This window comes from Streptomyces sp. NPDC046876, assembly GCF_040645035.1.
Classification (GTDB): domain Bacteria; phylum Actinomycetota; class Actinomycetes; order Streptomycetales; family Streptomycetaceae; genus Streptomyces.
Genome location: NZ_JBEYXK010000020.1, coordinates 30823 through 86261, shown reverse-complemented (window position 1 = coordinate 86261; position 55439 = coordinate 30823). Strand labels below are relative to the sequence as shown.

Below are 55439 nucleotides of genomic sequence, written 5' to 3'. Positions count from 1 at the left end.
TTTCGGCCACCTCCGGAGTGAACCAGGCGACCCGGTCCAACTCGGGGAACTCCACCGTCCGTCCGGAGCGCGGCGGCCACTCCATCGTGAAGGTCCCGGGCACCATCAGCGCCGGATCCAGGTCCGCCCGTACGGCCCAGACCGTCACCAGCTTCCCGCCCGGGATCCGCACCTCGCCCAGCGGGAGGTACGGCCCCTCGGGGGGCGGGAGGCCGATCTCCTCGGTGAACTCCCGCCGCGCCGCGTCCAGCGGCTCCTCGTCCGGCGTGTACTCGCCCTTGGGGATGGACCAGGCCCCCTCGTCGCGGCGCTCCCAGTACGGGCCGCCCATGTGGCCGAGAAGCACCTCGATGCCCGTGCCGCCGGGGGCGGCGTCACGGAAGAGGAGCAGCCCGGCACTGCGTTTGTCGGTCATGGGCGGATGTATGCCCGCCGGGCGGGCCGCCCACCGCTCAGTGGTCGTGCGGGCCGTGCCGGTGCACCGGGCCGTGCGCGTCCGCGCAGTGCGGGTCGACCGCGTCCTCGCCGGGCCGGCCCACCGTCAGCAGCGCCTCCTGCACGTGGTCCACCTGCAGGGTGGTGTGCGTGATCCCGTACTCCTGCGCCAGCAGCCGCTCCAGCTCCCGGCGCACCGCGTGGCAGTCGCCGGCCGGCTCGACGAGCACGTGCGCCGACAGCGCCGCCTGGCCGGAGGTGATGGTCCAGATGTGCAGGTCGTGGACCTCGGTGACGGGCCGGAGGCCGACGAGCCGGTCCCCGACCGCGTCCGGGTCCAGGTGCGCCGGGGCGGCCTCGAGGAAGATCCGGCCGGACTCGCGGACCAGCCCGTAGCCCGCCTTCACCATCAGCGCCACCACCACGAGCGTGGCGATCGCGTCGGCCTGTGCGAAGCCGGTCGTCAGGACGATCAGGCCGGCGACGGCGGTGCCGATGAAGGCGAACAGGTCGTTCAGGATGTGCTGGTAGGCCCCCTCGACGGCGAGCGAGGAGCGGTTCGCCCGCGAGATGCACCAGGCCGCGGCGACGTTCACCACGATGCCGGCGAGCGCGGTGGCCAGCACCAGCCCGCCCGCCACCGGCGGCGGGTCGAGCAGCCGCCGCACCGCCTCGTACGCCAGCCAGAGCGCCAGCAGCAGCAGCGTGAGGCCGTTGGCCTGGGCGGAGAGTATCTCCGCGCGCTTGAGGCCGAACGTGAACCCGCCGCGCGCCGGGCGGGCCGCGAGCCGCATCGCGACGAGCGCGAGCACGATCGAGACCGCGTCGGTGAGCATGTGCGCGGCGTCGGAGATCAGGGCCAGCGACTGGGCGATGATGCCGACGGCCACCTCCACGGCCATGAACGCTCCGATCAGGCCGAGCGCGATCGCCAGCCACCGCCGGTCCGCGTCCGCGGAGACCCCGTGGCTGTGCCCGGCGTGGCCGTGCCCGTGGTCGTGGCCCGGCCCGTGGTCGTGGCCCGTGCCGCGGATGCGGTCCTCGTCCTGCGTGTGGTCGTGCACGCCCATCGCTTCCCCCGTCCGTTCGGTTGCCGACGCGTGAAGTGAAGCGCACCGCGAAGCAATGGGCAAAGGCTGCAACGGGGACCGTTGTCATTACCCATAAGAGGCCTCTGACCTGCGGCGATGCCTGCGCGGCGCGAACGGCTGCAGCGGCCGCCGAATCGACACGGTCCGAGCCGGGGCGGAGCCTGGAAGTGGCACGGTCGCGACAAGGCGCCACGTCGGGCACGACGAACTCGTCCCGATCCGGCCGGCGCCGACACGGTCAACGCCTCTTCCCAGGTCGTGATCGACAGCGGGCCCTCGAAGGGCACGTCGCACAGCCGGAAGGTGCCGCGCACGGGCGAAGGCGCAGCCCGCGCGCGGCTCCGATCGGTGAGACCCTGGCTGCATGGCCGAAAGGCGAGCGAGCCCCGAGGTCCGGTGGCCTGCCGAGCCGGACATGAGCCTCGCGCTCAACCACATGGGCACCTTCGACTGGGACCTCGACAGCGGGCGCATGCACCTGGACCCCACCGCCCTCGAGGTCCTCGACCTGCGCCCCGAGGAGTTCAGCGGCACCCCCGCCGGGCTGCGCACCCGTATCGGACCGCCCGAGGCGGCCCGGCTCGACGCCCGCGTGGCGCAGGCGCTCAAGGACGGCCGCAGCCACTACGGGGTCTACATCCGCAGCCGCCGGCGTGACGGGTCCCCCGCCTGGATCCACATCCAGGGCCACATCCTGCGCGACCCGGACGGCCGCCCGTACCGGGTCATCGGGATCCTGCGCGACGCCGCCCACGACCCCGGCGAGCCCGGCGCCGGCGGGGAACGGGCCGAGGGGCGGCGCCGGATGACCGGCGTCGTCGAACGGACCACCGCGATCCTGGCCCACGCCCGCACCGTCAACGACGTCACCGACGTCCTGAAGGACCCCGAGGCCCTCGGCCACCTCGGCGCGGTCAGCGTGATGCTCGGCATCGTCGACGGCGGCCGGATCCACCTCGTCGCCGAGGGGCAGCTCGGCTCGTACGTCCCGGAGATCGAGTACACCCGCATCGACGCCCGGTTCCCGATGAGCGAGGCCGTGCGCAGCCTCCAGCCGGTCTTCCTCGCCTCCCGCGAGGAGTTCCAGCACCGCTACCCGCTGCTGTGGCCGTACATCGAGCCGCTGTCCGTGCGCAGCGGGGTCTACCTGCCGCTGATCGCCCAAGGGCGGGCCATCGGCGCGCTCGGGCTGCTGTACCGGCGCGACGGTGACTTCACCTCCGAGGAGCGCAACGTGCTCGTCGCGCTCGGCAGCGGCATCGCCCAGAGCCTGCAGCGGGCCATGCTCTTCGAGCAGGAGCACGACCTCGCCGAAGGCCTCCAGCGGGCCATGCTGCCGCGCCGAATCCCGCAGGTGCCGGGCAGCCGGATCGCCGTGCGGTACCGGGCCGCCCGGATGGGGCGGGAGATCGGCGGGGACTGGTACGACGTGGTCCCGCTCGGCGACGGCCGGATCGGGGTCATGGTCGGCGACGTGGAGGGCCACGACACCGACGCGGCCGCGGTCATGGGCCAGCTGCGGATCGTCCTGCGGGCGTACGCCGCCGAGGGCCACACCCCCGACACGGCGATGGCCCGGGCCTCCGCCTTCCTGCGCGACCTGGCCACCGACCGCCTCGCCACCTGTACGTACGCCGAGCTGGACCTGAACACCGGCATGCTGCAGCTGGTCCGCGCCGGGCACCACGACCCGGTGGTGCGGCGCGGCGACGGCACCGCCCATCCCGTCCAGGTGGCCGGCGGGCTCCCCCTCGGGCTGGCGCCGCGCGAGGCCCCGCCGGGGGGCCCGGCGGGCTCCGGGTACCCCGTCACCAGCCTCGAACTGCACCCCGGGGACACGCTCGTGCTGTGCACCGACGGGCTGCTCGCACGCCCGTACGCGGACGACCCCGATGCGGGCATGCGCGAGCTGATGGACGCCGTCAGCAGCGGTCCCACCGACGTGGAGGAGCTGGCCGACGCGCTGTGCGACCTGGTCGGCGACGCGGGCGCCGGCGACGACATGGCCCTGCTCCTGCTGCGCCGCCGCGGCACCCCGAGCCCGCGCGGCGGCGGGCCGCTGCGGCTGCGGCTCACCCCCGGCGACCCCGAGGGGCCGGCGATGGCCCGCCACCTGATCCGGGCGGCCGTGGCCGCGTGGGGGGCGCGGGAACTGGCCGACGCGGTCGAACTGGCCGCGGACGAGCTGATGACGAACGTGCTGGTGCACACGGACGGCGGCGGCCACGTCTACGTCCGGATGACCGCCGCCGGGCGGATCCGGGTCGAGGTCGAGGACTCCAGCAGCGCCTTGCCGCACCGGCGGGAGGCGGGGGACTGGGCGGTGTCGGGGCGGGGGCTGCTGCTGGTGGACCGGCTGGCGCAGGCGTGGGGCGTGGAACCGCGGGGCGGGGGCAAGTCGGTCTGGTGCGAATTCGCCCTGCCGCCGCCATGACCCTGCCGTGTGCGGCTGCGGCTGCCGCTGCGCGGAGCCCCTCCCCTCCCTGCCCCTTCCCGAAACCGTGGCCTGCGGCCCCGGCCCCCGCTGAAGATCGGGGGCTCCGCCCCCGGACCCCTCGCGCCTCAAACGCCGACGGGGCTGATTTCAGCCCGCGCGGCGTTTGAGCGCACCGGGCACGAAGCGCACGGAACGGGGGCCGGGGCGGAGCCCCGGTTTTGGGAAGGGGCGGGGTGGGGAAACGGCTCCGCGCAGCGGGAAATTCGGGTGAACTCGGATGCTACTGACCCGTAGCGTGGCCTCCCATGGAACCACTGACCGAGAAGCAGATCCGTTCATCCTTCGTGAACTGCACCAAGGGCGAGGCGGCCCGGATGCGGCTGCCGCAGGACTTCGACGAACTCCCTTGGGAAGACCTCGACTTCCTCGGCTGGGTCGACCCGGGCGCCCCCCTCCGCGCCCACCTCGTACGGCGCGGCCCCGACGGCGAGCCCGTCGGCATAAGCCTCCGCGTCCCCGGAACCAACCGCACCAGCGCGCTGAAGTCCAGCGTCTGCCAGATCTGTCTGACGGCGCACGCCGCCTCCGGCGTCTCCCTGCTCGTCGCCCCGCTCGCGGGCGCCCGCGGCCGGGAGGGCAACACCGTCGGGTTCTACGTCTGCGCCGACCTCGCCTGCTCGCTCTACCTGCGCGGCAAGCGGCAGCCGAAGCTGCGCGGCCGCGCGTACGAGGAGACCCTGACCCTCCAGGAGCGGCTCGAGCGCGCCCTGATCAACCTCGACGTCCTCACCGCCAAGGTCACAGCCGGACGAGACTGACCTCGGTCGCCTTCACGCTGGTCCACACCTTCGAGCCGTCGACCAGGCCCAGCTCGGCGGCGGCCTCGGGGGTGATCTCCGCGACCAGGTCGGGCGCCTCGGCCGGGGACACCAGCACGCGCAGCCGGCTGCCGACCGCGGTGATCTCCCGTACGGTCCCCGGCCAGACGTTGCGCGGGCTGCCGCCCGGCCGGTCGCGGTGCACCGACACCGCCTCCGGGCCGATGATCGCGAGCGCCTCGGCCCCTTCGGGCAGTGCCTCGGCCACCACCAGCCGGCCCCCGGACGGCAGTACGAGCCCGTCGGCCGTCGTGGTCCCCGGCCACGCGTTGCGGCCCAGCATCCGCGCCACCCACGGGGACCGCGGATGCCGGGTGACCTCGGCGGGCGGGGCGTCGTGGAGGGTCCGCCCGTCGGCGAGTACGAGGACGCGGTCGGCCAGCGACACCGCCTCGACCGGATCGTGCGTGACGATCAGGCAGACCCCGCCGAACCCGGCCAGATGCGTGCGCAGCGTGTGCCGCACGCGGGCCCGCGTGGCCTGGTCGAGCGCGGCCAGCGGCTCGTCGAGCAGGAGCAGCCGCGGGCGGGCGGCGAGCGCCCGGGCCAGCGCCACCCGCTGGGCCTGGCCGCCGGACAGCTGCGCGGGCCGGCGGCCGGCGAGGTGGCCGACGCCGAGCCGGTCCAGCCACCGCTGCGCCTCGCGCCGTGCACCGGCCCGCGGCACCCCGCGGGCGCGGAGCCCGTACGCCGTGTTGGCGAGCGCGCTCAGGTGCGGGAACAGCGCCCCGTCCTGCGGGACCCACGCCACCTGCCGCCGGTGCGGGGGCAGCTCTGTGACGTCGGTGTCGCCGAGCCGGAGCTCGGCCCGGGCGCGGGGGGTCAGGCCGAGCAGGGCGCGCAGCAGGGTGGTCTTGCCGGCGCCGTTCTCGCCGACGACGGCGATGGTGGTGCCGGGCTCGGCGTCCAGGGTGAGCTCGTTGAATCCGGTGACGGTGGCGTGCAGCGGCCACTGCCCGTCGCGATCGCGGCCGACGTCGAGGTCGCTGTCGGCGCCGCCGACGGCCGCCGGAGCCTCGCCGGGCGGGGCGTCCTCGGCCGCCGGCTGCGGGGCCCCGGCCGGCCGGCGGGCGAGCGGGGTACCGGTCCAGCGGCCGCGCAGGGAGATCAGTACGGCCATGGCGATCGCGAGGAGCAGCAGGGACACCGAGGTGGCGGCCTCCGGCTTGTCCTGCAGCAGCAGGTAGACCTGCAGGGGCAGGGTCTGCGTGGTGCCGGGCAGGTTCCCGGCGAAGGTGATGGTCGCCCCGAACTCGCCGAGCGCACGGGCCCAGGTGAGCGCCGCCCCGGCCACCAGACCGGGGGCCACCATGGGCAGCGTCACGGTGAAGAACACCCGCACCGGCGAGGCGCCGAGCGAGGCGGCGGTCTCCTCGTAGCTCGGCTTCAGCCCGCCGAGCGCACCCTCGAGGCTGATCACGAGGAACGGCATGGCGACGAAGGTCGCCGCGAGGACCGCGCCCGAGGTGTGGAAGGGCAGGGTGATGCCGAAGGCGTCCTCCAGCCAGGGCCCGAGGAGCCCGCGCCGGCCGAAGCCCAGCAGCAGCGCCACACCGCCGACCGTGGGCGGCAGCACCATCGGCAGCAGCACCAGCGAGCGGACGAAGGCCTTCCCCTTGAACTCGACGCGGGCCAGCAGCCAGGCGAGCGGCACGCCGAGGAGCAGCGAGAGGCCGAGTGCCCATGCCGACACGAGCAGCGAGAGCTGCAGGGCCTCGACGGTGCCCGGGCTGGTCAGGTGCGTGCCGAGCTCGCCCCACTCGGTGCGGGTGAGGATGCCGACCAGGGGCAGCAGCAGGAACGCGACGGCGAGCAGCGCGGGCAGCGCCAGGGTCACGGGGGGCCGGTTGGGGGTGCGGTGTCTGCTCATGGGTTTCCTGGCTGAAGCGTACGGGGGAGCGCATGGGGGGCGGGTGGGTACGGGCGGACGGGACGCATGCCGAGAGGGACTGCCCGTCCCCCCGGACCAGGCAATCCCTCTCGAACCTCTCCGGCGGTCGGGCCGGTTACGCCTTCTGGAAGCCCGCGTCCTGGAGGATCTTCTGCGCCTCCGGGCTGCTCAGCCAGGCCACGAACGCGGCGGCGGCCTCGGCGTTCTTGGACTGCTTGACCGTCGCGGCCGGGTAGGAGGCCACGGCGTTCTGGTCGTCCGGGATCTCCACGGTGTCGACCTTGTCGGCGGACTTCGCCGAGTCGGTCTTGTAGACGAGGCCGGCGTCGGCCTCGCCGAGCTCGACCTTGCTCAGGACGGCGCGGACGTTGGGCTCCTGGGAGACCGGCTTCACCTCGACCTTCTGGGCGTCGAGGATCTGCTTGCTGTAGCGGCCGACGGGGACCTCGGGCGCGGCGAGCACCACCTTGATCTTGGTGTCGGCGAGGTCCTTGAGCCCGGCGATCTTGAACGGGTTGCCCTTGCCGGTGGCGATGACCAGGCGGTTCTTGGCGATGACCGTGGGGTCGTTCGTCTCGGCCTTCAGGCCGTCCATCGTCTTGGTGTCGGCGGTCACCAGCGCGTCCGCCGGGGCGCCCTGCTTCACCTGGGCGGCGAGCTCCTGCGATCCGGCGAAGGAGAAGGTGACCTTCGTACCCGGGTGGGCCTTCTCGTACGCGGCGCCGGCGGCCTTGAAGACGTCGGTGAGGGAGGACGCGGCGAGGACGGTGAGGTTTGCGGCCTTGGGCTCGGCGGAGGCGGAGTCCGAGGCGCCCGAGCCGGTGTCGGCGGCCTGCTTCTCATCGCTGCCGCAGGCGGACAGCGCGGGCACGAGCAGGGCGGCGGCCAGGGCGGCGGCCACGGCGGTGCGGCGGTTCGCGGGGAGGGAGGGGAAGGACATGGGCAGGTGCTCCTCGGTCGGGTCGGCGGCCGGACGGGTGCCGGCTGCGCGGGATGGCGACCCGCGCCGGTGACGGCGGAGCGGGCGGGAACGGGGACGGGACGGGGCGGGGTGGGTTGGGTTGGGACAGGGGCCGGGCCGGATGCGAGGGGCCGGATCGGATGAGCCGGCCGTCAGGTGCGGTCGATGTGCACGCTGGTGGATTTCACGCGGGCGGTGGCCTGCATGCCGACCTCGAGGCCGAGCCCATCGACGGCCTCGCGGGTGAGCAGGGACACCAGGCGGTGGGGTCCGGCCTGGATCTCGACCTGGGCGGCCACGTCGCCGAGCTTGACGGCGGTGACGATGCCCGGGAAGGCGTTGCGGGCCGAGGTGTACGGCTCGTCGTCCTCGGTGTGGGCGCCCTGGCCCACTTCCACGGAGAAGGCGGCCAGGTCGCGGCCGTCGATCAACCGTCGGCCGGCGTCGTCGCGGTGGGTCGCGACCCGGCCGGCATCGGCCCGGCGGCGGGCCGTGTCCGGGCTGACGCCCCGCAGACGCGCCGCCTGCCCGATGGTGTAGGACTGCATGTGCGACAAGGTAGGCGCACTCACGGCGCATGTGCAATTCTCTTTGGTCGATATACATGGCAGATGCGATAGGACTGGGAGGTTACGCCAAAACTCGTTCCGGTTCCGGCGCCCCGGATCGCTAGAGTCGGACCATGGCAGATCACGCAACGGGCAAGGGCGCGAGCACGGGAACCGGAACGGGTACGGGATCGAGCGCGGGCGCCGGCACGGAGACGGGAAGCGCGCGGGTGGACGCCTGGATCTGGTCGGTCCGGCTCACCAAGACCCGTTCGATCGCCGCGACCGCCTGCCGGGCGGGCCACGTGAAGGTCAACGGGGAGCGCGCGAAGCCGGCCCAGTCGGTGAAGGCGGGGGACGAGGTGCGGCTGTTCCACGCGGGGCGCGAGCGCATCGTGGTGGTCAAGCGGCCGGTGACGAAGCGGGTGGGTGCGCCGGTGGCCGCCGAGTGCTTCGTCGACAACAGCCCGCCGCCGCCGACCGCGGTCGAGGCCGCGGCCGTCGGCATCCGCGACCGGGGCGCGGGCCGCCCGACGAAGCGCGACCGCCGGGAGCTCAACACCCTGCGCGGCCGCTGACCCTCTCGTCGTCTCGTCGTCCTTTCGTCTCGTCGCCGGCCCCGGCACGCAAATCGGGTGGCGGGCCCGGGCCGTCGCGGTTCACCATGCAGCGCATGAGCGATCAACCCGAGCGATGGACGCAGGCGACGGTCTACCCCGACATGTGGGCCGACCTGGATGACGATCCCCGCAACAACGAGGACAGCCCGGACGGCGAGCTCGCGACCCTGCAGGACTTCCTCGCGAACTACCGCATGACCCTGCGCATGAAGTGCGAGGGCCTGGACCCGGAGCAGCTGGCCCGCCGGTCGGTCGTGCCCTCGACGATGTCGCTGCTGGGCCTGCTCCGGCACCTCGCCGAGGTGGAACGGGACTGGCGCAACTGGCTCGGCGACGGCGAACCGCTGCCGAAGCTGTACGGCGCGAAGGACGCGGACTTCCACGGGGCCGTCGCAGAGCAGGCCGTGGTCGATGCCGCGTACGCCGATCTGGAGCGCGAACAGGCCGCGACCGACGCCGCCTTGGCCGCGTACGAGGACCTGGGCCGGCGCGTCGGGAAGGACGGGATCGCCATCCGGGAGCTGATGGTGCACCGGGTCGAGGAGTACGCGCGGCACTGCGGACACGCCGACCTGCTGCGCGAGTGCATCGACGGAAGGGTGGGCCAGTGACGGGATCCGGGCGCCGCCCCTCCGGCTCGGCCTGATCCGCCGGACAGGGGTCAGGGGCGGAAAGGGGCGGCCCCCGGGGTCAGGTCTTGCGGTAGCCGTAGGCCTCCTCGGCGGCCGCGGCCACCGCGTCCAGCCCGGCTCCCGTCGAGGCGGCCACCACCGCCGCCACCGCTCCCTCCAGGAACGGGGCGTCCACCAGCCGGGCCCCCGGCGGCAGTTCGTCGTCGGCCAGCAGCGACTTCACCGTCAGCACCGCGCTGCCCAGGTCCGCGATCAGCGCGACACCCGCTCCCCGGTCCACCTGCCGTACGGCCGCCGCGATCAGCTCCGCGCTCGTGCCCAGCGAGCCGTCCTCGGTGCCGCCGGCCGCAGCGACGGGTGCGACCGCTCCGCCCGCGGCCAGGCCCGTCGCGAGCTCCGCCACGGACTGCGCCACCCGCGCGCTGTGCGACACCAGCACGATCCCGACCTCCTGCCCGGTCATCCCGCCACCTCCGCGAGCGCCGCCAGGAGCAGCGCGGACGAGGTCGCCCCCGGGTCCTGATGCCCGATGCTGCGCTCCCCGAGGTAGCTGGCGCGGCCCTTGCGGGCCAGTATCGGCACCGTCGCCAGCGCGCCGTCCTCCGCCGCGTCGGCCGCCGCCCGGTACGAGGTGGACAGCGCCGCCAGCCCCGGCACCAGCGCGTCCAGCATCGTCTTGTCGCCCGGCGCCGCCCCGCCGAGCTGGGCCACCGCGGCGACGCCCGCGGACAGCGCCTGGCGCAGCGCGTCGTCGGAGACCTCGGCGGCCTCCCCCAGCTCCTTGCCGGTCCGCCGCAGCAGCGTCCCGTACAGCGGGCCCGATGCCCCGCCGACCGTGGAGATCAGCGTCCGTCCCGCCAGCTGGAGCACCGCTCCCGGGGTGCCGGGCGGTTCGCCCTCCAGGGCGGCCTGCACCGCGGTGAAGCCGCGCAGGAGGTTGCTGCCGTGGTCGGCGTCCCCGATGGGGGAGTCCAGCTCGGTCAGCCGGTCGGCCTCGCGCGCCACGGCGGCCGCAGCCGCGGCCATCCAGCGCCGGAAGAAGTCTGCGTCACGCACCTCGGTCTCCTCGCCTCGCCCTGTCAGGTCCCGCCCAGGTCCCGCTTGCGCACACCCTACGGCCGGCCCCGCGCTCAGCATCCCCAGCGCAGCGCCGCGGTCCGCACCGGCGCGTCCCACAGCCGCAGCAGTTCCTCGTCCGCACGGCACACCGTCACCGAACAGCCCGCCATGTCCAGCGAGGTGACGTAGTTTCCGACCAGCGACCGCGCCACCTGCACGCCCCGGGCGGCCAGGGCCGCGGCCACCTCCGCGTGGAACCCGTACAGCTCCAGCAGCGGGGTCGCGCCCATGCCGTTGACGAGGACGAGCACCGGGTCGTCGGCGGGCCCCACCTTCGCCACCTCCTCCATGACGGCGGCCACCGCGGTCTCCGCGATCTCGCGCGCCGGCATCATCGGCCGCCGCTCGCGGCCCGGCTCGCCGTGGATGCCGATCCCCAATTCCAGCTCGCCGTCCGGGAGCTCGAAGGTCGGGCTGCCCTTCGCCGGGGTCGTGCACGCGCTCAGCGCCACGCCGAAGCTGCGGGAGGACTCGTTGACGCGCCGGGCGAGCGCCGCGACGCGCTCCAGCGGGGCGCCCTCCTCGGCGGCCGCCCCGGCGATCTTCTCCACGAACAGGGTGGCGCCGGTGCCCCGGCGTCCCGCCGTGTACAGGCTGTCGGTGACGGCGACGTCGTCGTTCACCAGTACCTGCTCGATGCGTACGCCGTCGTCCTCGGCGAGCTCGGCGGCCATCTCGAAGTTGAGCACGTCGCCGGTGTAGTTCTTGACGACGAACAGGACGCCCTGGCCGCTGTCCACGGCCTTCGCGGCCCGCAGCATCTGGTCGGGCACGGGGGAGGTGAACACCTCGCCGGGGCACGCGGCCGACAGCATGCCGAGCCCGACGAAGCCGGCGTGCAGCGGCTCGTGCCCGGACCCGCCGCCGGAGACGAGCCCGACGCGGCCGCCCTCGCGCGCGCCGCGCCGTACGACGACCCGCTTGTCGGCGTCGACCTCCAGCTCGGGATGTGCGGCCGCCATTCCGCGCAACGCGTCGGCGACGACGGTCTCGGCACTGTTGATCAGCATCCTCATGTGCATCTCCCGGGGTGAGGGCGGCGGGTGCGTGGACCCGTCGGCGACCGGAAGCGAGCCTATGCGCCGCGCCGCGCACCGTCACGTAACCGGCACGGAACGTGACGCCACCTGTGCTGCGCCCGGCCCCTGTTCCGCGCGTTTCGCGCCCGGTGCGCTCGAACGCCGCGCGGGCTGGATTCATTCGAGCGAATGTTCGAGCGGAGCGTTAGGGTGGATCCATGCGCGCGACCCAGAGTGTCCACGGCCTCCAGGGCTCCCTCTTCGACCAGGGCGAGGAGATCCGCCTCGGCCCGCTCACGGGCCTGCGGCGCACCGATCTCGGTGCCGGGGCCTGGGTCGACCACCTGCCCGGCTGGCTCACCGGGGCCGACGCGCTCTTCGAACACCTCGCCGCAGAGGTGCCCTGGCGGGCCGAGCGCCGGCAGATGTACGAGCGCGAGGTGGACGTACCGCGCCTGCTCTGCTTCTACGGCGAGGGTGAACCCCTGCCGCACCCCGCGCTCACCGAGGCCCGCGAAACCCTGACCCGGCACTACGCCGCCGAGCTGGGGGAGCCCTTCACCACCGCAGGGCTGTGCCTCTACCGCGACGGCCGCGACAGCGTCGCCTGGCACGGCGACCGCATCGGCCGCTCCGCCACCGAGGACACCATGGTCGCGATCGTCTCCGTCGGCGACCCGCGCGACCTCGTCCTGCGCCCCCGCGGCGGCGGCCCGACCCTGCTGCGCCTGCCCTTGGGCCACGGCGATCTCGTCGTGATGGGCGGCTCCTGCCAGCGCACCATGGAGCACGCGGTGCCGAAGTCCACCCGCGCCGTCGGCCCGCGCATCAGCATCCAGTTCCGTCCGCGGGGCGTCCGCTGAAGCCGCACGGCCCGTGCGCCGGTGTCCCCGGCGCCGGCGCCCGTACCCTGGCGTCAGTACCCCCAGACGCTCAGCTCCGTGATCCCGGCGAACAGGTGCTCCCACGCCTCACCGCCCGGCTCGTCGGTGTCCACCGAGAGCGGCTCCAGCTCCGCCACCTCCCGCAGGAAGGCGCCGTGGCCCGGCTCGCCCGGCCACGGGTCCCAGCACGCCCCCATGAACCGGTACACGGCCTCCAGCAGCCGGACGAACGTCTCGGTGTCCCGGGCGAGGGGGAACGGCCCGTCGCCGTCCCGGACCATCGACACCGCGCCCGTCTGCGGGTGGACCAGCACCGGCCCGCCGTCGTACCCCCACTCGAACGTCCCCAGCTGCAGCAGGCCGTCGGCGTCGGGCTGCGGGTCCTGCGGCCCCGACTCGGTCCAGGCCGCCTTGAACGAGGCCACGCCGGCTGCCCACCACGCGGGCAGGCCCGCCGTGGCGATCAGCTCCCGGGTCGGCCGGTGGGTGAGCGCCTCGGGCTGCCGCTCCGCCGGCACGCGTATCACCCAGTCCGCACCGAATACCGCATCCAGGCGGGCCGCGTCCAACGGTGACTCGTTGGCCGTGGGGCCGGCGAACCACGGCTCCCCCGTGCCCCAGGAGGCGCGCTCCGCTCCGTCGGAAGCCCCGGCCCCGCCCGCGGGCGTCGCGGTGCCGGTTTCGACCACGGCGATTCCGCGGGCCTCGACCAGCAGGAAGCGGCCGCCGCCGAGCGGAATGGGTTCCTCCCAGGTCTCGGGGGCGTGCAGCCCGTCCTTGACCTCCGGGTCGAAGAGGAACGGCCCGTCCGGGTCGTAGTCCTCATCGAGCGGGGTGGCCTCGCCCTCCGCGGGCTCGGGGGCCGGCTCACCGGTGGCCGCATCGAACCAGCGCTCCTCGGTCCACAGCGCCGAGGCCTTGACGAGGACACGGCCGTCCGGCGTGCCGAAGAGCTCCGCGCAGGCGTCCCCGCTCATGTTCGGCTTGGCCCGGTAGGCGCCGACGGGCCGCCACCACGCCCAGACCGTCCGCCACGGCATGGCCGGCTCGGCGGCCGCCACCGCATCGGCGTAGGCGTGGTGTCCCAGCACCTTCGCGGCGAAGTGCAGCCACGAGGCGAACTCCGTCCGCGGCACCTCCGCCCCCGCGAGCACCGCGCTCGCCTGGGCGAAGACCTCGCGGCCCACACCGCCGCCGGAGTCCGGCAGGTCGAGCAGCTCAGCCAGCTCGGTGGGCCCGGCCGCCAGGACGGCGGCGGGGGAGCAGAAGATGGTGTCAAGATCGTCGCGAGGCATGCGGACATCGTGCCACCCGCCTCCGACATCCCGGCCGGCGGTCACCGGCCGGGGTCACCGGCCCGCGGCCTCGCCGGCCGCCGGTGCCGCCGTTGCCGCGGAGGCCGCCGCCCGGAGCGACCGCAGGGCCAGCAGCAGGACGCCGATGTCGTCGAGGTACACCGGATCCGGGAGCAGGTCCACCGGCGAGACCGTGTAGACCACGGCCAGCCAGAACAGCGCCTTGTCCCGCAGCGGAATCCCCGCGTCGACCAGCAGGCGCCGCGCCCTGACCACCCGTACGAGCAGCACCGCGGCCGTGGCCGCCAGCCCGAGGGCGACGACCGCGGCGAGCATCAGCCAGAACGTCGTGTCCATGCGTCCCCCATACCCGCCCGTCAGCCCTGCGCCCGCAGCCGCCGGCTGACCTCGCCCAGCCCCTCGGCGATCGCGTCGAGCTGCTCGGGCGTGAGCACGTCGATGAGCGCCTCCCGTACGGCCGCCACGTGCCCGGGGGCCGCCTCGTCCAGGCGGGCGCGCCCGGCCTCGGTGAGCACTGCGAAGACGCCCCGCACATCGGAGGGGCAGCTGCGGCGGCGGACGAGGCCCGCCTTCTCCAGCTGGGTGACCTGATAGGTCAGACCGCTCTTGGAGTTGATCAGGCCGTTGGCCAGCTCGGTCATCCGCAGCTCGTGGTCCGGGGCCGCGGAGAGCCGTACGAGGATCTCGTACTGGGGGTGCGAGAGTCCGGACTCGTCCTTGAGCTGCTGGTCGAGACGGCGGTTCACCAGCGCCGACGCGGCCAGGAAGCCGCGCCAGGCGTGCATCTCACGATCGTCGAGCCATCTCGTTTCAGCCATGCGCCCAGGGTACCGGGTTGTTCGAATTTGAATCAATCGGTACTGTCAGCTCGGGCGGGTTCGAATTTGAACTACTCCTGCCCCCGCACTGCCACCCCTCTCCGCCGAGGGCCGCCCGACCGGAAGGAACCCCCATGACCAGCTCCTCCGCCACCGCGACGAAGCCGCAGGCCGCCACCGCGGCCGCCGCCCCCCTCGCCCTCTCGACCCCCGGCCACGACACCGGCCTCCTGCTGCTGCGCCTCGTCCTCGGCCTGACCATGGCCGCCCACGGCTCCCAGAAGCTCTTCGGCTGGTTCGGCGGCGGCGGGATCAGCGGCACCGGCCAGTTCTTCACCGCCAGCGGCTACCCGGCGGGCGAGGCCATGGCCGTCGTCGCCGGCCTGACCGAGGTCCTCGGCGGCCTCGGCCTCGCCGTCGGGCTGCTCACCCCGCTCGCCGGCGCCGCCGTCGTCGGCACCATGATCAACGCGATCGCGGTCCACGGCACCGGGTCGTTCTTCGCCCCGAAGGGCATCGAGTACGAGCTCCTCCTGACCGCGGGCGCCGCCGCCCTCGCGCTCACCGGCCCCGGCCGCTACGCCGTCGACCGCCTGCTGCCCGTGCTGCGCGCCCACCGCCTGGCCCACGGCGCCCTCGCCGTCGCCCTCGGCATCGTCCTCGCGGCCGTCACGCTCCTCGCCCGCAACTAGCGCTGCGTGCGCTGACAACTGGCGCCGCGTGCGCTGATTGGGCCCGCGTGTCCGCGGGAAAAGCGCACAAATGACACAACCCATCGAAGACTACGCAATCATCGGCGACCTGATGACCAGCGGGCTCGTCGGCCGCGACGGGTCCATCGACTGGCTGTGCCTGCCGCGCTTCGACTCGGCGGCCTGCTTCGCCGCCCTCCTCGGCGACCGGGAGAACGGCCACTGGCGCATCGCCCCCGCCGCAGCCGCCGACGGCGAGCCCTGCACCCGGCGCGCGTACGTGGACGGCACCCTCGTCCTGGAGTCCTACTGGGACACCCCCGACGGCGGCTCGCTCAAGGTCATCGACTTCATGCCGCAACGCGACAAGGCCCCCGACGTCATGCGCATCGTCGAGGGCCTGTCCGGCGAGGTCACCGTCCGCAGCACCCTGCGGCTGCGCTTCGACTACGGGCACGTCGTGCCCTGGGTCCGCCGCCGCGACGGCGACCGGGTCGCCGTCGCCGGACCCGACTCCGCCTGGTTCCGCAGCGAACCGCCCGTGCGCACCTGGGGCGAGGCGAACAGCACCCGCTCCGAGTTCACCGTCTCCGCCGGCGAGCGCGTCGCCTTCGTCCTCACCTGGCACCCCTCGCACGAACCGCGCCCCGAGCCCGTGGATCCGTACACGGCCCTGGAGCTGAGCCTCGCCGACTGGCGCGACTGGGCCGCCCAGTGCCGCTACGAGGGCCCCTACAAGGAGGCCGTGACCCGCTCCCTGGTCACCCTCAAGGCCCTCACCTACGCCCCCACCGGCGGGATCGCCGCGGCCGCCACCACCTCCCTGCCCGAGGAGATCGGCGGCATCCGCAACTGGGACTACCGCTACTGCTGGCTGCGCGACTCCACCCTCACCCTCGGCTCCCTCCTCGCGACCGGCTACCTCGACGAGGCCCGCGCCTGGCGCGAATGGCTGTTGCGCGCCGTCGCCGGAAACCCCGCCGACCTGCAGATCATGTACGGGATCGGCGGCGAGCGGCGGATCCCCGAGGCCGAACTGCCCTGGCTGAGCGGCTACGCCTACTCCGCGCCCGTCCGGATCGGCAACGCGGCCGTGAGCCAGCTCCAGCTCGACGTGTACGGGGAGGTGCTGGACTCCCTCCACCTGGCGAGGTCGGCCGGGCTGCCCGCCGAGCGGCACGCCTGGCGGATCCAGCTCGCCCTGCTGGACTTCCTGGAGCGCAACTGGCGCCGGCCCGACGAGGGCCTGTGGGAGGTCCGCGGCCCGCGCCGGCACTTCGTGCACTCCAAGGTGATGGCCTGGGTGGCCGCCGACCGGGCCGTGCGCACCCTGGAGGGCGACCCCTCCGAGCACGGCGACGTCGAGCGCTGGCGGTCCATGCGGGAGGCCGTCCACCGCGACGTGTGCGAGAACGGCTACGACCCCGTGCGCAACACCTTCACCCAGGCCTACGGCTCGCAGGAGCTGGACGCCGCCACCCTGCTCATTCCCAGGGTCGGCTTCCTGCCGCCCGACGACCCCCGCGTGGTCGGCACGGTCGACGCCGTCCGCGCCGAGCTCGGCAGCAGCGGCCTGGTGCGCCGCTACAGCACCGAGGGCGCCTCGGTGGACGGGCTGCCCGGATCCGAGGGCGCCTTCCTGGCCTGCTCCTTCTGGCTCGCCGACGCCCTGCACATGACCGGCCGCGAGAAGGAGGCCCGGGAGCTGTTCGAACGGCTGCTGGAGGTGAGCAACGACGTCGGGCTCCTCGCCGAGGAGTACGACCCCGTCGCCCGCCGCCAGCTGGGCAACTTCCCCCAGGCGTTCAGCCACGTCGGCCTGGTGAACACCGCACTCACCCTCGGCCTGGGCAGCGGCCCGGCGACCGCCGCCGCACGCTGAACGGCGGGGCCGGCCGCCGGCGCTCCCGCCGACGGCCGGCCCCGCCGACCGGTTGTCTCCCTTGGGGTCCTGCTACGCCGGGGCGCCCTCGACGGCGATCCCGGGAACGGCTGCCGTTCCGGCACCGACCTCGGTCGGAGCCGCGTCGGCCACGTCGGCCACGTCGGCCGCGGAGGCCTCGTCATCGGGGACGCTGACCAGCCAGCGGGAGTCCTGCCGCGGCCGCAGGTACAGCGCCCAGTAGAGCGTCGCCACGGCGGTGATCCCGCCCGTCCACAGCAGGTACTGGGTCTCCTGCTGGGTCAGGATGTACGCGAGGACGGCGATCAGCGCGATCGGCACGGCCGGCCACAGCGGCATCCGCCACGCGGCCACCTGCCGGTGCGCCCCGCGCCGGGCGAACAGCGCGGCCACCGCGACCAGCAGGTACATGCCGGTCACCGAGACGCCGGTGACGCCGTACAGCGTGTCGAGGTTGACGAAGCACAGCGCCGCGCCCGGGACGCCGACCACCAGGGTGGCCACCCACGGCGAGCCGAAGCGGCCCAGCTTGGAGAGGGCGTTGTTGACCGGCTCGGGCCAGGCCTTGTCGCGGGCGGAGGCGAACAGCACGCGCGAGTTCTGGATCACCATGACGATGCCGGCGTTGATGATGGCCAGCGCCACGCACAGGCTGACGAAGGTGCCCACGGCCGAGTTCGACCAGGCGGTCACCATCCCGCCGAGGTCGCCCTCGGCCAGCGCGCCCAGGTCCGGGGCGCCCACGGTGATGGCGATGACCGGGACCAGGATGACGGCGGTGGAGATGGCGAGCGTCGCGAGGACCGTACGGGCCACGTTGCGGCGCGGGTTCTCCAGCTCCTCCGACAGGTACACGGCGGTGGAGAAGCCCTGGGTGATGAACAGGGCGATCGCGAGTCCGGAGACGACCATCATCGCGGTCACGGGGGAGGACGCACCGCCCTCGCCCGCGGCGACGCCGTGCACCAGTGCGTCCGCGCCCCGCTCGCCGTGCGCGAAGCCGAGGACGGCGACCAGCGCGGCGGCGACGACCTCCAGCACCAGGAAGATGCCGGTGATCCAGGCGTTGGCCCGCAGGTCCAGCAGGCCGGCCAGCGTGGCCAGCAGCATCACGCCGCCGCCGGCGACGGGGGCCGGTATGTGGACGATCGGCGCGAGGTAGTCGGCCGTGCCCATGGCGATCACGGGCGGCACGATCATCACCACGAGCAGGGACAGTACGAACACCAGCCAGCCGGCGAGCCGGCCCGCCAGCGTGGAGACCATCGCGTACTCGCCGCCGGCGCTGGGGATCAGCGTGCCGAGCTCCGAGTAGCAGAACGCCACACCGATGCAGAGCAGCGAGCCGATGGCGATCGTCAGGGCGGTCCACGTACCCAGGTCCGCGAACAGGTCGGGCACGACCACGAACAGGGTCGACGCGGGCGTCACGCACGAGAGCGTCAGCAGGGTCCCGCCGACGACGCCGATGGAACGCTTGAGTTTCTGGGGGGTGGGGCCGGTGGCCGGCGCGAGGGCCTGCGGGGCGCTGATCGTTTCAGTCATCGGTACGGGGTTCCGATCGGCAGATGCGGTGAGCTGAGAGGCGGGAGCGGTATCGCCTCCGGGGCGGTGGTGAGCAGAGATGTTCGAAGTGGCTCCCGGGCCGACATGGAATCCCCGAGGGATTCCGCAGGTCAAGAGTGCACCGCCTGCGGATTCCATCGTTCCGTGGAGTGTCCGGGGCCCTTCGCTGACGTTAAGACCGCGTGAATGCTGCACAGTCTCCCCGTACGGGAACCGCAGCGGGGGGCGCGCAAATTTTCTTCCGCTTTGCCGATGTGTGGCCGCCGCGACACCGCACCGGACGAAGACGATCACCGCCGGCCCGGGGCGGCCGGGCGGGACGCCAACAGCAGCGCCATGTCGTCCGGCCGGTCCGCGCTCCCGCCCACCTCGCCGACCAGCCGGTCGGCCGTCTCCGCCAGCGGCGACGGCCGGGCCGCCGCCAGCGCCGCCCTCAGCCGCTCCACGCCGAGGTCGAAGTCCAGGCCGGGCACCTCCACCAGCCCGTCCGTGTACAGCGCCAGCACCGCGCCCGGGGCCAGGTGCAGCCGCGTCACCGGATACACCGCCCCCGCGTCCACCCCGAGGACCACCCCGCCCGGCAGGTCCAGTACCTCGGCCCGCCCGTCCGGATGGCGCAGCAGCGGCTGCGGGTGCCCGGCCCGCACCGCCTGGGCAGCGCCCGACACCGGGTCGAGCACCACGTAGCAGCAGCTGGCGAACTGCCCCGGGTCAAGGTCGATCAGCAGCCGGTTCGTCCCCGACACCACCTGCTCCGGGGCGTTCCCGCTCAGCGCGAAGGCCCGTACGGCGCTGCGCAGCTGGCCCATCGTCGCCGCGGCCGCCACCCCGTGGCCCTGCACGTCCCCGATCACGAGCGCCAGGCGGCCCGTGCCCGTCTCGACCACGTCGTACCAGTCGCCGCCCACGTCCATGCCCGTCGTGCCCGGCAGGTACCGCCCCACCGTCTCCACGTGCTCGCGCACCGGCAGCCGGTGCGGCAGCAGCGCCGACTGGAGCCCGCGCGCCAGCGCCGCCTCCGAGTCGTAGCGCTGGGCCCGCTCCAGGGCCTGCGCGATCAGCCCGGCCAGCGCCGTCAGCACCGTGCGCTCCTCCGGGGAGAACCCGCGCGGCGTGTCGAAGCCGAGGATGCACGAGCCCACCGGCCGGCCCGACGCGATCAGCGGCAGGAACGCCCGCGCCCCGACGTGCGCGTCCAGCGGGATCCCCGGATACGCGGCCGCCAGGTGCTCCATCGACTCGAAGAAGATCGGCCGGCCCGTGGTCAGAGCCTCCACACCCGGCAGCCGCGCGTCCAGCCCCACCCCGTCGAACCGGTTCAGGAACCCCTGCGGGAACCCCGTCTCCCACGCCAGGTGCAGGTGCCGCTCGTTGAGCAGGTAGATGGCCAGCTGGCGGCCGCCGAACGCCGGCAGCAACTCCTGCGTGACCACCGCAGACACCTGCCGGGCCGTGACCGCCTCCGTCAGCGCGATCGCCAGCGCCACCGGCCGGTACAGCGCCGACGCCCGGTCCGCCGGAGAATCCAGTCCCGTCGGTGAAACCCGGGCCCTCGGCGACCCCGGGCCCCCGTGTGCGCCTGGGCCCCCCGGTTCACCCGGGCCCCTCGGTTCCCCCGGTTCCCTCGGTTCTTCCGGTTCCCCCGGTGCACCCGGGCCCGTCGCCGAACCCGTGCTGCCCGCCCGCGGCCCGGCCTCCGCATCGGGCCCGTACGCCGGCCGGTCGCCCTCGCCGACCAGCACCGTCACCCCGTCCGGACCGGGATACAGCTCCACCGCCACCCACTCCGCGTGTGGCGTGCGGCCCCGCCGCGCCGGGAAGACCACCGGTTCCCCCGCGATGAACACCGCCCGCAAGTGGTCCTCGTACGCCGGCTGCCCCAGCCACGGCACCGCCTCCCACAGCACCCGCCCCCGCAGGTCCGGCCCGCCCAGGCCCAGCCGGGCCGCGGCCCCGTTCACGTAGCGGATCCTGCCCGCGCGGTCCACCGACAGCACCGCCTGCGGCAGCCGCTCCACCGCCTCGCGCGCCCCCTGCGCCCGCCCCGCCGGAGCCACCGGCACCGGATCGCCGTTCCACACCACCGGATCCCCGGCCGCGACCAACGCCCCCAGCTCCCCGGCCAGCCCCTCCGCCGCCGCCCGCAGCCGCTCCCGGTCCCGGAGGCCCACCGCGGCCCCCGGCGTCTCGGGCCGCATCACCCACAGCACCCCGAACCGCTCCGGCCCCGCGGACACCGGCTCGTACAGCGACCCGAACGGAAACGGCAGCCCCGCCATCAGCTGCGGGAAGCGCCGCATCGCCGACTCCGCGTCCGGCAGGTGCACCGGCTGCCCGCTGCGGTACGCCTCCGCGACCGGGTACGGGCGGTTCACGTGCATCCGCCACCACGGCCGGAACAGCCGCGCCGGGAGACCGGTCACCACCGCCAGCAGCAGCAGCCCCTCCGTGCCCGAGCGCAGGTAGACCCCGCCCGCGAACCCGCCCTGGGCCTTCACCGCATCCACCGTCGCCCGTACGAGCACCCGGGCCGTGGCATCGCCGGCAGGGCCGCGCTCCGGTCTCGCCGTCACACAGTCAGCATGCCCCCGCCCCGCCCGGCGCTGCATCCCCGCGCCGGGCCTTCTCCCGGCAACCCGCCACCCCCGCAATCGCAGCCACCCCCCGGCCCCGCCCCACCGGCAGCCCTACCGGGCGTTGACGAAGAACAGCGCGTCGCTCGCCGCCGCACTCGGGTTGGAGACCTTCGAGCTGCCGTTCGAGGTGCCCACGCTGCCCTACGGCCCGCGCCGCCCGGGCCCGCCGCACACCCCGGACGCCGTACGCACTGACCCGAACGCCGCCCCGTCCGGGGGACGCGCCCGCGCCCGCGCGGACCGGGGCCGGGCCCCGGGGCACCCTACGCAGGCGTCCACCCGGCCACGGAAGGCAGAGCATGCGGTTCCAGTACGACACCATCGGCGAACGGTTCGTGGAGTCGAAGAGCACGGCGGCCTTCTCGGCCGCCGACACCCACACCCTGCTCGGCGCGCTCGACGCCCTCGGCGGGGTACGGGGGCTCGACACCCTCGACCTGGCCTGCGGACACGGCCACAACACCCGGCTGCTCGCCCGCGGCGGAGCCCGGCGCGCCGTCGGCGTGGACATCTCCGAGAAGATGATCCGCCTGGCCCGCGCCGAAGCCGGCAGCGAGCACCACGGCCGCATCCAGTACGTGGTCGCCGACGCCGCCGAACTGCCCCGCATGGCCGCCTTTGACCTGGCCACCGCCGTCTACCTGTTCGACTACGCGCCCGACCGGACCACCCTGCACTCCATGTTCCGCTCCGTCCGCGCCAACCTGCGCGACGGCGGCCGCCTGCTGGCCATCGTCCCCAACCCCGGCGCCTTCCCGCACGTCGACTGGTCGCCGTACGGCGTCCGCATCGTCGACCGCGTCCCGGAAGGCGACGTACCCCTGCTCAAGGCGCAGTTCCTCACCGAGCCCTCGGTCGACTTCGAGTTCCGCGAATGGGCCCACGCCGACTTCGCCGAGGCCGCCGTGGAGGCAGGCTTCAGAACCGTCGGCTGGCAGCCCAGCCGCACCCCGCCCGCGGACGCGGCACGCGACGAGGCCTACTGGAGCGCCTACAAGGCCCGGCCCTTCAGCTCGCTCATGACGTGCACGGCCTGACCGGCCCCGGCCCCGCGGCTGCCGTCACTCGTCGACCGCCGCGGACCGGATCAGCTGCACGATCCGCTCCCGCGCCGCGCGCCCTTCCGGCACCGGCAGCAGCGGGTACACGTGCGGCAGCCCCGGCTCCTCGTGGAACTCCACCTCCGCACCGGCCCCCCGGGCCCGCCGCAGCAGCTCGTGGCTGTCCGTGCTCAGCACGTCCCGGGTACCGGTGAACACCGTCATCGGCGCGAGACCCCGGAACGAGCCGTGCAGCGGGCTCACCCGCGGGTCGTCGGCCGCCAGCGTCCCCGCGTACAGCCGGCCCGCCTCCAGCAGCCCCGGCCGCGCCAGCACCGGATCGGCCGCCTCCAGCGCCGCCTGGTCGGGATGGCTCATGGTCAGGTCCACCCACGGGGAGATCAGCACGATCCGGGACGGCTGGGCACCCGTACGGTCGCGCAGCCGCTGCGCGGCGGCCAGCGCCAGCCCGGCCCCCGCCGAATCCCCGATGAGCACCGTCCCGCCCGCCCCGCCGCCCTCGATCAGGCCGCTCAGCAGGTCCGCAGCCACCGGAACCGTCCGGTCCGCGGTGCCCCGCGGCGCCAGTATGTACGCCGGCACCACCACCCGGGCCTGCGCCTGCGTCACCAGCGTCCGGATCATCGCCCAGTGCGGCCGGACCAGCTCGTGGATGTACCCGCCGCCGTGCACGTACAGCACCTGCGCCGCCGGTTCGGCCCCGCGCGGGCACACGTCGTACACCGGCCACGCCCCGACGAAGGTGCGCGAGATCTCCGCGACCCGGCCCAGCGACCGCGGAGGCAGGTGCGACGCAGGCCGGCGCGCCGACTCCGCCACCCTGGCGCGCACCGCCTCGGCACTCGCGAACCGTCTTCGCCGACCCGCCGCGATCAGCGCGACCGACAGCGCTCTGCTGCGCAGACTCGGCACGCCCCACACCTCCCCATTCCCTGCCCCGACCACGGCCTCTTGCGCAGGCCACAGCCCTTCACGTGAGGAGCATAGGCGTGAAGCTGGGCTGTCGACCCGCTTAAGAAATCCTCGATGGACTGATCACCGCCGCTCTCGGCAGATTGGTCACTGTCGATACGCCGCACCTGTCACTTCGGTCGCGGCGCCCCCTGCACATGCCTGGAGCCACGCCATGAAGGCACTCGTCAAGCACAAAGCCGAACCCGGGCTGTGGCTCATGGACGTCCCCGAGCCGGAGTACGGCGCCGGCGACGTGCTGATCAAGGTGCTCCGCACCGGCATCTGCGGCACCGACCTGCACATCCGCTCCTGGGACGGCTGGGCGCAGGGCGCCGTCAAGACCCCGCTCGTGCTCGGCCACGAGTTCGTCGGCGAGGTGGCCGCGATCGGCGCCGACGTTCGCGACATCGAGATCGGCGCCCTGGTCAGCGGCGAGGGCCACCTCGTCTGCGGCAAGTGCCGCAACTGCCTCGCCGGCCGTCGCCACCTGTGCCGCAGCACGGTCGGCCTCGGCGTCGGGCGCGACGGCGCCTTCGCCGAGTACGTCGTCCTGCCCGCGCAGAACGTGTGGGTGCACCGCACCGCCGTCGACCTGGACGTCGCGGCGATCTTCGACCCGTTCGGCAACGCGGTCCACACCGCCCTGTCGTTCCCGCTGGTCGGCGAGGACGTGCTGATCACCGGCGCCGGCCCGATCGGCATCATGGCCGCGGCCGTCGCCAAGCACGCCGGTGCGCGCAACGTCGTCATCACCGACGTCAGCCCCGAGCGCCTCGAGATCGCCCGGAAGGCGGGCGCCACGCTGGCCCTCGACGTGTCGCAGAAGACGATCGCCGACGCCCAGGCGCAGCTGGGGCTGCGCGAGGGCTTCGACGTCGGCCTGGAGATGTCCGGCCGCGCCGAGGCGATGCGCGACATGATCGACAACATGACGCACGGCGGCAAGATCGCCATGCTCGGCCTGCCCGCCCAGGAGTTCCCGGTGGACTGGGCGAAGATCGTCACCTCGATGATCACGATCAAGGGCATCTACGGCCGCGAGATGTTCGAGACCTGGTACGCGATGACGGTGCTGCTGGAGGGCGGGCTCGACCTCAGCCCCGTCATCACGGGCCGCTACTCGCACCGCGACTTCGAGGCCGCGTTCGACGAGGCGGCCACGGCCCGCAGCGGCAAGATCATCCTGGACTGGACGGCCTGACCGGGGCCGGTCCGGCCTGATACGGGCTGACTGGCCTTGTACGGGCGGTCGGGTCCGGCACGGTCTGACCGGTCCGGTACGGGCGGTACGGTCCGGTACGGGCCGACTGGTTCGGTACGGGCCGTCCGATCCGGCACGGGCCGACTGACCGGTTCGATCCGGGCCGCCGGCCCGACGCGGACCATCCGGTCCGCCACAGACCATCTCCCTCCGGCCGGGCCCCGCAAACCCTCCCCCCTCCGCGGGGCCCGGCCCCCCTCCCTCCCTCCCTCCCTCCCTCGATCTCCCTCCGCCGCACGAGGAGAAAGCGAGCACCGCACCATGTTCGAGACCGTCCGCGAGGACCTTCGCGCCACCCTCGACGAGATCCGCTCCGCGGGCCTGCACAAGCCCGAGCGCGTCATCGGCACCCCGCAGAGCGCCGCCGTCGCCGTCACCGCCGGCGGCACCCCCGGTGAGGTCCTCAACTTCTGCGCCAACAACTACCTCGGCCTCGCCGACCACCCCGAGGTCGTCGCCGCCGCCAAGGAAGCCCTCGACCGCTGGGGCTACGGCATGGCGTCCGTCCGCTTCATCTGCGGAACCCAGGAGGTGCACAAGGAGCTCGAGGCGCGCCTGTCCGCGTTCCTCGGCCAGGAGGACACGATCCTCTACTCCTCCTGCTTCGACGCCAACGGCGGCGTCTTCGAGACCATCCTCGGCGCCGAGGACGCGGTCATCTCCGACGCCCTCAACCACGCCTCCATCATCGACGGCATCCGCCTCTCCAAGGCCCGCCGCTTCCGCTACGCCAACCGCGACATGGCCGAGCTCGAGGCCCGCCTGAAGGAGGCCACCGAGGGCGGCGCCCGCCGCAAGCTGATCGTCACCGACGGCGTCTTCTCCATGGACGGCTACGTCGCCCCCCTCACGGAGATCTGCGACCTCGCCGACCGCTACGACGCCATGGTCATGGTCGACGACTCCCACGCCGTCGGCTTCGTCGGCCCCGGCGGCCGCGGCACCCCCGAGCTGCACGGCGTCATGGACCGCGTCGACATCATCACCGGCACCCTCGGCAAGGCCCTCGGCGGCGCGTCCGGCGGCTACGTCGCCGCCCGCACCGAGATCGTCGAGCTGCTGCGCCAGCGCTCGCGCCCGTACCTCTTCTCGAACTCCCTCGCCCCGGTCATCGCCGCCGCCTCCCTGAAGGTCCTCGACCTGCTGGAGTCGGCCGGCGACCTGCGCGAGCGCCTCGCGGACAACACGAAGCTCTTCCGTACGAAGATGACCGAGGCCGGCTTCGAGATCCTGCCCGGCGACCACGCCATCGCGCCCGTCATGATCGGCGACGCGGCCGAGGCGGCCCGCATGGCGGAGCTCCTGCTGGAGCGCGGCGTGTACGTGATCGGGTTCTCGTACCCCGTCGTCCCCATGGGCCAGGCGCGCATCCGCGTGCAGCTCTCCGCCGCCCACTCGACCGCGGACGTCGAGCGCGCCGTCGCCGCCTTCATCGACGCCCGCGCGGCTCTCGGTGCTGCTCAGGGCTGACATCATGGAGGGGTGATCGACCCCCGCCGGCTGCGCATCCTGCGGGCCGTGGCGGACCACCGTACGGTGACCGCCGCGGCCGCCGCCCTGTACCTCACCCCCTCCGCCGTCTCCCAGCAGCTCGCGGCGCTGGAGCAGGAGACGGGGCACGTGCTGCTGACCCGCAGCGGCCGGGGCGTACGGCTGACCGCAGCCGGCGAGATCCTGCTCGGGCACGCCCACGAGGTCCTGGCCCAGCTGGAACGCGCCGAAGCCGAACTCGCCGCCTACGCGGGAGGCTCCGCCGGCGAGGTCACGGTCGCCGCCTTCGCCACGGGCATCGCCGAGGTCCTCGCCCCGGCCATCACCCGGCTCGCCCACGAGCACCCCGGCATCCGGCTCCGCGTGCGGGACGCGGAGGGCGACGAGAGCCTGCCGCTGCTGCTCGACGGCGAAGCCGACCTCGCCCTCGCCGTCGAGTACCGCGGAGCCCCCGGCGCCGACGACGGCCGCCTGTCCGTCATCCCGCTGTACGCCGAGCCCTTCGACGCGGTGCTCCCGTCGGGGCATGCGCTGGCCGACCTGCCCGAGATCGCCCTGGCCGACCTGTCGGACGCGGACTGGGTGGGGCAGTACCCCGGGAACCCGTGCCACGACGTGACCCTGACCGCCTGCGAGCTGGCGGGCTTCCAGCCGCGCTTCGTGCACTCCTCCGACGACTTCCGGGCCGTCACGGCCCTGGTCGGCGCGGGCGCCGGGGTGGCCCTGGTCCCGCGCTCGGCCCTGCGCGGCATGGACCTCAAGGAGGTCCAGGTCCGCCCGGTCTCGGGCCCGGCGGCAACCCGCCGCGTCTTCGCCGCGACCCGGCGCGGCGCAGAGACCCACCCACTGATCGCCCCGGTCCTGGCGGCGTTGCGCCGTGAGGCGGGAAGACTGCCGGCGCACTGAGGGGGCGTGGGGGGTGGGGGAGTTTCCGTGGCCGCCTGGTCGGACGGGGCCCGGCAGAGACGGGGTCACGGTGGGGCGGGGTCGGTGGGTGTCCGGGGGCGTCCGGACGCTCCCCGACCCCGGTCGACCGTGACCCCGCCCCTCGGTTCCCGCCCAGCAGTAGCGTCCCGTCCCCACCCCTAGACCCGCACCACCCCCACCCCCGCCGCCTCGAACTCCGCTGCCACCGACGGGGTCAGGCCCGTGTCCGTGACCAGGGTGTGGACCGATTGGGTCGGGCAGATGCGGGCGAAGGCGCGGGCGCCGAGCTTGGTGGAGTCGGCCGCGATGACCACGCGGCGGGCGCGGTCGCACAGGAGGCGGTTCATCGCGGCCTCGTCCTCGTGGCGGGTGGCTGCGCCGTCGGCCGGGTCGAAGGCGTCGACCCCGACGATCGCGGTGTCCACGGTGAGCTGCCCCAGCACCTGCTGGGCCAGCGGGCCGGTCAGCTCGTACGACTGGGCGCGGGCCACCCCGCCCGTCAGCACGATCTTGAACTGCGGTCTGATGACGAGCTCTCCCGCGATGTTGAGGGCGTTGGTCACCACCGTCAGCGCCGGCGAGCCCGTCGCCAGGTCAGGGCGGCCGGCCAAGGCCCGGGCCACCTCCGTGGTCGTGGTGCCGCCGGTCAGGCCGATCACCTCGCCCGGCGTCACCAGGGCCGCCACCGCCTCGCTGATGCGGCGTTTCTCGGCGGCCCGCCGGGACGTGCGGTAGCGCAGCGGGAGTTCGTACGACACTCCGTGCACGACCGCCCCGCCCCGGGTGCGGACCAGTAGCTGCTGCTCGGCCAGCTGGTCGAGGTCGCGGCGGACGGTCGCGGCGGACACGCCGAGGGCCTCCGCCGCCGGTTCGACCTCCAACTCGCCCCGCTCCACCAGCAGATCGAGCAGTGATTGCCAGCGCTCCTTGCGGGTCATGGCGCCCACGGCGTTCTCCCCCTCACTCGTACGGCCCCTCCCCTTCTCGTTCTCTTCCTGCCTTCGTCCCACGACACTAGCCCAGACGCTCCGTCCCGAAATGCTTGAAGTTGCGCGAAAGTACCCGCTAACTTGCAGAAAAGCGCACCAACCTGGCTAGGGAGCTGCCATGAGCCACGTCGCGTACGAGTTGGGCACACAGCCGGAGTGCTGGGAGCGGGCCGCCGAACTGGCCCCGGCGCGGCGGGCGGTGCTGCCGCGGCCGGGGGAGCGTACCGCGATCGTCGGATGCGGGACCTCGTACTACATGGCCCAAGCGGCCGCGGCCCTCCGCGAGGAGGCCGGCCAGGGCGAGACCGACGCGTTCCCCGCCTCCGAATTCCCCGTGCACCGCCGCTACGACCGCGTGGTCGCCCTGACCCGCTCCGGCACGACCACCGAGGTGCTGGACCTGCTGGCCGGGCTGCGGGACGCGGGCGTGCCGACGACCGCGGTCGTCGGGGATCCGGCGACCCCGGTGATGGCGCTGGCCGACGAGCTCGTCGTCCTCGACTTCGCCGACGAGCAGTCCGTCGTGCAGACCCGCTTCGCCACCACCGCCCTGACCCTGCTGCGCGCCCACGTCGGTCGGCACACCGCAGCCGCGGTCGCCGACGCCCGGACGGCCCTGGCGCAGCCGCTGCCCGAACAGGCTGTCAGCAGCGGCCAGTTCACGTTCCTCGGTCGCGGCTGGAGCGTGGGCCTCGCGCACGAGGCGGCGCTGAAGATGCGCGAGGCCTCGCTGTCCTGGGCCGAGTCGTACCCGGCGATGGAGTACCGGCACGGGCCGATCAGCATCACCGGGCCGGGCACCGTCACCTGGTGCCTGGGGGAGGCCCCCGAGGGTCTCGCCGAGCAGGTGCACATCGCCGGCGGGCAGTGGGTGGCCGGCCGGCTCGACCCGCTCGCCGAGCTGGTACGGGTACACCGTCTGGCCCTCGCCGTCGCCGCCCACCAGGAGCTCGACCCGGACCGGCCGCGGAACCTGACCCGTTCGGTGATCCTCGCCGCCGGCGAGGAGGCGGTCCGATGACGCTCGCGTCCGCCGGAGCGCTCGTACGGGAGGCGGCCGCCGAAGGCCGGGCCGTCGCCGCGTTCAACATCATCACCCTGGAGCACGCCGAAGCCGTCGTCGCGGGCGCGGAGCAGGCCGGTCTGCCGGTCATCCTCCAACTCAGCGAGAACGCCGTGAAGTTCCGCGACGGCGCGCTGCTGCCGATCTCGCGCGCCGCCGCCGCGTGCGCGGAGGCCGCGGCCGTCCCCGTCGGCCTCCACCTGGACCACGTCAAGAGCCCCGAGCTGCTCCGGCAGGCCGTGGACGCGGGGTTCGGCTCGGTGATGTACGACGCCGCGCAGCTCCCGTACGCGGAGAACCTGGAGGCCACGCGCTCGGCGGCCGACTGGGCGCACGCCAACGGGCTCTGGATCGAGGCCGAGTTGGGCGAGGTGGGCGGCAAGAACGGTGCCGCGCCCCTGGACCCGCACGCGCCGGGCGCCCGTACGGATCCGGACGAGGCGCGGCGGTTCGTCGCCGACTCCGGGGTCGATGCGCTGGCCGTCGCGATCGGCAGCAGCCATGCGATGACCAGCCGCACGGCGTCCCTGGACCACGTACTGCTGGCCCGGCTGGCCAAGGCGGTGGAGGTCCCGCTGGTGCTGCACGGTTCCTCCGGGCTGCCGGACGCGGAGCTCGCCGCCGCCGTGGCGGGCGGCATCCGCAAGGTCAACATCGGGACGGCGCTGAACCTGGCCATGACCGAGGCCATCCGCACGCACCTCACCCCGGCGGACCCGCGCCCGTACCTGAAGGCGGCCCGCACGGCGATGGCGGCGACGGCCGCGGCGATGATCGGAGCCGTGACGCGCTGACGCCGTGACCCGGAAGGGGGGAAGGCGGCCGGCAGACGCCAGCCCCCCGCAGACGCCAGCCCCCCGCAGACGCCCCTGCCCCCGCCCCGCCCCCCCAGGCTCAGCAAGGCCCTCTCCGGCGTGCAGCACCCTTCCGGATTGCTGGAACACGTTCTACTGTGCCCTGCGCCAGTCGCGCACCGCGATCCACGATCCACGATCCGCCGCGAGATTCCCGGAGGGGCCGTGCACCTCGAATACACGCCTGAGCAGCGGCAGTTGCGCGCAGAGCTGCGTGCCTACTTCGCCGAGCTGGTACCGCAGGACGTCTACGCCCGCTACGAGGACCCGGCCGCCCAGAAGCGCTTCTACCGGGAGACCATCCGCCGGCTCGGGACCGACGGCTGGCTCGGGGTCGGCTGGCCCGAGGAGTACGGCGGGCGCGGCATGTCGGCGATGGACCAGTTCATCTTCTTCGACGAGGCCGCGCAGGCCGTCGTACCGCTGCCGCTGATGGCGCTGAACACCGTCGGGCCCACCCTGATGCAGTTCGGCACCGACGAGCAGAAGGCGTACTTCCTGCCCCGGATCCTCTCCGGCGAGATCGACTTCGCCATCGGCTACAGCGAGCCCGATGCCGGCACCGACCTCGCCGCGCTCAAGTGCAAGGCGGTCCGCGAGGGCGACGAGGAGACCGGGACGTACGTCGTCAACGGGCAGAAGATCTGGACCACCAACGGCGACACCGCCGACTGGGTGTGGCTCGCGGTCCGCACCGATCCCGAGGCGCCCGCGCACAAGGGCATCACCATGCTGCTGGTCCCGACCTCCGACCCCGGCTACTCGTGCACCCTCATCAACACCCTGGCCTCCCACGACACCACGGCCAGCCACTACGAGAACATCCGCGTCCCCGCGAGCCGCCGCGTCGGGCAGGAGAACAAGGGCTGGCGGCTGATCACCAACCAGCTCAACCACGAGCGGGTCACCCTCGCCGCCCACGGCACCATGGCCATCCGGGCGCTGCACGACGTCCGGCGCTGGGCGGCCGAGACCAAGCTCGCCGACGGCCGCCGCGTCATCGACCTGTCGTGGGTCCGGGGCCGCCTGGCCCGCACCCACGCCCGGCTCGACGCGATGAAGCTGCTCAACTGGCAGATGGTGGGTGCCGTCGAGGACGGCACCCTCACCCCGCAGGACGCCTCCGCCGTGAAAGTGTACGGCTCCGAGGCGCGACGCGACGCGTACGCCTGGCTGATGGAGGTCGTCGCGGCCGCGGGCCCCCTGAAGGACGGCTCCGCCGGCGCGGTCCTCCACGGCGAGCTCGAACGCGGCTACCGCAGCGCCGTCATCTTCACCTTCGGCGGCGGCAACAACGAGATCCAGCGCGAGATCATCTCGTGGATCGGCCTCGGCATGCCCCGCGTCCGCCGCTGACCGCCTTCCGACTCGACCCGCCTTCCGACTATCGGGCCGCCTTCCGACTCGGCACCCGCCCGAACCGTGCCGCTGTTCCGGTTGCGGCGCCGCAGGTCCGCGACACCCTGGAAGAGCCCCCAGTCGACGCGGATACGGGCGGGACGGACCGACCGGTCCCCGCCGAGGGGCCGACCGGCCCAAGCGGGGCGAAGGGACACGGGTGCAGCCTGGCGGTGACCCCCTTTCCCCAGCGCACAGAGAGAAGGCCGCGCCATGAAGGGAACCGAGCACCGGCCGTCCGCGGGGGCCGCCGGACGCACTGACCTGGGCCGCCGCCTGGCGGCCCGCCGCGAGGCCCTCGGCCTGACCCGCGAGGAACTCGGCCGCCGGTGCGGTGCGGACGGCAACTACATCGCCTACCTGGAGGAGCACGCGGCGTCACCGTCCATCGGCACCCTCGTCCGGGTCGCCGACGCCCTCGGTGTCACGGTCGACGATCTGACCGGCGCGAGCGCCGGCCGCGTCCGGGGCCGGGCCACCGCCCGCCGCGACACCGCGCTCGCACCGCTGGACGAGGACGAGTGCCGCACGCTGCTGGGGACGTACGGAGTGGGACGCATCGCCGTCTTCACCCCCGACGGCCCGGCCGTTCTGCCGGTGAACTACCTCGTCGCAGGCTCCGACATCGCGTTCCGTACCGCCGTGGACGCCCTCGCGGCCAGGGCGGCGGGGACAGAGGTGGCCTTCGAGATCGACAACATCGACGACGTCACGGCCGGCGGTTGGAGCGTCCTGGCCGTGGGCGAACTGCAAGCCGTCACGGACCCCGAAGAGATCCGGCACCTGACGGCCACGGCCCGGTCCCAGCCGTGGGCCGGCGGCCCGCGCACCCACTGGATGAAACTCACCCCCTTCCGACTCACCGGCCGTCGCGTGGCCCACACGTCATGAGCCCCCTGGGTGCGGTCGTCTTCGACACCGATGGCGTGCTCCTGGCCACGGCCGACCGTCACGCGGCCGCGTGGAAGGAGACCTTCGACGGCTGCCTCGACCGGTGGGGGGAGCGCCTCGGGCAACGCCCGCCCCCGTTCGACGCCGTCCACGACTACCGGGAACTGGTCGACGGCAGGTCCCGGCTCGACGGGGTACGCGCCTTCCTCACGGCGCGCTCCCTCGACCTCCCGCCCGGAACCCCTGGAGATCCGCCGGGATGCGACACCGTGTACGCGGTGGCCGCCCGCAAGGAGAAGATCTTCTCCGAGGCGGTGTGGGCCGAAGGAGTGGAAGCCTTCGACGACGTCAGGCCCGCGCTGGAGCTCCTACGGGAGATGAAGGTGGGATGCGCCGCCGTATCGGCTTCGCGCCACGCCCGCACCCTCCTGAGAGCTGCGGACCTTTCCGACCTCTTCGGCGCCCTGGTGGACGGCCGGGACGTGGAGGCGCTCGCCCTTGCGGGCAAGCCCGACCCCGCCCTCTTCCTCGAGGCGGCCGACCGCCTCGGTGTCGGCCCCGAGCGCACGGCCGTCGTGGAAGACGCACTCGTCGGCGTCGAGGCGGGCCGCAGGGGCCGCTTCCACCTGGTCGTCGGACTCGACCGCGGCCGCGACCCGCACAGGGCGGACTCCCTGCGCGCGCACGGCGCCCACCTCGTCCTGCCCGATCTCGGGGGACTGCCCGCTGCGCTCGACGGACGCGGGCCGTGAACACGTCATGGGCCTGGGAGTACCGGCGGTACGACCCCGGGACCGAGCGGCTGGTCGAATCCCTGTGCACCCTCGGCAACGGCCGCTTCGCCACCCGCGGATCGGCCCCGGAGACCACCGCCGACGCCGTCCACTATCCGGCCACCTACCTGGCCGGCTGCTACGACCGCCTCCCCTCCGCCGTCGCCGGACGCACGGTCTCCAACGAAGACCTGGTCCGGCTGCCGGACTGGACCGCCCTGCGCTACCGCTGCCTGCCCGACGGCGCTCCGCCCGGCGACTGGCTCACCCCGGACCACCCGACCCTGCGCCACCACCACGTCCGGCTGGACCTGCAGGGCGGGACGCTCACCCGCCGCATGCTGTTCCTCGACGCCGAAGGCCGCCGCCTGGGCATCACCCACACCCGCCTCGTCCACATGGGCGACCCGCACCTGGCAGCGCAGCGCACCGTCCTGCGCGCGTTCGGCTGGATCGGCCGGATCGAGATCGCATCCGTACTCGACGGGGACGTCGTCAACGCCGGAGTGGAGCGTTACGCCGCCCTCGCCGGGCGCCACCTCGTCGAGCACCGGGCGGGGGCCGAGGCGGAGGGCACCGCCTGGCTGTCCTGCCGCACGTCCGCCGCCCCCGTGCACATCGGGCTCGCCGTCCGCACCTCCACGCGACCGCTGGCAGCCGTCGACCGGGCCTGCACGGCCACCGCCGCAACGCAGACCTCCGTCCTGCCGATCCGGCGGGGGCGGCCGGTCGTCGTCGTGAAGACCGCCGCGCTGTCCAGCTCACTCGACCGCCCCCTCGCCGACCCCGTACGCAGCAGCATCGAACAGGCCGAACACGCCCCGGACTTCCCGACCCTGCTGGCGTCCCACCGGGCGGCTTGGCAACGGCTCTGGAGCGTAGGAGGGCTGAGGGTGACGGGGGAGACCGGCAGGATCCTGCGCCTGCACACCTACCACGTGCTGCAGACCCTCTCGCCGCACACCGCCGAACTCGACGCCGGAGTCCCCGCCCGCGGTCTTCACGGGGAGGCCTACCGGGGCCACGTCTTCTGGGACGAGCTGTTCGTCCTGCCCTACCTCGCCCTGCACTTCCCCGAAACCGCCCGCGCCCTGCTGATGTACCGGCACCGGCGGCTGCCCGCGGCCCGGGAAGCGGCGCGGCGGGGCGGCGGCAAGGGCGCCATGTTCCCCTGGCAGAGCGGCAGTTCCGGTGCCGAGGAGACCCAGAGGCTGCACCTGAACCCGCGCTCGGGCCGCTGGCTGCCCGACCACTCCAGCCTCCAGCACCACGTGGGCTCGGCCATAGCGTGGAACGCCTGGCAGTACGGCCTCGCGACCGGCGACACCGGGTTCATGCACGGACCGGGCGCCGAACTCATCCTGTACGTCGCCCACTTCTGGTCGGGCGCCGCCACCTGGGACGCCGGCCTCGGCCGCTACCGGATCCGCGGTGTCGTCGGCCCGGACGAGTACCACGACGCCTACCCGGGCGCCGCCGCCCCGGGCGTGGACGACAACGCGTACACCAACGTCAGCGCGGCCTGGGTGCTCGCCCGTGCCCTCGACCTGTACGGGGAGGTCCCGGCGGCCCGGCGCGCAGAGCTCCTCGCCCGGCTCGGCCTCGACGCGGACGACCTCCGGGGCTGGGAGGAGGTCTCGCGCCGCATGTACGTGCCCTTCCACCAGGGCGTGATCAGCCAGTTCCACGGCTACGGCGAGCTCGCCGAGCTCGACTGGGACACGTACCGAGCCCGCTACCACGACATCCGCCGCCTGGACCGCATCCTGGAGGCCGAAGGGGACACCCCCAACCGCTACCAGGCCTCCAAGCAGGCCGACACCCTCATGCTCGGCTACCTCTTCCGCCCCGCGGAGCTCGCCCGGCTGTTCACCCGGCTCGGCTACGGCTTCGACGACGGACTCTGGGCGAGGACAGTGGCGTACTACCTGCAGCGGACCTGCCACGGCTCCACGCTCAGCAGCCTCGTCCACGGCCGGGTGCTCGCCCGCCTGCAGGGCCCGGATGCCTGGCGGTACTGCCAGGAAGCCCTGATCGGCGACATCACCGACGTCCAGGGCGGCACCACGGGCGAGGGGATCCACCTCGGCGCCATGGCGGGCACCCTCGACCTCGTCGAACGCGGCATCGTCGGACTCGATCCCGCTGCCGACGGCCTGCACATCGACCCGGTGCCGCTCTCCGCGATACCCGGTACGACGTTCTCCGTCTCCTACCTCGGGCACCGGGACATCCGCATCCACTTCCGGCCGGGCCGGCTGGGCATCCGCGTCCCGCCCTCGCTCCTCGGCCCGGTGCCCGTGGTCCTTCCGGGCGCCCGGCACGAGCGGATCGCCGCAGGCCAGGAGCGGTGGTTCCGCCTGCCCGCGGGCTGACGCGACGGACCTGCGGGCCTCCCCGGACCGTCACCGGACGTCCAGGACCTCCGCCACCGGGCGGCGGGGCGTGGCCTCTCCCGACGGGCCGTAGCCGAGGCGCAGCACCATCTGGACGTGGCCGACGGAGGCCAGCGGGTCGCGGACGGTCCACCGCAGCTCCGGCCACTCCAGGGGCTGGGACGTCATCGACGTGGCCAGGCCGTCGGCAGTGGCCTGGAGGAGGACCCGCTCGAGCGCCTGCCCGGCGCGCAGCCAGTCGGCCGTGGTGTCACCCGGCGAGCCGAGCAGGGCCAGCTGGGGCCGCTTCTCGAACGTGGCCCACGGACGCCCCGGGATGGAGCGGGCCCGGCCGAAGTCGCGTACGGGCCCCGGTCCGCCCGCGCTGTGCGGGCCGAACGCCGAGGCGGGAATGCCGTCGCGGCGCGCCGGGGCAGCGCCCGGTGCCCCGCCGGTCCAGGCAGCCGTCTCCGCCTGCGCCGGCGGATCCATCTCCTCGCGGTGCTCCGCGTCGCGCACGAGGGCGAGCACGGTCTCGGCGTGCCAGCTGTCGGGAACCGTCAGGCGGCATCCCTCCAGGCGGGCGGCCGCCCGCAGGCCGTCCAGGAGCGCGGCCGGCACCGGTTCGTCGCTGAACGGCTGTCGGCTGGTGTGCCGGCGCCGGAGCGCGCCGTACAGGTCGGCCGGCTCGTCTCCTGCGCCCGCGTACGCGTCACCGAACGCGATCGTGGCCAGCAGCCAGGGCGCGGAGACGTCGGGGAGCAGTTCCACGTGCGTGCCGAGCCGATGCCGGGCCGCGGACACGCGCAGGTTGAACAGGGCGGCCGCGCAGCCGAGGTGGAGCGCCCGGTGATCGGGGTCGGTCCGCGGCATGGCCCGTTCCGGATCGCCGTGCAGTTCGATCACGTCGCTGTCCCGGCGGAGGACGAACCGCCAGGGCTGGGCGTTGTGCATGGAAGGGGCGGTGACGGCGTCGCCGACGAGCCGGACGGCGGTTTCGGTGTCGATGCGGGTTGCGGTCATGGGACTGGTCCTGTCTGTGCGGCCTCGGCCGCCGGTTCCTCCCGGCGCCGGGTGGTTCGTCGGTCGAAGTCGGCCTCCACGTCCACGACTCCGGGAACGGTGCGGGCGCCGCGTACGAGGAGGTCCGCCAGCGCGGGGTCCGGCAGCGTTCCGTGGAGGCGGGCGATGCCGTCGGCGACGTCGACGTGCACGTCTGCCGAGCCGTGCGGGAGGAGCTGGTACGTGATCAGCCCGCGGAGCTCCGCTGCGATGTCGGCGTCCGGCCGTAGGTACGCCTTCAGCAGGTCGCCGCGGCTGACGGATCCGACCGGGCGGCCGTCGCCGTCGACCACGGGAAGGTGCTCGAGGCGGCCGCGGGCCATCAGGCGCGCCGCGCCCGCAATGGTGGTGTCCTTCTGCACGGTCACGGCCGGGCGGGTCATCAGCCGCCCGGCGACGGCGTTGCGGGGGGTGCCGGCTGCGTCCCGGGTACGGAGCAGCAGGTCGCTCTCGCAGACGACGCCGGCGACCCGTCCTTCCTCGGACAGTACGGGGACGGAGCTGACGTGCCACATCCGCAGCGTCTCGGCGATGTCTTCGCACGCGGCTCTGCGGTCGACGGAGATCACGGCGTGCGTCATGACGTCGCCGACGGTGCGCAGGGGCATCGCCCGGCGGACGTGGCCGACGGGTGCGGTCGCTGCCGTGTCGTCGGTGCGGGTGGTGATCCGCGATGCCACGGCCACGACGCCGTCGAGCCGTTCGACGAGACCCAGGACCGCGGGCAGCCGGCTGCGGTGCGGCACCGTCCCGGCCAGGGTCACGATGCCGTCCACCACGTGGATGTCGACGTCGCCGGCCGGTACGTCCGCGAAGTCCACCAGGACGTCCTGGACACGTCGGCGTATCTCGGAGTCCGGGCGCAGGAACATGCGGAGCAGGTCTCGGCGGGTGACGATGCCGACGAGCCGGTCCTCCTCGTCCACGACGGGGAGCCGTCCGACGCCGCGGCGGGTCATCAGCCGGGCCGCGTCGGCGGCCGTCGCCTCGGCGCGGACGGTGACCGCGGGGCAGGACATGATCTCCCCCGCAGTGGTCGGCGGGGTCGGCGCCGCGTCCCCCCGGGGCGCGGCCGGATGCGGTGCCGCACGGGCCGGTACGTCGGTCTGCGAGACCACGCCCGCCACGCGGTCCTCGTCGTCCAGGACGGGGACACCGCTGATGTCGTGTTCGGCGAGCAGCTCCGCGACGTCCTTACAGGCCGTGCCGGGGGCCACGGAGACGACCTCGTCGGTCATCAGGTCCGCCACCTTGAGGCTTTTCATGAGGCCCTCCTGGTGCGTGTGCCCTTCACCATGCGCCGGAGCGGGCCCGGGGATCGAGGGCCGAACGGTCCCGTCCGGGGACCGGACGGGCCCTCCCACCCGCCCGGTGCCGTGTCAGCCTGAGGGGTGTGACCCATCGGCTTCTCGGTCGGGAGCAATCGTGGACAGCGCCATCCGTACCCCTGACACCAGCTCGGTCATCGTCGGCGTGGACGGCTCGGCGCCGGCCCGCGCCGCCGCCCTGTGGGCCGCCGGTGAGGCCGTGCGCCGCGGCCGCCCCCTGCACATCGTCCACGGATCCGACACCGACGGCCGGGCCCTGTACCTGTCGGCCGAGACCGTCGAGGAGATCCGCGCCGCGGGCCGGGAGCTGCTGGACGCCACGGCGAAGGCCGTGACCGACCGGTACCCCGGCCTGCAGGTGACCACCGAGTTCAGCCGCACGGACGCCGTCACCACCCTGCACCGGGCGGCCGGTCTGCACGGCACCATCGTCGTGGGCAACCGCGGCCTGGGCGGCTTCGGCTCGCTCATGCTCGGCTCCGTCGGCCTGGACACGGCAGCCACCGCCGAGAACCCCGTCATCGTGGCCCGCGGAATCGACGGTGCCGAGGAGCGGGGCACCGTCCTCGCCGCCGTCCGCGACGAACACGACCTCGTGTGCGCCCGCCATGCCGCCCGCGAGGCCCAGCTGCGCAGGGCGTCCGTGCGCCTGCTGCACGTGTGGAACATCCTCCAGTCCCTGGGCAACGTGGTGACCATGCTCGACCGCGTGGACGAGATCGCCGGGGGACACGAGAAGACCCTGCGGACCGTCACCGACACGATCCACGAAGAGTTCCCCGACCTGACCGTCCAGGGCGAGGCGGAGAAGAGCGTCTCGGTGGCCGGAGTCCTGGTCGAGGCGTCCCACCATGCCGATCTGCTGGTCATGGGGGGCCGCCGGGCCCCCGCCCCGCTCGGACTCGGCCGCAACCTGGGCCGGGTCACCCACAGCCTCCTGCACCACGCCCACTGCCCGGTCCTCCTCATCCCCCGGCCCGGCAGCCGTTCCCCGCGGGCATCCGAACGGGAAACCCCCTCCGGCCCGGACTAACGTGGACAAGGTGGTTCTCTCACCGCTGCCACCGGCCGGAGGCGGGACATGAGCGCAGGCGGCAGGGCCCCCGAAGGCGGAGTGCCGCGGCTGCGGCTGGACGAGCTGCTCGACGAGCTCCAGGTACGGATCGACGAGGTCCGCGGCGCCCGGGACCGGCTGAACGGCCTCCTCGAAGCCGTCATGTCGGTCGGCCGGAAACTTGACCTGCCGCAGGTGCTGCGCGGCATCGTGGAGGCCGCCGTCGTGCTCGTCGACGCCGAGTACGGCGCCCTCGGCGTGATCGGCGACGAGAAGAAGCTCGCCGAGTTCCTCCCCGTCGGCATCAGCGACGAGCTCCGCGCACGGATCGGCGACCTGCCCTCCGGCCACGGCATCCTCGGCGAGCTGATCCGCCACCCGCAGCCCCTGCGCCTGTCCGAGCTGTCCGAGCACCCCGCCTCGTACGGCTTCCCGCCCCACCACCCGCCGATGCACTCCTTCCTCGGCGTCCCCATCCGGGTGCGTGAGGAGGTCTTCGGCAACCTCTACCTGACCGAGAAGCGCGGCGGCGCGGACTTCGACGCCGAGGACGAGGCGGTCCTGTCCACCCTGGCCGTCGCCGCCGGCATCGCCATCGAGAACGCCCGCCTCTACGAGGAGGCCCGCCTGCGCGAGCGCTGGCTGGCGGCCGGCTCGGACATCACGAGTGCCCTCCTCTCCGGCACCGCGCGCGACGAGGTGCTCGAAGGCATGCTGGAGCGTGCCAGGAACATCACAGGCGCCGACATCGGAGTGCTTTACCTCTTCGGTCCCGGGGGCGAGCTGCGCGGCTCCCTCGCCCTCGGGGAGGGGGCCGGGGCGCACCGCGGGATCGTCCTGCCCAGCCCCCGGGGCACCCTGGCCGAAGCCGCCCTGGCCCGGGACGGCCTGGTCACCGTCACGGACGTGGAGAACGACGAGCGCATCACCGTGCACGTCGAACGCTGGAAGGGCTTCGGACCCGCCGTCGCCGTCACCGTCGGTACGAAGGAGAAGCTCAGCGGTGTGCTGGTGCTCGCCCGCAGCCGCGGCCGGGCTGCGTTCGCGGCCGCGGAGGTCGCCGCGCTCCCCGGGTTCGCCGGCCAGGCGAGCCTGGCCCTGGAGCTGGCGGACCGGCGCCGCGACGCCGAACAGGTGAGCCTGCTCGAGGACCACGACCGCATCGCCCGTGACCTGCACGACCTGGCCATCCAGCGCCTCTTCGCGACCGGCATGACCCTCCAGAGCGCCCAGCGCTTCGTGGACCACCCGGAGGCTTCCGAACGGCTCGCCCGTGCGGTCGACGACCTCGACGCCACCATCAAGATCATCCGGTCCACCATCTTCGGACTCCGCGAACGCCGATCCCCGGGTACGGGCCCGAAGCTGCGCTCCCGCGCCGTCCAGACCCTGGACGACGCCTCCGCCGGCCTCGGCTTCGCCCCGGCGCTGCGCATGGAGGGGCTGATCGACACCGACGTACCGCCGGCCGTGGCCGACGAGGCCCTCGCCGTCATCGGCGAAGCCCTCAGCAACGTCGCCCGCCACGCCTGCGCCACGCACGCGGAGGTCTTCATCGCTGCGGGCGGCGGAACGCTCCGCCTGGAGGTGACGGACGACGGCGTCGGCATGCCCGAGGGCGGCCGGCGCAGCGGGCTGCGCAATCTCGCCGAGCGCGCCGAGAAGCTCGGCGGCCGGATGACGGTCGCCCCGCGGGACCGGGGCGAACACGGCACCCGCCTGGAGTGGCGGGTGCCGCTGGCCCCCTCGCGGACGTGACCGGGGCCGCCGCAGGCGGTGCCGGCGCCACGCCCCCTGTGGAGACGCTCACCGCTCGGCGCGGCCGTGGTCGCGGTCACGGTCGCGGTCGCGGTCGCGGTCGTGTCCGTGGTCGTGGTCGTCGTGCACCTGTGCGGCGATGACCGCCGCCTGGACCCGGCGTTCGACTCCGAGCTTTCCCAGGAGCCGTGAGATGTGGTTCTTGACGGTCTTCTCGGACAGGTAGAGCCGCTTGGCGATCTGCCGGTTGGTCAGGCCCTCGCCGATGAGTTCCAGGACGGCCCGCTCCCGCTCCGACAGGGCCGCCAGGCGGGCGTCATCCGGCTCCTTCGGCGTCTCCGGGTTGCGCAGGGAGTGCATCAGGCGGGCGGTCGTGGCCGGGTCCAGCATGGACTGGCCGGTGGCGACCGTGCGGACGGCGGAGACGAGGTCGGAGCCCTTGATCTGCTTCAGCACGTATCCGGCGGCGCCCGCCATGATCGCGTCCAGCAGGGCGTCCTCGTCGTCGAACGAGGTGAGCATCAGGCACGCGAGGTCCGGCATGCGCGAGCGGAGCTCGCGGCAGACCGCGATGCCGTCGCCGTCGGGCAGCCGCACGTCGAGCACGGCGACGTCCGGGCGGAGCGCCGGCCCGCGGGCCAGGGCCTGGTCGGCCGTGCCCGCCTCACCCACGACGGTGATGTCCGGCTCGGCGTCGAGGAGGTCCCGCAGCCCGCGCCGGACCACTTCGTGGTCGTCGAGGAGGAACACCTTGATGGGCGTCGCCTCGGGGGAGGCCTTCGGGTCGTCGGACATGGTGGTCCCTGGTTTCGGTCCGCGCTGTGCGCGCTTCCACCCGAATTGTCTCAGGAAGGCGCATCACACACCCGTGACCGACAGCTGCCGGACGTGCCCGGGACGGCCCTGCCCACCGCCGTTCCCCAGGGCGGGCAGGTGCGGCGCGTTTGCCGTGGCCGTTCACATCGGTGGCGCGGCGCGCGTGAGCGAGTCGGAGCGCAATGGCAATGCCCGCGCAGGCGGCCGGAAACGCCGCGGGGCGAGAGTCCTGTGCATGCCTTCCGCCGCCGTCACGACCCCGACCCCCACCCTGGTTCCGACCCCGACCCCGACCCCGACCCCGACCCCGACCTCGCCCGGCACCGTGCCGCCCGCCGCGCCGCCGTCCCCGCCCGTGTCCTGGGCCCGTGCGCGGGTGCTGGCCCACGGCGCTCCCCGGCCGGTGCCCGCCCGCAGGGTCTCCCTCGGTGCCGCCGCCGGGCTGACGCTTGCCGAGGACCTGCGCGCCCTGCATCCGCTCCCGGCGTTCGACACGGCCGCCATGGACGGGTACGCCGTGGCCGGTCCGGGCCCCTGGCAGGTCCGCGGTGCCGTCCGGGCGGGTGCGGTGTGGCCGGGCGTGCTGGGGGCGGGGGAGTGCGTGGAGATCTCCACCGGGGCCCCGGTTCCGGCGGGGGCGTGCGCCGTGCTCCCGCCGGGTCGGCACATCCGGCGTGCCGGCGAGGACGCCCCGGCGGGCTGCCGTCTCGCCCCGGCGGGCACCCGGGTCGGCCCGGCGCTGCTCGGGCTCGCCGCGTCCTGCGGCCACGACGCGCCGGCGGTGCGGCCGCGTCCCCGGGTCGGCGTGCTGATCACGGGCGACGAGCTGGACCACGCGGGCCGGCCCGGCCCCGGCCGGGTGCGCGACGCCCTGGGGCCGCTCCTGCCGGCGCTGATCCTCGCGCTCGGCGGCGAGCCGTGCCGGGTGCGGCACGTATCCGACCGGCCGGCGGGGCAGCTGGCCGAGGCCGTGCACGGGATGCGGGACGTCGACGTCGTGGTGGTCACGGGCTCCACCTCCGTCGGCGCCACGGACCAGTTGCGCGGGCTGCTGGGCAGCTCGGGCGCCGGGGCGCGGATGGTGGTCGACACGGTCGCCTGCCGTCCCGGGCACCCGATGCTGCTCGCCGAACCGGACCCCGACCGCTGGGTGGTGGGGCTGCCGGGGAACCCGTACGCCGCGCTCGTCGCGGCCCACACGCTGCTCGGCCCGCTCATCGCCGGCCTGGCGGGCCGGGCCCTCGCCCCGCTGCCCCGGGTCCCGGTACGGGGCCGGGTGCGGGCGGTTCCCGGGACGACGCGGCTGGTCCCCGTCGCCTGGGACGGCGACGGGGCCAGGATCGCCGACGGGCACGGCGCGGCGTTCCTCCACGGGGCCGCCGTGGGCGACGCGCTCGCCGCGATCCCGCCCGGGTGGGCCGAGGGCGGCCCGGTCCCGCTGCTCCTGATGCCCTGCTGACGGCCGACCTCCGCGTCCACCCCGGTCGGGCAGCTCCGTCGGCCGGCGGGCCGGCGGCCTATGCGCCGACGTACGCCGCCAGGTGTTCGCCCGTCACGGTGGAGCGGTCGGCGACCAGGTCCGCGGGCGTGCCCTCGAAGACGATCCGGCCGCCGTCGTGGCCGGCGCCCGGGCCCAGGTCGATGATCCAGTCCGCGTGGGCCATGACCGCCTGGTGGTGCTCGATGACGATCACCGACTTGCCGGAGTCGACCAGCCGGTCCAGCAGCCCCAGCAGGTGCTCGACGTCGGCGAGGTGCAGTCCCGCCGTCGGCTCGTCGAGGACGTAGACCCCGCCCTTCTCCGCCATGTGCGTGGCCAGCTTGAGCCGCTGCCGCTCGCCTCCCGACAGCGTGGTCAGCGGCTGGCCCAGGCTGAGGTACCCGAGGCCGACGTCGGCCAGCCGCTCCAGGATCCGGTGGGCGGCCGGCGTGCGCGCCTCGCCGGCACCGAAGAACTGCTCGGCCTCGGCGACCGGCATCGCCAGCACCTCGCTGATGTCCCGGCCGCCCAGGCGGTACTCCAGCACCGATGCCTGGTACCGCCGCCCCTCGCACTCCTCGCACGTGCTCGCGACGCCGGCCATCATCGCCAGGTCGGTGTAGACGACGCCGATGCCGTTGCAGGTGGGGCAGGCGCCCTCGGAGTTGGCGCTGAACAGCGCCGGCTTGACCCCGTTGGCCGTCGCGAACGCCTTGCGGATCGGGTCGAGCAGCCCCGTGTACGTCGCGGGGTTGCTCCGGCGCGAACCGCGGATCGCGCCCTGGTCGACCGCGACCACACCCGCGCCCGCGGGGACCGAGCCGTGCACGAGCGAGCTCTTGCCGGAGCCGGCGACTCCGGTGACCACCGTCAGCACCCCGAGCGGGATGTCGACGTCCACGCCCCGGAGGTTGTGCGTCGTCGCCCCGCGGATCTCCAGCGCACCGGTGGGCTTGCGCACCGCCTCCTTCAGCGAGGCCCGGTCGCCGAAGTGGCGGCCGGTGAGGGTGCCGCCGGCCCGCAGCCCCTCCACCGTGCCCTCGAAGCAGACGGTGCCCCCGGCCGTGCCCGCGCCCGGGCCGAGGTCGACGACGTGGTCGGCGATCGCGATCGTCTCCGGCTTGTGCTCCACGACGAGCACCGTGTTGCCCTTGTCCCGCAACCGCAGCAGCAGGCCGTTCATCCGCTGGATGTCATGGGGGTGCAGGCCGATCGTGGGCTCGTCGAAGACGTACGTGACGTCCGTGAGCGGCGAGCCGAGGTGGCGGACCATCTTGACGCGCTGCGCCTCGCCGCCCGACAGCGTGCCCGAGGGCCGGTCGAGCGAGAGGTAGCCCAACCCGATCTCGACGAACGAGTCGAGGGTGTGCCCCAGCTTCGCGAGCAGCGGCGCCACCGAGGGCTCGTCGAGGCCCCGTACCCATGCGGCCAGATCGCTGATCTGCATCGCACAGGCGTCGGCGATGCTCACCTCCCCGATCCTCGAGGACCGGGCCCCCTCGGCGAGCCGGGTGCCCTCGCACTCGGGGCAGGTCGCGAAGGTCGTCGCCCGCTCCACGAAGGCCCGCACGTGCGGCTGGAGCGCGTCGACGTCCTTGGACAGGATCGACTTCTGGATCTTCGGGATCAGGCCCTCGTACGTCAGGTTGATCCCGTCCACCTTGATCTTGGTGGGTTCCTTGTGGAGCAGGTCGTGCAGCTCGCGCTTGGTGTACTTGCGGATCGGCTTGGCCGGGTCGAAGAAGCCCGACCCGCGGAAGATCCGGCCGTACCAGCCGTCCATGCTGTAGCCGGGGACCGTCAGCGCACCCTCGTCGAGCGACTTGGTGTCGTCGTAGAGCTGGGTCAGGTCGATGTCGGAGACGGTGCCGCGGCCCTCGCAGCGCAGGCACATGCCGCCGGTGCGGTTGAAGGTGGCCTTGACCGCCTTCCGGGCCCCGCGCTCCACGGTGATCGCCCCGCTGGCCCGCACCGAGGGGACGTTGAAGGCGTACGCGCTCGGCGGGCCGATGTGCGGCTGCGCGAGCCGGCTGAACAGGATGCGCAGCATCGCGTTGGCGTCGGTGGCGGTCCCGACGGTGGAGCGGGGGTCGGCGCCCATCCGCTGCTGGTCGACGATGATCGCCGTGGTCAGGCCGTCCAGGACGTCGACCTCGGGCCGCGCCAGGGTCGGCATGAAGCCCTGGACGAAGGCGCTGTACGTCTCGTTGATCAGCCGCTGCGACTCGGCGGCGATCGTGTCGAACACCAGGGAGCTCTTGCCCGAACCGGAGACACCGGTGAACACCGTCAGGCGGCGCTTGGGAATCTCGACGCTGACGTCCTTGAGGTTGTTCTCGCGCGCACCGAGCACGCGGATCAGATCGTGGCTGTCGGCCGCGGGCAGCCCGGGCGACGGCGTGTCCGTCCTCGTGGCCTTGCTCATCGTGTCTCCGATCGGGTGGGGCGGGGCGGGGCGGCGGGCGGCCTTACCGGCGCTGCTCGTTGAAGCGGATCAGGTTGCCCGCCGGATCGCGGAAGGCGCAGTCCCGGACACCGTACGGCTGCTCGGTCGGCTCCTGTACGAGTTCGGCGCCGGCGGCCCGGAGCCGGGCGAAGACGCCGTCGAGGTCGCAGGTGGCCAGGGTGAGGCGGGCGTAGGTGCCCTTGGCCATCATCTCGGCGATCGTACGGCGCTCGTCTTCGGTGACGCCGGCAGCGGTGGCCGGCGGCTCCAGCACGACGGAGGTGCCGGACCGGCCGGCGGGGCCGACCGTGATCCAGCGCATCGCGCCTGAGCCGACGTCGCTGCGGACCTCGAAGCCGAGGGCGTCGCGGTAGAAGGCCAGGGAGGCCTCGGGGTCGGTGTGGGGGAGGAAGGTCCAGTGAATGCTGATGTCGGTGGTGGCGGCGGCGGTGTCGGCGTCGGTGCCGGTTGCGGCGATTTCGGTGGTGTCGGTGGTGTCGGTGGTGTCCATGGCCGCCACGCTAGGCGCGGGGCGGACGCCGGGGCTTCTCCGATCCTGATCGATCGCTCCGGGCCCGCCGGCCGGTGCTCCGGGCCCCCGCTGTCGATCGTTGCGGGCGGGCCACGGCCGCCGAGGCCGCCGTGGCAGACTGGCCGGGTGAAACGGCTGGAGCTCGACGACCTCGTCCGCCTGCGGCGCGCCCGCGACCGGATGGACCGCGAGTACGCCGAACCGCTCGACGTCCCGACCCTGGCCCGCGGGGCCCTGATGTCGGCCGGCCACTTCTCCCGCAGCTTCCGCGCCGCCTACGGCGAGACGCCGTACAGCTACCTGATGACCCGCCGCATCGAGCGGGCCAAGGCGCTGTTGCGGCGCGGCGACCTGAGCGTGACCGAGGTCTGCTTCGCGGTCGGCTGTACCTCGCTGGGCTCGTTCAGCTCCCGTTTCACCGAGCTGGTCGGCGAGAGCCCGAGTGCCTACCGGGCGCGCAACCACGACGACGGCGCCGAGATCCCCGCCTGTATCGCCAAGATCCACACGCGGCCGGTCAGAAACGGAGAAGCAGGCCCGGCCGCCGCGCCGTAGCGTGAGCGGCATGGACATCACGCTTTCCCAATGCTTCATCGCCGTCGACGACCACGACAAGGCGATCGCCTTCTACCGCGACGTGCTGGGCCTCGAAGTGCGGGGCGACGTGGGGTTCGAGGGGATGCGCTGGGTGACCGTCGGGTCGCCCGCGCAGCCGGACGTGAACATCGTGCTGGAGCCGCCCCTCGCCGACCCGAACGCCTCGCCGTCCGACCGGCAGGCCATGGCAGAGCTGATGGCCAAGGGCCTGCTGCGCGGCGTCATCTTCCAGACGCCCGACTGCGACGCCACCTTCGAGCGGATCAGCGCGGCGGGCGCCGAGGTGCTCCAGGAGCCGATGGACCAGCCCTACGGCGTGCGCGACTGCGCGTTCCGCGACCCCGCCGGCAATCTGGTGCGCTTCACCCAGCCGCGCGGGAAGTAGAGCCCGGGGCGGGCTGGTGAGCCCGGGCGCGTGCCCGGGCCGGCTCGGGCGCCGGCCCGGGCCGTCCGGGGAGCGGCCGCTCAGGGGTAGACCTCCTCGTCCGTGTCGTCCGTGTCGTCCGAGTCGTCCGAGTACGGCGTCTCGGAGGACGCCGTGGTGTCCTCGGCCCGGGGCGGCACACCGATCACGGCCAGGACCGGGGCGGTGGGCTTGCGGACCCCGCCGGCCGGCTCCACCGTCACGCACACGGCCGTCGCCGTCGCCAGGGGGCCGCGCAGCCGGAGCTGCTGGTCGCCGGAGCCGCTCAGGAGCCCCGCGGGCCGGTAGCGTCCGGCATCGCTGAACCAGACCTGGTACGCCTTGCCCGCGGGCAGCGGGTCCAGCTGGCTGGCGAACAGGGCGGCCGCGTCCCGGCTCCGCGAGACGGCCACCGTGCTCTGGCCCTCGCCGGGCAGCCGCTGCGTACGGAGCTGCACGTCCGAGGCGGCCAGTACGTCCACCACGCCCGCCTCCTGCCGCTGCGCGCGCACCAGGGAGGCCCGTGCGGCGTCGGCCTCGTGGCGCTGCCACGCGGCGACGCCGCCGAGCGCGACGACCGCGGCCGCGAGCGCCGCCAGTGCGACCATGATCCGGCGCCGGAACGGAGCCGCCGGCGGGGCGGGGGCGGGGACCGGGGCGGCGGGCGGGCCGCCAGGGGGCGGCCTGGCGCCCCCTGCGGCCGGCGACGCAGGGGCCGCCACGGCCGCAGGAGGTGCCGCCGGGCCCACCGGTTCCTCCTGCGGCCGGCGGGATTCGTACCGCTCACGGGGCGCCTGCGGCTCCTGCGCCGTCCTCGCGATCTCCGCGAGCACCCGGCTGCGCAGCCCCGCCGGCGGGTCGACCGCGACGGCCTGCCCGAGCCGCGCAGCCGCCGCGCTCAGGCCGGCCACCTCCACCGAGCACGCCTCGCATTCGGCCAGGTGCGTCTCGAACCCGCGCCGCTCGTCGTCCGGCAGCGCGTCCAGGACGTACGCCCCGGCCGCGTCGTGGGATCCGTTCCCGGTCATCCCGTGTTCTCCAGACACTCGCCGAGCAGCCGCAGCCCCTGCCGCAGCCGGGCCTTGACGGTTCCCACCGGTTCCTCCAGGGCCGCCGCCACCTCGCGGTAGGTCAGTCCCCCGTAGTACGCGAGCACCACGCTCTCCCTCTGTGCCCTCGACAGGGCCCCCAGGCACCGCCACACCTGCTCGTGCTCCAGATGCTGCTCGACCTCCTCGGCGACCTCGTCGAAGGGGCGCAACCACTCCCGGACCGCGTTGCGGCGCTCCCGCTCGCCCTGCGCCCGGACCGAGCGGACCCGGTCCACCGCCCGCCGGTGCGCCACGGTCAGTACCCAGCTCATGGCGCTGCCCCGGTCGGGGCGGAACCGGCCGGCGGTCCGCCACACCTCCACCAATACCTCCTGGACGACCTCCTCCGACTGAGCCGCGTCCCTGACCACGCTGGTGACCAGCCCCGCCACCGGCCGGCTGACCGCGTCGTACAGCCGGGCGAAGGCGTCGGGGTCGCCCGCGGCGACCCGGGACAGCAGCTCGTCCAGCTCCGCTCGGACCTGCGGGCTTCCTGACGGGGATCGGGGACGACTGGGACGACCGGTAGACACGCTCTGGGCACCTCGCTCGACGGCGGTGGACCACAGGCGGTGGACCACACCTCCTCCCATGCCAGCACCGATCGGAGCGGGCCGCATCACCGTGCCGGCCGGACGTCAGCCGGTCGCGCCCTGGTCCACGGTCGGGCCCTGGTCAGCGGGCACGTTCGGGGTCGCGGGCAGATCCGGGGTCGCCGGCTCGTCCTGGGTCGCGGGCGCGTCCCGGTTCACGGGCTGGTCCGGCATCAGGGTCTTGTCCTGGTCCGCGGGACTGTTCTGGTTCAGGGTGTTGCCCGGGGCCAGGGTGTCGTCCTGGTTCGTGGTCCTGCCCTGGTCCGTGGTCGTGCTCCGGCCCGTGGTCGCGTTCTCGTCCCCGGTCGTGACCCGGTTCCAGGTCTTGTCCTGGTTCCAGGTCTTGTCCTGATCACCGGGCTTGTCCTGGTTCCAGGGCTTGTCCTGATCACCCGGCTTGTACGGGCTCCAGGGCTTGTCCTGGTCACCCGGCTTGTACGGGCTCCAGGGCTTGTCCTGGTCACCCGGCTTGTACGGGTTCCAGGTCCTGTCCGTGTCCCACTTCCAGGGCTTGCAGACCTTGAACCCCTTCACCCACACCCACTTCCAGTGGCCCGGAACGTGGATCCAGATCCACCTGCCCTTGTGGTGGACCGTCACCCACACCCAGTGGCCGGGGTGCCAGTTGCCGTGGTGGTCGCGGAAGCCGGGCTTCCAGATCTTCTCCTTGGACCACCAGCCGTGCTTCCAGACCTTCTTCCAGTGGCCCCTGACCCACTTCTTCTCCCAATGGCCCTGCTTCCACGTGCAGTGCATCGGGTCGTCGCTCACACGCGTGGCCCCGGACGCGGCCGCGGCCGTGGCCGCGGCGTCCGCGGCGTGGGCCGCGCCGATGCCGCTCACCGTGCCGCCTCCTGCGAGCAGGCCCGCGGCCGCGGCGCTCACCGTCAGCCGGCGGGCTCGGACGGACATCACCATGACCGGCACCTCCTCATCCCTCGGATCGGCCGTCGGGCGCCGTCCTGCGGCAGGGGAAGCGGCCGCGCGGGGCGCCACTAGTGATTCGTAGCCGAGGGGTGGTGCGGACGCCCCGGCCGGCGGGCCGGTGGTACGAGGGCGTGGCTGGCGATCACGGCGGCCTGGACCCGGCGGTCGACGCCGAGTTTGACGAACAGCCGCGAGACGATGTTCTTCACGGTCTTCTCGGCGAGGTAGAGCCGCGTGCCGATCTCCCGGTTCGTCAGACCCTCGCTGACCAGGACGAGGATCTCCTTCTCCCGCTCCGTGAAGCCCGGCAGCCCCGGCGCCCGCTCCTCCTGCGGGACCTCCCCCCGCATCCGCGCCATCACCCGGGCCGTGGCGCCCGGGTCCAGCATCGACTGGCCCGAGGCGACCGTGCGGACCGCCGTGACCAGGTTGGTTCCGCTGATCTGCTTGAGGACATAGCCGGAGGCGCCGGCCATGATGGCGTCGAGCAGCGCCTCCTCGTCGTCGAAGGAGGTGAGCATCAGGCAGGCGAGCCCGGGCATCCGGGAGCGCAGCTCGCGGCAGACCGAGACACCGTCCCCGTCCTGGAGGCGCACGTCCAGTACGGCCACCCGCGGCCGCAGCGCCGGGACCCGGGCCAGCGCCTGCTCCGCCGTGGAGGCCTCGCCGACCACGCGGATGCCGGGCTCCGCCTCCAGCAGGTCGTGCACGCCCCGGCGGACGACCTCGTGGTCGTCCAGGAGGAAGACGCTGATGGGCTCCTCCGCCGCGAGGGGGCCGCCGGCGCCGCTGTCGGTCATCTCGTACTCCTGGGTAGGGCGGGCGCACCGGGCGCGCACCCGCCCCCGCATCCTGCCCGCCCGGCGGGAGCGACGACAGGGCCGATCGGCCCTGTCGTCGCTCCGCCCAGCGCGGCGGAACGCGCGGACTCGGGACCTTCGGCCCCCGGTACGGGGCGTGCGGACCTGTCGCCGGGCCCGCATGCGTGGTGGGGTGGCCGGGCAGGCGAGCGAAGCGAGCGAGAGGAGAGGACTCCATGGGCAGAACGATGATCGCGCTCCGGACGGTCGTACGCGAGGAGTGGGGCGCGGGCGTCGCGGTGGTGGGCGAACTGGACGTGCACACGGCCGCGGCCGTCGAGCCGCGACTCGCGCGGGTCGCCGACGGCGGCGGGGACGTGGTCCTCGACCTGTCCGGGCTGGCCTTCTGCGACAGCTCCGGCATCGACATGCTGCTGCGCCTGAACCGGCGCTGCGCGCGCGCCGGCGCGCAGCTCGTGCTCCAGGACGTGCCGCCGCTGATGGCCAAGTCGCTGCGGGTGCTGGGCGCGGACCGGGTGCTGCACTGCGACCGGTCGTGAGCCCGGTGCGCAGGGCGGAGCGTGCGGCGGACGCAAGGGGCGCCCCGGGAGTCCCGGGCGCCCCGGACGCGCGCCTCATGCGGCCGCTGGAGCGCGAGGAGGCCCTGCGGCTGCTCGGGACGGTGCCGCTGGGCCGGGTCGTGTTCACCCGGCACGCGCTGCCCGCCGTACGCCCCGTCAACCACCTGCTGGACGGCGGGGACATCCTGCTGCGCGTGCACGACGGCGGGGCGCTGGCGGCGCTGGCCGCCCCGGCCGAGGCCTCCGGCACCGTCGTCGCGTACGAGGCCGACGACATCGATCCGCGGACCCGGCTCGGGTGGAGCGTGGTCGTCACCGGGTTCGCCGTTCCGGTGACCGACCCCCTGCTCGCGGCCCGGTACGCGGACCGGCTGCGGCCCTGGGTGCAGCGGCCGGAGCCCGCCCGTGTCGTACGGATCCGGCCGGACCTGGTCACCGGCTTCCGGCTGGAGCGCGGCCCGGCCGCGGCCGCCCGGTCCGGCTGATCAGCGGGGCGGGGCCGGGGCCGGGCGGGAGGACTGGGCCTGTGCCCCCGGCCGCGGGGAGGGGCCGGGCTCGGGGCGTGCATCCGGGCGGGCGGCCGGGCGGGCGTCCGGGCGCGGGGTCCGCCGCGGGCCGTCCGGGTGCAGCGGGGCCCGCCAGACGATCCGGCTGCCGCCCACGGCGGGGGCCTCGGCCAGGAAGCTGCCGCCGACGCGGCGGGCGCGCTCGTCGAGGTTGGCCAGGCCGCTGCGCCGGCCCCCGGCCGGGATGCCGATCCCGTTGTCCGACACGGTGAGGACGACCTCGCCCGCCGCGGCCTTCAGCGAGACCCCGACCCGGCTGGCGTGTGCGTGCCGGGCGGCGTTGCTAAGCAGCTCGCCGAGCACCGCCACGACGTGGTCGGCCACGTCCGCCGGCACATCGGTGTCCAGCAGGCCTTCCATGGTCAGCCGCGGCGGGTGCCCGAGCAGGGCGGCGGCCTCGCCGACCGCACGGGCGGTCCGGGCCCGCAGCCCCGCACCGGCCTCCCGGTCCTTGGTGCGCAGCCCGAAGATGGTCGACCGGATGATCTTGATGGTCTCGTCGAGGTCGTCGACGGCCCGGCCGATCCGCTGCGCCGCACCCTCGTGCTCCACCAGCCGGGCGGCGCTCTGCAGGGTCATGCCGGTCGCGAACAGCCGCTGGATCGCCAGGTCGTGCAGGTCGCGGGCGATCCGGTCGCGCTCCTCCAGCAGCGCGATCTGCTCCGCGTCCCGCCGCCGGTCCGCCAACTCCAGGGCGAGGGCCGCCTGTCCGGCGAACGCCAGCAGCGGTTCGAGCTCGCCCTCGCTGAAGACGGGATCGCCGGCGGCCCGGGCCAGCAGGAGCACGCCGCGGGTGTCCGCGCCGCCGCCGGTGCCCAGGGGTACCGCCACCGCGGGCCCGCCGGCGTCCGGCAGCGGGGCGCCGGCCGGGAACCGCCGGTCCGTGGCCGCACGCGAACTCGCCACGGGAGCGCCCTCGGTGTGCGCGGCGCCCACCATGCTGCCCTCGATGGGCAGGACCAGCCCCTGCCGGGCGGCGGCGTCCGCGCCCGTGGCCACCTCGACCAGCAGGCCGTCGGCGCCGGGGAGCGCCGTGGCGATCTCCGCCGCCCGCGCGCCGGTGATGTCCCGGGCTCGTCGGGCGATCAGCTGGAGCACCTCGGTGCGCGAACTCCCGGACAGCAGGCTGCGGGTGACCTCCGCGTTGGCCCGCAGCCAGTGCTGCTGGCGCTGGGAGCCCTCGTACAGGCGGGCGTTGTCGATGGCGACCCCGGCGGCCACCGACAGCGTCGTGATGACGGACTCGTCCTCGGTGTCGAAGTCCCGCCCGCCCCGCTTGTCGGTGAGGTAGAGGTTGCCGAACACCTCCTCCCGCACCCGTATGGGCACGCCGAGGAAGGTCCGCATCGGCGGGTGGTGGGCGGGGAAGCCGTGCGAGGAGGGGTGGCCCCCCAGGTCGGCCAGGCGCAGCGGCTCCGGGTTGCGGATCACCTCGCCGAGCAGTCCGTGGCCCGAAGGCAGCGAGCCGATCCGGGCGATCTCCTCGTCGGTGAGGCCGACGGTCAGGAACTGCGAGAGCGTCCTGCCGTCCGGGCCGATGACGCCCAGGGCCGCGTACTCGGCGTCGACGAGCAGGGCGCCGGCCTCGACGATGCGGCGCAGCACCTGGGAGAGTTCCAGCTCGCGGCCCACGGACACCACGGCCTCCAGGAGGCTGTGGACCCGGTCGCGGGTGCCGCGGGCGGCGTCGATCCGCGCCTGGAGCTCGTCGAGTAACTCGTCCAGACGCATCCTCGGCATCCGGGACAACGCATCCCCCACCATCAACCCGCTCTCCTTGCCCTCGAACGGTGGAAAAGACTATCGGCAGCGCGAAGATGCGGAAGGCGGAACTCCTCCGGCCCTGGCGGGCAGCGCCCGGGAGTGCTTCCATGAAAGTGCGGAAGGAGCCCATTTCGAGGATGCGGAGAAGCGGCCCTGGTGCCGTGCACCGCACAATCGGGTTCCGCGAGAAGCGGGCGGGCTCCTCCCGCCCTCTCCTGCGCACCCCGCCCCTCTTCCGCGCACCCCGCCCCTCTTCCGCGCACCCCGCCCCTCTTCCGCCCGCCCCGGACGCACCATGACGCCCCGTGGCGCCCGGCGCCCCCTCGGTGGCACGCTCGACCCGGACCACCCGTACCACCCGTACCCGCGGCGCCGGGCACGGCGCGGCCATGAGGGAGGCAGGGGATGAGCGCAGCCGACCCGGGGTTCTACGGGCCCGCGTCCGTCACCTGGCAGTGCCATGGCGACCCCGTCATGTGGATCGCCGGGGTGCGCGCGCTCTACCTCCAGGCCCTGCACCCGCGGGCCGTCCGCGCCGTCCTGGAGAACTCGGACTTCCGCACGGACGCCTGGGGGCGGCTGCTGCGCACCGCCGACTTCGTCGGCACCGTCACCTACGACACCACCGACGCCGCGGAACGCGCCGGCGCCCGCGTCCGCAGCATCCACCGGTCCCTGTCCGCCACCGACCCCGCCACCGGCGAGCGGTTCCCCGTCGACGACCCCGAGCTGCTGCTGTGGGTGCACTGCGCCCAGATCGACAGCTTCCTGCACGTACTGCGCCGCTCCGGCGTCCCCCTCACCCCCGCCCAGGCCGACCGCTACGTCGACGAGAACCGCGTGAACGCCCGCCTCGTCGGCCTCGACCCGGCCGGCGTCCCCGCCGGCACCGCCGCCCTCGCCGCCTACTTCGACGAGGTCAGGCCCGAGCTCGCCGCCGGCCCCGACGCCCGCGCAGTGGACGAGTTCCTGCGCCGCCCGCCCGTTCCGCCGCTCCTCGTACCTGGCCGAAATGTGCTGTGGCGGCCGGTTGCCGCGCTCGCCTACGGATCCCTGCCCGCGTACGCGCACCAGCTGTACGGCAGGCCCGCACCGCCCCCGCGCACCGTCACCCGGCACCTGCGCCTCACCGGTACCCTGCTGCGCAGCATTCCCGCAGGTCTACGCTGGCAGCTGCCGCCAGGTCACATCTTGAAAGCGATACAGCGCATGGGCCCCGGGAGCCGCCCCTCTGCGTACACACTGCGTACATCAGCGGCCATACTGGACCGGCCGGGGAGGGCATAGGACGTAGCACGACAACGGGGGCGACTTCAAGACATGGCGGAGTCCAGACTGATCCAGGGCCGGTACCGGTCGCTCGATCTGATCGGGCGCGGCGGCATGGGCGAGGTGTGGCGCGCCCGGGACGAATCCCTCGGCCGGCACGTCGCCGTCAAATGCCTCAAACCGCTCGGATCCGAGCAGGACAACCACTTCACCCAGGTCCTGCGCGAGCGCTTCCGCCGCGAGGCCCGCGTCGCCGCCTCCCTCCAGCACCGCGGGGTCACCGTCGTCCACGACTTCGGCGACGACAGCGCCTCCGGCGGCCCCCTGTACCTGGTGATGGAGCTCCTCGACGGCCGCAACCTCAGCCAGCTGATGGAGCAGAACCAGGCGCGCCCCCTCCCCGTCGACATGGTCGTCGACATCGCCGAGCAGCTCGCCGCCGCCCTCGGCTACACCCACGACCAGGGCGTCGTCCACCGCGACCTCAAGCCCGCCAACATCATGCGGCTCACCGACGGCACGGTGAAGATCTGCGACTTCGGCATCGCCCGCCTCGCCCATGACATCGGCTTCACCGCCAAGCTCACCGGCGGCGGCATGGCCATGGGCACCCCGCACTACATGTCGCCCGAGCAGATCGCCGGCGGCGAGCTCGACCACCGCAGCGACCTGTACTCCCTCGGCTGCGTCCTGTACGAGATCGCCACCGGCGCCCCGCCCTTCGACCTCGGCGACTCCTGGTCGGTGCTGGTCGGACACCGCGACAACACCCCCGTGGCGCCGCGGCGGCCCCGCCCCCACCGGCCCCAGAAAAAACATCAGGGGATACACGACCTACTGGGCAAGAGCCCCCCAGACCCCCAGAACGGAAAAGCGGCGTGTTGGGTAA

51 protein-coding genes (1 of these 51 running past the window's edge) are annotated in these 55439 nt (G+C 74.0%); 26 read left to right on the top strand and 25 right to left on the bottom strand.

The window, feature by feature from the left end:
• Positions 1-415 carry the 5' portion of an NUDIX domain-containing protein gene (locus ABZ924_RS14560; RefSeq protein WP_361908294.1) on the bottom strand. It extends 62 nt beyond the left edge of the window, so the window shows 415 of its 477 coding nt (coding positions 1-415); the start codon lies at positions 413-415; its stop codon lies off the left edge, out of view.
• 37 nt (positions 416-452) lie between these two features.
• A complete protein-coding gene (locus tag ABZ924_RS14555; protein ID WP_361908291.1) occupies positions 453-1505 on the bottom strand; it encodes a cation diffusion facilitator family transporter in 1053 nt (350 codons plus the stop codon).
• A 385-nt stretch (positions 1506-1890) separates the two neighbouring features.
• Here ABZ924_RS14555 and ABZ924_RS14550 point away from each other — a divergent pair, with 385 nt between their 5' ends.
• Positions 1891-3960 (top strand): SpoIIE family protein phosphatase, encoded by a 2070-nt coding sequence (locus tag ABZ924_RS14550; RefSeq protein ID WP_361908288.1) that lies wholly within the window; start codon positions 1891-1893, stop codon positions 3958-3960.
• 308 nt (positions 3961-4268) lie between these two features.
• A complete protein-coding gene (locus ABZ924_RS14545; RefSeq protein WP_361908285.1) occupies positions 4269-4781 on the top strand; it encodes an FBP domain-containing protein in 513 nt (170 codons plus the stop codon).
• Here the strand turns inward: ABZ924_RS14545 and ABZ924_RS14540 are convergent.
• The 3 genes from ABZ924_RS14540 to ABZ924_RS14530 form a co-directional block, all read right to left on the bottom strand.
• A complete protein-coding gene (locus ABZ924_RS14540) occupies positions 4762-6711 on the bottom strand; it encodes an ABC transporter permease (RefSeq protein ID WP_361908282.1) in 1950 nt (649 codons plus the stop codon). The two genes, ABZ924_RS14545 and ABZ924_RS14540, sit on opposite strands and share 20 nt — an antisense overlap.
• A 136-nt stretch (positions 6712-6847) precedes the next feature.
• Entirely contained in the window at positions 6848-7672 is an 825-nt protein-coding gene (gene modA, locus ABZ924_RS14535) for a molybdate ABC transporter substrate-binding protein (protein ID WP_361908279.1), read from the bottom strand.
• 173 nt (positions 7673-7845) lie between these two features.
• Positions 7846-8241: a TOBE domain-containing protein gene (locus ABZ924_RS14530; protein ID WP_361908277.1), complete on the bottom strand. Its 396-nt coding sequence runs from the start codon at positions 8239-8241 to the stop codon at positions 7846-7848.
• A 134-nt stretch (positions 8242-8375) separates the two neighbouring features.
• Between ABZ924_RS14530 and ABZ924_RS14525 the strand changes: the two genes are divergently transcribed.
• Positions 8376-8819 (top strand): RNA-binding S4 domain-containing protein, encoded by a 444-nt coding sequence (locus ABZ924_RS14525; RefSeq protein WP_361908274.1) that lies wholly within the window; start codon positions 8376-8378, stop codon positions 8817-8819.
• 86 nt (positions 8820-8905) lie between these two features.
• Complete coding sequence (locus ABZ924_RS14520) at positions 8906-9472, top strand: DUF664 domain-containing protein (RefSeq protein WP_361908271.1); 567 nt, start codon at positions 8906-8908, stop codon at positions 9470-9472.
• Between the two features lie 79 nt (positions 9473-9551).
• Here the strand turns inward: ABZ924_RS14520 and ABZ924_RS14515 are convergent, their stop codons facing one another.
• From ABZ924_RS14515 to dhaK, 3 genes are all read right to left on the bottom strand, one after another.
• A complete protein-coding gene (locus tag ABZ924_RS14515; protein ID WP_361908269.1) occupies positions 9552-9956 on the bottom strand; it encodes a PTS fructose transporter subunit IIA in 405 nt (134 codons plus the stop codon).
• On the bottom strand, positions 9953-10549 hold the full coding sequence (gene dhaL, locus ABZ924_RS14510) for a dihydroxyacetone kinase subunit DhaL (RefSeq protein ID WP_361908267.1): 597 nt from the start codon (positions 10547-10549) through the stop codon (positions 9953-9955). The genes ABZ924_RS14515 and dhaL overlap by 4 nt, the downstream gene beginning before the upstream one ends.
• Before the next feature lie 74 nt (positions 10550-10623).
• Positions 10624-11628, bottom strand: a complete 1005-nt coding sequence (dhaK, locus tag ABZ924_RS14505; RefSeq protein WP_361908264.1) for a dihydroxyacetone kinase subunit DhaK — start codon at positions 11626-11628, stop codon at positions 10624-10626.
• Positions 11629-11849: 221 nt separating this feature from the next.
• On the opposite strand from dhaK, the gene ABZ924_RS14500 reads away from it, so the two are divergent.
• A complete protein-coding gene (locus ABZ924_RS14500; RefSeq protein ID WP_361908261.1) occupies positions 11850-12494 on the top strand; it encodes an alpha-ketoglutarate-dependent dioxygenase AlkB in 645 nt (214 codons plus the stop codon).
• A gap of 53 nt (positions 12495-12547) precedes the next feature.
• Here ABZ924_RS14500 and ABZ924_RS14495 read toward each other — a convergent pair whose 3' ends face one another.
• From ABZ924_RS14495 to ABZ924_RS14485, 3 genes are read right to left on the bottom strand one after another with little or no spacing between them, the layout of a single operon-like run.
• Entirely contained in the window at positions 12548-13810 is a 1263-nt protein-coding gene (locus ABZ924_RS14495; RefSeq protein WP_361908260.1) for an SUKH-4 family immunity protein, read from the bottom strand.
• Between the two features lie 54 nt (positions 13811-13864).
• On the bottom strand, positions 13865-14167 hold the full coding sequence (locus ABZ924_RS14490) for a DUF1232 domain-containing protein (RefSeq protein WP_361908257.1): 303 nt from the start codon (positions 14165-14167) through the stop codon (positions 13865-13867).
• Between the two features lie 20 nt (positions 14168-14187).
• Entirely contained in the window at positions 14188-14649 is a 462-nt protein-coding gene (locus tag ABZ924_RS14485) for a MarR family transcriptional regulator (protein WP_361908254.1), read from the bottom strand.
• 134 nt (positions 14650-14783) lie between these two features.
• Here ABZ924_RS14485 and ABZ924_RS14480 point away from each other — a divergent pair, with 134 nt between their 5' ends.
• Together ABZ924_RS14480 and ABZ924_RS14475 are read left to right on the top strand one after the other, a co-directional pair.
• Positions 14784-15341, top strand: a complete 558-nt coding sequence (locus ABZ924_RS14480; protein WP_361908251.1) for a DoxX family membrane protein — start codon at positions 14784-14786, stop codon at positions 15339-15341.
• A gap of 70 nt (positions 15342-15411) precedes the next feature.
• A complete protein-coding gene (locus ABZ924_RS14475; RefSeq protein ID WP_361908248.1) occupies positions 15412-17223 on the top strand; it encodes a glycoside hydrolase family 15 protein in 1812 nt (603 codons plus the stop codon).
• 72 nt (positions 17224-17295) lie between these two features.
• On the opposite strand, the gene ABZ924_RS14470 is transcribed toward ABZ924_RS14475, so the two are convergent.
• Together ABZ924_RS14470 and ABZ924_RS14465 are read right to left on the bottom strand one after the other, a co-directional pair.
• Positions 17296-18789: an APC family permease gene (locus tag ABZ924_RS14470; protein ID WP_361908245.1), complete on the bottom strand. Its 1494-nt coding sequence runs from the start codon at positions 18787-18789 to the stop codon at positions 17296-17298.
• 311 nt (positions 18790-19100) lie between these two features.
• The gene (locus ABZ924_RS14465) at positions 19101-21419 is read right to left on the bottom strand and encodes a SpoIIE family protein phosphatase (RefSeq protein ID WP_361908242.1); all 2319 of its coding nucleotides are present in this window, start codon (positions 21417-21419) and stop codon (positions 19101-19103) included.
• A gap of 326 nt (positions 21420-21745) precedes the next feature.
• Between ABZ924_RS14465 and ABZ924_RS14460 the strand changes: the two genes are divergently transcribed.
• Positions 21746-22483, top strand: a complete 738-nt coding sequence (locus tag ABZ924_RS14460) for a class I SAM-dependent methyltransferase (RefSeq protein ID WP_361908240.1) — start codon at positions 21746-21748, stop codon at positions 22481-22483.
• Positions 22484-22507: 24 nt separating this feature from the next.
• Here ABZ924_RS14460 and ABZ924_RS14455 read toward each other — a convergent pair whose 3' ends face one another.
• Entirely contained in the window at positions 22508-23419 is a 912-nt protein-coding gene (locus ABZ924_RS14455) for an alpha/beta hydrolase (RefSeq protein ID WP_361908237.1), read from the bottom strand.
• Positions 23420-23633: 214 nt separating this feature from the next.
• Here ABZ924_RS14455 and tdh point away from each other — a divergent pair, with 214 nt between their 5' ends.
• From tdh to ABZ924_RS14440, 3 genes are all read left to right on the top strand, one after another.
• The gene (gene tdh / locus ABZ924_RS14450; protein ID WP_361908234.1) at positions 23634-24662 is read left to right on the top strand and encodes an L-threonine 3-dehydrogenase; all 1029 of its coding nucleotides are present in this window, start codon (positions 23634-23636) and stop codon (positions 24660-24662) included.
• 321 nt (positions 24663-24983) lie between these two features.
• A complete protein-coding gene (locus ABZ924_RS14445; RefSeq protein WP_361908231.1) occupies positions 24984-26192 on the top strand; it encodes a glycine C-acetyltransferase in 1209 nt (402 codons plus the stop codon).
• A 12-nt stretch (positions 26193-26204) separates the two neighbouring features.
• Complete coding sequence (locus tag ABZ924_RS14440; RefSeq protein WP_361908229.1) at positions 26205-27119, top strand: LysR substrate-binding domain-containing protein; 915 nt, start codon at positions 26205-26207, stop codon at positions 27117-27119.
• A 179-nt stretch (positions 27120-27298) separates the two neighbouring features.
• Here ABZ924_RS14440 and ABZ924_RS14435 read toward each other — a convergent pair whose 3' ends face one another.
• Positions 27299-28078 carry a DeoR/GlpR family DNA-binding transcription regulator gene (locus ABZ924_RS14435; RefSeq protein WP_361908348.1) on the bottom strand — a complete coding sequence of 260 codons (780 nt, stop codon included), beginning with the start codon at positions 28076-28078 and terminating at the stop codon, positions 27299-27301.
• 169 nt (positions 28079-28247) lie between these two features.
• Between ABZ924_RS14435 and ABZ924_RS14430 the strand changes: the two genes are divergently transcribed.
• From ABZ924_RS14430 to ABZ924_RS14405, 6 genes are all read left to right on the top strand, one after another.
• Entirely contained in the window at positions 28248-29150 is a 903-nt protein-coding gene (locus tag ABZ924_RS14430; RefSeq protein ID WP_361908226.1) for an SIS domain-containing protein, read from the top strand.
• Positions 29147-29986 carry a class II fructose-bisphosphate aldolase gene (locus ABZ924_RS14425; RefSeq protein WP_361908224.1) on the top strand — a complete coding sequence of 280 codons (840 nt, stop codon included), beginning with the start codon at positions 29147-29149 and terminating at the stop codon, positions 29984-29986. Before ABZ924_RS14430 ends, ABZ924_RS14425 begins: the two co-directional genes overlap by 4 nt.
• A gap of 225 nt (positions 29987-30211) precedes the next feature.
• The gene (locus tag ABZ924_RS14420; RefSeq protein ID WP_361908221.1) at positions 30212-31402 is read left to right on the top strand and encodes an acyl-CoA dehydrogenase family protein; all 1191 of its coding nucleotides are present in this window, start codon (positions 30212-30214) and stop codon (positions 31400-31402) included.
• Positions 31403-31657: 255 nt separating this feature from the next.
• A complete protein-coding gene (locus ABZ924_RS14415; RefSeq protein WP_361908218.1) occupies positions 31658-32335 on the top strand; it encodes a pyridoxamine 5'-phosphate oxidase family protein in 678 nt (225 codons plus the stop codon).
• Complete coding sequence (locus ABZ924_RS14410; RefSeq protein WP_361908215.1) at positions 32332-33087, top strand: HAD-IA family hydrolase; 756 nt, start codon at positions 32332-32334, stop codon at positions 33085-33087. Before ABZ924_RS14415 ends, ABZ924_RS14410 begins: the two co-directional genes overlap by 4 nt.
• Positions 33084-35483, top strand: a complete 2400-nt coding sequence (locus ABZ924_RS14405) for a glycoside hydrolase family 65 protein (RefSeq protein WP_361908212.1) — start codon at positions 33084-33086, stop codon at positions 35481-35483. Before ABZ924_RS14410 ends, ABZ924_RS14405 begins: the two co-directional genes overlap by 4 nt.
• A 30-nt stretch (positions 35484-35513) precedes the next feature.
• Here the strand turns inward: ABZ924_RS14405 and ABZ924_RS14400 are convergent, their stop codons facing one another.
• Together ABZ924_RS14400 and ABZ924_RS14395 are read right to left on the bottom strand one after the other, a co-directional pair.
• The gene (locus ABZ924_RS14400; protein ID WP_361908209.1) at positions 35514-36506 is read right to left on the bottom strand and encodes a nitroreductase family protein; all 993 of its coding nucleotides are present in this window, start codon (positions 36504-36506) and stop codon (positions 35514-35516) included.
• Positions 36503-37810 carry a CBS domain-containing protein gene (locus ABZ924_RS14395; RefSeq protein WP_361908206.1) on the bottom strand — a complete coding sequence of 436 codons (1308 nt, stop codon included), beginning with the start codon at positions 37808-37810 and terminating at the stop codon, positions 36503-36505. The genes ABZ924_RS14400 and ABZ924_RS14395 overlap by 4 nt, the downstream gene beginning before the upstream one ends.
• A 160-nt stretch (positions 37811-37970) precedes the next feature.
• On the opposite strand from ABZ924_RS14395, the gene ABZ924_RS14390 reads away from it, so the two are divergent.
• Both ABZ924_RS14390 and ABZ924_RS14385 read left to right on the top strand, forming a co-directional pair.
• Positions 37971-38906: a universal stress protein gene (locus tag ABZ924_RS14390; protein WP_361908203.1), complete on the top strand. Its 936-nt coding sequence runs from the start codon at positions 37971-37973 to the stop codon at positions 38904-38906.
• A 48-nt stretch (positions 38907-38954) separates the two neighbouring features.
• The gene (locus ABZ924_RS14385) at positions 38955-40685 is read left to right on the top strand and encodes a GAF domain-containing protein (RefSeq protein ID WP_361908200.1); all 1731 of its coding nucleotides are present in this window, start codon (positions 38955-38957) and stop codon (positions 40683-40685) included.
• A gap of 48 nt (positions 40686-40733) precedes the next feature.
• Here the strand turns inward: ABZ924_RS14385 and ABZ924_RS14380 are convergent, their stop codons facing one another.
• Complete coding sequence (locus tag ABZ924_RS14380) at positions 40734-41480, bottom strand: response regulator transcription factor (RefSeq protein WP_361908197.1); 747 nt, start codon at positions 41478-41480, stop codon at positions 40734-40736.
• 256 nt (positions 41481-41736) lie between these two features.
• Here ABZ924_RS14380 and ABZ924_RS14375 point away from each other — a divergent pair, with 256 nt between their 5' ends.
• A complete protein-coding gene (locus ABZ924_RS14375) occupies positions 41737-42960 on the top strand; it encodes a molybdopterin molybdotransferase MoeA (RefSeq protein WP_361908195.1) in 1224 nt (407 codons plus the stop codon).
• Between the two features lie 58 nt (positions 42961-43018).
• On the opposite strand, the gene ABZ924_RS14370 is transcribed toward ABZ924_RS14375, so the two are convergent.
• Together ABZ924_RS14370 and ABZ924_RS14365 are read right to left on the bottom strand one after the other, a co-directional pair.
• A complete protein-coding gene (locus tag ABZ924_RS14370; protein ID WP_361908192.1) occupies positions 43019-45406 on the bottom strand; it encodes an excinuclease ABC subunit UvrA in 2388 nt (795 codons plus the stop codon).
• A 43-nt stretch (positions 45407-45449) separates the two neighbouring features.
• On the bottom strand, positions 45450-45938 hold the full coding sequence (locus ABZ924_RS14365; protein ID WP_361908190.1) for a VOC family protein: 489 nt from the start codon (positions 45936-45938) through the stop codon (positions 45450-45452).
• Positions 45939-46094: 156 nt separating this feature from the next.
• Here ABZ924_RS14365 and ABZ924_RS14360 point away from each other — a divergent pair, with 156 nt between their 5' ends.
• Complete coding sequence (locus ABZ924_RS14360; protein WP_361908345.1) at positions 46095-46514, top strand: helix-turn-helix transcriptional regulator; 420 nt, start codon at positions 46095-46097, stop codon at positions 46512-46514.
• A gap of 10 nt (positions 46515-46524) precedes the next feature.
• Positions 46525-46941, top strand: a complete 417-nt coding sequence (locus ABZ924_RS14355) for a VOC family protein (protein ID WP_361908187.1) — start codon at positions 46525-46527, stop codon at positions 46939-46941.
• Between the two features lie 80 nt (positions 46942-47021).
• On the opposite strand, the gene ABZ924_RS14350 is transcribed toward ABZ924_RS14355, so the two are convergent.
• The 4 genes from ABZ924_RS14350 to ABZ924_RS14335 form a co-directional block, all read right to left on the bottom strand.
• Entirely contained in the window at positions 47022-47987 is a 966-nt protein-coding gene (locus tag ABZ924_RS14350; protein WP_361908185.1) for an anti-sigma factor, read from the bottom strand.
• Complete coding sequence (gene sigK / locus ABZ924_RS14345; RefSeq protein ID WP_361908182.1) at positions 47984-48583, bottom strand: ECF RNA polymerase sigma factor SigK; 600 nt, start codon at positions 48581-48583, stop codon at positions 47984-47986. The genes ABZ924_RS14350 and sigK overlap by 4 nt, the downstream gene beginning before the upstream one ends.
• A gap of 105 nt (positions 48584-48688) precedes the next feature.
• On the bottom strand, positions 48689-49561 hold the full coding sequence (locus tag ABZ924_RS14340) for a hypothetical protein (RefSeq protein WP_361908180.1): 873 nt from the start codon (positions 49559-49561) through the stop codon (positions 48689-48691).
• Between the two features lie 77 nt (positions 49562-49638).
• Positions 49639-50370 (bottom strand): response regulator transcription factor, encoded by a 732-nt coding sequence (locus ABZ924_RS14335; protein WP_361908177.1) that lies wholly within the window; start codon positions 50368-50370, stop codon positions 49639-49641.
• 236 nt (positions 50371-50606) lie between these two features.
• Here ABZ924_RS14335 and ABZ924_RS14330 point away from each other — a divergent pair, with 236 nt between their 5' ends.
• Entirely contained in the window at positions 50607-50930 is a 324-nt protein-coding gene (locus ABZ924_RS14330) for an STAS domain-containing protein (RefSeq protein WP_361908174.1), read from the top strand.
• A 77-nt stretch (positions 50931-51007) separates the two neighbouring features.
• A complete protein-coding gene (locus ABZ924_RS14325; protein ID WP_361908171.1) occupies positions 51008-51436 on the top strand; it encodes a pyridoxamine 5'-phosphate oxidase family protein in 429 nt (142 codons plus the stop codon).
• On the opposite strand, the gene ABZ924_RS14320 is transcribed toward ABZ924_RS14325, so the two are convergent.
• Positions 51437-53248: a GAF domain-containing protein gene (locus ABZ924_RS14320; RefSeq protein WP_361908342.1), complete on the bottom strand. Its 1812-nt coding sequence runs from the start codon at positions 53246-53248 to the stop codon at positions 51437-51439.
• A gap of 438 nt (positions 53249-53686) precedes the next feature.
• Here ABZ924_RS14320 and ABZ924_RS14315 point away from each other — a divergent pair, with 438 nt between their 5' ends.
• A complete protein-coding gene (locus tag ABZ924_RS14315) occupies positions 53687-54568 on the top strand; it encodes an oxygenase MpaB family protein (protein WP_361908169.1) in 882 nt (293 codons plus the stop codon).
• A gap of 33 nt (positions 54569-54601) precedes the next feature.
• A partial coding sequence (locus ABZ924_RS14310; protein WP_361908166.1) for a serine/threonine-protein kinase occupies positions 54602-55439 on the top strand: 838 nt, incomplete at its 3' end.

Bases quoted from the DNA above. Each gene is read 5' to 3' on its own strand.
- ABZ924_RS14340 (WP_361908180.1), bottom strand. From the start codon at position 49,561: ATGGTGATGTCCGTCCGAGCCCGCCGGCTGACGGTGAGCGCCGCGGCC.
- ABZ924_RS14375 (WP_361908195.1), top strand. From the start codon at position 41,737: ATGCCTTCCGCCGCCGTCACGACCCCGACCCCCACCCTGGTTCCGACC.
- ABZ924_RS14415 (WP_361908218.1), top strand. From the start codon at position 31,658: ATGAAGGGAACCGAGCACCGGCCGTCCGCGGGGGCCGCCGGACGCACT.
- ABZ924_RS14315 (WP_361908169.1), top strand. From the start codon at position 53,687: ATGAGCGCAGCCGACCCGGGGTTCTACGGGCCCGCGTCCGTCACCTGG.
- ABZ924_RS14370 (WP_361908192.1), bottom strand. From the start codon at position 45,406: ATGAGCAAGGCCACGAGGACGGACACGCCGTCGCCCGGGCTGCCCGCG.
- ABZ924_RS14470 (WP_361908245.1), bottom strand. From the start codon at position 18,789: ATGACTGAAACGATCAGCGCCCCGCAGGCCCTCGCGCCGGCCACCGGC.
- ABZ924_RS14435 (WP_361908348.1), bottom strand. From the start codon at position 28,078: ATGACCCGCAAGGAGCGCTGGCAATCACTGCTCGATCTGCTGGTGGAG.
- ABZ924_RS14325 (WP_361908171.1), top strand. From the start codon at position 51,008: ATGCGGCCGCTGGAGCGCGAGGAGGCCCTGCGGCTGCTCGGGACGGTG.
- ABZ924_RS14545 (WP_361908285.1), top strand. From the start codon at position 4,269: ATGGAACCACTGACCGAGAAGCAGATCCGTTCATCCTTCGTGAACTGC.
- ABZ924_RS14495 (WP_361908260.1), bottom strand. From the start codon at position 13,810: ATGCCTCGCGACGATCTTGACACCATCTTCTGCTCCCCCGCCGCCGTC.
- ABZ924_RS14525 (WP_361908274.1), top strand. From the start codon at position 8,376: ATGGCAGATCACGCAACGGGCAAGGGCGCGAGCACGGGAACCGGAACG.
- ABZ924_RS14335 (WP_361908177.1), bottom strand. From the start codon at position 50,370: ATGACCGACAGCGGCGCCGGCGGCCCCCTCGCGGCGGAGGAGCCCATC.
- ABZ924_RS14385 (WP_361908200.1), top strand. From the start codon at position 38,955: ATGAGCGCAGGCGGCAGGGCCCCCGAAGGCGGAGTGCCGCGGCTGCGG.
- ABZ924_RS14490 (WP_361908257.1), bottom strand. From the start codon at position 14,167: ATGGACACGACGTTCTGGCTGATGCTCGCCGCGGTCGTCGCCCTCGGG.
- tdh (WP_361908234.1), top strand. From the start codon at position 23,634: ATGAAGGCACTCGTCAAGCACAAAGCCGAACCCGGGCTGTGGCTCATG.
- ABZ924_RS14475 (WP_361908248.1), top strand. From the start codon at position 15,412: ATGACACAACCCATCGAAGACTACGCAATCATCGGCGACCTGATGACC.
- ABZ924_RS14465 (WP_361908242.1), bottom strand. From the start codon at position 21,419: ATGCAGCGCCGGGCGGGGCGGGGGCATGCTGACTGTGTGACGGCGAGA.
- ABZ924_RS14555 (WP_361908291.1), bottom strand. From the start codon at position 1,505: ATGGGCGTGCACGACCACACGCAGGACGAGGACCGCATCCGCGGCACG.
- ABZ924_RS14425 (WP_361908224.1), top strand. From the start codon at position 29,147: ATGACGCTCGCGTCCGCCGGAGCGCTCGTACGGGAGGCGGCCGCCGAA.
- ABZ924_RS14430 (WP_361908226.1), top strand. From the start codon at position 28,248: ATGAGCCACGTCGCGTACGAGTTGGGCACACAGCCGGAGTGCTGGGAG.
- ABZ924_RS14320 (WP_361908342.1), bottom strand. From the start codon at position 53,248: ATGCGTCTGGACGAGTTACTCGACGAGCTCCAGGCGCGGATCGACGCC.
- ABZ924_RS14515 (WP_361908269.1), bottom strand. From the start codon at position 9,956: ATGACCGGGCAGGAGGTCGGGATCGTGCTGGTGTCGCACAGCGCGCGG.
- ABZ924_RS14540 (WP_361908282.1), bottom strand. From the start codon at position 6,711: ATGAGCAGACACCGCACCCCCAACCGGCCCCCCGTGACCCTGGCGCTG.
- modA (WP_361908279.1), bottom strand. From the start codon at position 7,672: ATGTCCTTCCCCTCCCTCCCCGCGAACCGCCGCACCGCCGTGGCCGCC.
- ABZ924_RS14380 (WP_361908197.1), bottom strand. From the start codon at position 41,480: ATGTCCGACGACCCGAAGGCCTCCCCCGAGGCGACGCCCATCAAGGTG.
- ABZ924_RS14550 (WP_361908288.1), top strand. From the start codon at position 1,891: ATGGCCGAAAGGCGAGCGAGCCCCGAGGTCCGGTGGCCTGCCGAGCCG.
- ABZ924_RS14445 (WP_361908231.1), top strand. From the start codon at position 24,984: ATGTTCGAGACCGTCCGCGAGGACCTTCGCGCCACCCTCGACGAGATC.
- ABZ924_RS14485 (WP_361908254.1), bottom strand. From the start codon at position 14,649: ATGGCTGAAACGAGATGGCTCGACGATCGTGAGATGCACGCCTGGCGC.
- ABZ924_RS14400 (WP_361908209.1), bottom strand. From the start codon at position 36,506: ATGACCGCAACCCGCATCGACACCGAAACCGCCGTCCGGCTCGTCGGC.
- dhaK (WP_361908264.1), bottom strand. From the start codon at position 11,628: ATGAGGATGCTGATCAACAGTGCCGAGACCGTCGTCGCCGACGCGTTG.
- ABZ924_RS14395 (WP_361908206.1), bottom strand. From the start codon at position 37,810: ATGAAAAGCCTCAAGGTGGCGGACCTGATGACCGACGAGGTCGTCTCC.
- ABZ924_RS14365 (WP_361908190.1), bottom strand. From the start codon at position 45,938: ATGGACACCACCGACACCACCGACACCACCGAAATCGCCGCAACCGGC.
- ABZ924_RS14520 (WP_361908271.1), top strand. From the start codon at position 8,906: ATGCAGCGCATGAGCGATCAACCCGAGCGATGGACGCAGGCGACGGTC.
- ABZ924_RS14500 (WP_361908261.1), top strand. From the start codon at position 11,850: ATGCGCGCGACCCAGAGTGTCCACGGCCTCCAGGGCTCCCTCTTCGAC.
- ABZ924_RS14480 (WP_361908251.1), top strand. From the start codon at position 14,784: ATGACCAGCTCCTCCGCCACCGCGACGAAGCCGCAGGCCGCCACCGCG.
- ABZ924_RS14460 (WP_361908240.1), top strand. From the start codon at position 21,746: ATGCGGTTCCAGTACGACACCATCGGCGAACGGTTCGTGGAGTCGAAG.
- ABZ924_RS14350 (WP_361908185.1), bottom strand. From the start codon at position 47,987: ATGACCGGGAACGGATCCCACGACGCGGCCGGGGCGTACGTCCTGGAC.
- ABZ924_RS14330 (WP_361908174.1), top strand. From the start codon at position 50,607: ATGGGCAGAACGATGATCGCGCTCCGGACGGTCGTACGCGAGGAGTGG.
- ABZ924_RS14530 (WP_361908277.1), bottom strand. From the start codon at position 8,241: ATGCAGTCCTACACCATCGGGCAGGCGGCGCGTCTGCGGGGCGTCAGC.
- ABZ924_RS14355 (WP_361908187.1), top strand. From the start codon at position 46,525: ATGGACATCACGCTTTCCCAATGCTTCATCGCCGTCGACGACCACGAC.
- ABZ924_RS14410 (WP_361908215.1), top strand. From the start codon at position 32,332: ATGAGCCCCCTGGGTGCGGTCGTCTTCGACACCGATGGCGTGCTCCTG.